The sequence below is a fragment of the Streptomyces sp. NPDC007901 genome, assembly GCF_042959465.1.
In the GTDB taxonomy this organism is placed as follows: Bacteria; Actinomycetota; Actinomycetes; order Streptomycetales; family Streptomycetaceae; genus Streptomyces.
Genome location: NZ_JBIBKW010000039.1, coordinates 1 through 41,515, shown reverse-complemented (window position 1 = coordinate 41,515; position 41,515 = coordinate 1). Strand labels below are relative to the sequence as shown.

At 70.1% G+C, this 41,515-nt stretch carries 28 protein-coding genes and 5 pseudogenes; 24 read left to right on the top strand and 9 right to left on the bottom strand.

What is annotated here, in order from left to right; all coding sequences use genetic code 11:
* The first annotated feature begins 227 nt into the window (after positions 1-227).
* Positions 228-968: an ISAs1 family transposase gene (locus tag ACFZDK_RS52820; RefSeq protein ID WP_390985785.1), complete on the top strand. Its 741-nt coding sequence runs from the start codon at positions 228-230 to the stop codon at positions 966-968.
* 578 nt (positions 969-1,546) lie between these two features.
* Here ACFZDK_RS52820 and ACFZDK_RS52815 read toward each other — a convergent pair.
* Together ACFZDK_RS52815 and ACFZDK_RS52810 are read right to left on the bottom strand one after the other, a co-directional pair.
* On the bottom strand, positions 1,547-1,696 hold the full coding sequence (locus ACFZDK_RS52815) for a hypothetical protein (protein ID WP_390985783.1): 150 nt from the start codon (positions 1,694-1,696) through the stop codon (positions 1,547-1,549).
* Positions 1,693-2,721, bottom strand: coding sequence for a serine aminopeptidase domain-containing protein (locus tag ACFZDK_RS52810; RefSeq protein ID WP_390985780.1), 1,029 nt, complete (start codon positions 2,719-2,721; stop codon positions 1,693-1,695). The genes ACFZDK_RS52815 and ACFZDK_RS52810 overlap by 4 nt, the downstream gene beginning before the upstream one ends.
* Between ACFZDK_RS52810 and ACFZDK_RS52805 the strand changes: the two genes are divergently transcribed.
* The 12 genes from ACFZDK_RS52805 to ACFZDK_RS52750 all read left to right on the top strand — a co-directional run bounded on the left by ACFZDK_RS52805 (position 2,720) and on the right by ACFZDK_RS52750 (position 21,888).
* Positions 2,720-3,634 carry a cupin domain-containing protein gene (locus ACFZDK_RS52805; RefSeq protein ID WP_390985777.1) on the top strand — a complete coding sequence of 305 codons (915 nt, stop codon included), beginning with the start codon at positions 2,720-2,722 and terminating at the stop codon, positions 3,632-3,634. The genes ACFZDK_RS52810 and ACFZDK_RS52805 overlap by 2 nt on opposite strands.
* Positions 3,635-3,736: 102 nt before the next feature.
* On the top strand, positions 3,737-4,096 hold the full coding sequence (locus tag ACFZDK_RS52800; RefSeq protein WP_390985774.1) for a transposase: 360 nt from the start codon (positions 3,737-3,739) through the stop codon (positions 4,094-4,096).
* Positions 4,097-4,730: 634 nt separating this feature from the next.
* Complete coding sequence (locus ACFZDK_RS52795; protein WP_390985771.1) at positions 4,731-5,465, top strand: alpha/beta fold hydrolase; 735 nt, start codon at positions 4,731-4,733, stop codon at positions 5,463-5,465.
* A 1-nt stretch (position 5,466) separates the two neighbouring features.
* On the top strand, positions 5,467-6,291 hold the full coding sequence (locus ACFZDK_RS52790; protein WP_390985768.1) for an SDR family oxidoreductase: 825 nt from the start codon (positions 5,467-5,469) through the stop codon (positions 6,289-6,291).
* Between the two features lie 166 nt (positions 6,292-6,457).
* Positions 6,458-9,358, top strand: a complete 2,901-nt coding sequence (locus tag ACFZDK_RS52785) for an amino acid adenylation domain-containing protein (protein WP_390985765.1) — start codon at positions 6,458-6,460, stop codon at positions 9,356-9,358.
* Positions 9,355-10,617, top strand: a complete 1,263-nt coding sequence (locus ACFZDK_RS52780) for an ATP-grasp domain-containing protein (RefSeq protein ID WP_390985762.1) — start codon at positions 9,355-9,357, stop codon at positions 10,615-10,617. Before ACFZDK_RS52785 ends, ACFZDK_RS52780 begins: the two co-directional genes overlap by 4 nt.
* Positions 10,614-13,775, top strand: coding sequence for an amino acid adenylation domain-containing protein (locus ACFZDK_RS52775; RefSeq protein WP_390985759.1), 3,162 nt, complete (start codon positions 10,614-10,616; stop codon positions 13,773-13,775). The genes ACFZDK_RS52780 and ACFZDK_RS52775 overlap by 4 nt, the downstream gene beginning before the upstream one ends.
* Before the next feature lie 35 nt (positions 13,776-13,810).
* Positions 13,811-18,976, top strand: coding sequence for an amino acid adenylation domain-containing protein (locus tag ACFZDK_RS52770; protein WP_390985757.1), 5,166 nt, complete (start codon positions 13,811-13,813; stop codon positions 18,974-18,976).
* A 101-nt stretch (positions 18,977-19,077) separates the two neighbouring features.
* The gene (locus ACFZDK_RS52765; RefSeq protein WP_390985755.1) at positions 19,078-20,364 is read left to right on the top strand and encodes an MFS transporter; all 1,287 of its coding nucleotides are present in this window, start codon (positions 19,078-19,080) and stop codon (positions 20,362-20,364) included.
* Positions 20,357-21,178 (top strand): nitrilase-related carbon-nitrogen hydrolase, encoded by an 822-nt coding sequence (locus tag ACFZDK_RS52760; protein ID WP_390985752.1) that lies wholly within the window; start codon positions 20,357-20,359, stop codon positions 21,176-21,178. The genes ACFZDK_RS52765 and ACFZDK_RS52760 overlap by 8 nt, the downstream gene beginning before the upstream one ends.
* A gap of 126 nt (positions 21,179-21,304) precedes the next feature.
* Entirely contained in the window at positions 21,305-21,565 is a 261-nt protein-coding gene (locus ACFZDK_RS52755) for a transposase (RefSeq protein WP_390985793.1), read from the top strand.
* On the top strand, positions 21,472-21,888 hold the full coding sequence (locus ACFZDK_RS52750) for a transposase (RefSeq protein WP_390985749.1): 417 nt from the start codon (positions 21,472-21,474) through the stop codon (positions 21,886-21,888). Before ACFZDK_RS52755 ends, ACFZDK_RS52750 begins: the two co-directional genes overlap by 94 nt.
* 16 nt (positions 21,889-21,904) lie before the next feature.
* Here the strand turns inward: ACFZDK_RS52750 and ACFZDK_RS52745 are convergent, their stop codons facing one another.
* Positions 21,905-24,094, bottom strand: coding sequence for a recombinase family protein (locus ACFZDK_RS52745; protein WP_390985746.1), 2,190 nt, complete (start codon positions 24,092-24,094; stop codon positions 21,905-21,907).
* Positions 24,095-24,398: 304 nt separating this feature from the next.
* On the opposite strand from ACFZDK_RS52745, the pseudogene ACFZDK_RS52740 reads away from it, so the two are divergent.
* The 4 genes and pseudogenes from ACFZDK_RS52740 to ACFZDK_RS52725 all read left to right on the top strand — a co-directional run.
* A pseudogene (locus ACFZDK_RS52740) lies at positions 24,399-24,521 on the top strand (IS5/IS1182 family transposase); the annotation flags it as partial.
* A 355-nt stretch (positions 24,522-24,876) separates the two neighbouring features.
* Positions 24,877-26,520, top strand: a complete 1,644-nt coding sequence (locus ACFZDK_RS52735; RefSeq protein WP_390985743.1) for an IS4 family transposase — start codon at positions 24,877-24,879, stop codon at positions 26,518-26,520.
* 43 nt (positions 26,521-26,563) lie between these two features.
* Positions 26,564-26,956 (top strand): annotated as a pseudogene (locus tag ACFZDK_RS52730) (transposase); the annotation flags it as partial.
* Positions 26,957-26,960: 4 nt separating this feature from the next.
* A complete protein-coding gene (locus ACFZDK_RS52725) occupies positions 26,961-27,599 on the top strand; it encodes a transposase (protein ID WP_390985790.1) in 639 nt (212 codons plus the stop codon).
* A gap of 383 nt (positions 27,600-27,982) precedes the next feature.
* On the opposite strand, the gene ACFZDK_RS52720 is transcribed toward ACFZDK_RS52725, so the two are convergent.
* Complete coding sequence (locus ACFZDK_RS52720) at positions 27,983-29,674, bottom strand: enoyl-CoA hydratase-related protein (protein WP_390985740.1); 1,692 nt, start codon at positions 29,672-29,674, stop codon at positions 27,983-27,985.
* A 1,900-nt stretch (positions 29,675-31,574) separates the two neighbouring features.
* On the opposite strand from ACFZDK_RS52720, the pseudogene ACFZDK_RS52715 reads away from it, so the two are divergent.
* Positions 31,575-31,697: pseudogene (locus tag ACFZDK_RS52715) on the top strand (ATP-binding protein); the annotation flags it as partial.
* An 89-nt stretch (positions 31,698-31,786) separates the two neighbouring features.
* Positions 31,787-33,472: an ISL3 family transposase gene (locus tag ACFZDK_RS52710; RefSeq protein WP_390985738.1), complete on the top strand. Its 1,686-nt coding sequence runs from the start codon at positions 31,787-31,789 to the stop codon at positions 33,470-33,472.
* Between the two features lie 51 nt (positions 33,473-33,523).
* Here the strand turns inward: ACFZDK_RS52710 and ACFZDK_RS52705 are convergent.
* From ACFZDK_RS52705 to ACFZDK_RS52685, 5 genes and pseudogenes are all read right to left on the bottom strand, one after another.
* A pseudogene (locus tag ACFZDK_RS52705) lies at positions 33,524-33,823 on the bottom strand (ankyrin repeat domain-containing protein); the annotation flags it as partial.
* Positions 33,824-33,874: 51 nt separating this feature from the next.
* Positions 33,875-34,192, bottom strand: a complete 318-nt coding sequence (locus tag ACFZDK_RS52700) for an IS3 family transposase (protein ID WP_390985735.1) — start codon at positions 34,190-34,192, stop codon at positions 33,875-33,877.
* Positions 34,193-34,235: 43 nt separating this feature from the next.
* Positions 34,236-34,475 (bottom strand): annotated as a pseudogene (locus ACFZDK_RS52695) (IS30 family transposase); the annotation flags it as partial.
* Positions 34,476-34,614: 139 nt separating this feature from the next.
* Positions 34,615-34,944 (bottom strand): transposase, encoded by a 330-nt coding sequence (locus ACFZDK_RS52690; protein ID WP_334573890.1) that lies wholly within the window; start codon positions 34,942-34,944, stop codon positions 34,615-34,617.
* Positions 34,945-35,072: 128 nt separating this feature from the next.
* Positions 35,073-36,578, bottom strand: a complete 1,506-nt coding sequence (locus tag ACFZDK_RS52685) for an ISL3 family transposase (RefSeq protein WP_390985787.1) — start codon at positions 36,576-36,578, stop codon at positions 35,073-35,075.
* Between the two features lie 279 nt (positions 36,579-36,857).
* Here ACFZDK_RS52685 and ACFZDK_RS52680 point away from each other — a divergent pair, with 279 nt between their 5' ends.
* The 5 genes from ACFZDK_RS52680 (at position 36,858) to ACFZDK_RS52660 (ending at position 40,796) form a co-directional block, all read left to right on the top strand.
* Positions 36,858-38,399: a glycosyl hydrolase gene (locus ACFZDK_RS52680; protein WP_390985731.1), complete on the top strand. Its 1,542-nt coding sequence runs from the start codon at positions 36,858-36,860 to the stop codon at positions 38,397-38,399.
* A 276-nt stretch (positions 38,400-38,675) separates the two neighbouring features.
* Positions 38,676-39,044, top strand: coding sequence for a hypothetical protein (locus ACFZDK_RS52675; RefSeq protein ID WP_390985729.1), 369 nt, complete (start codon positions 38,676-38,678; stop codon positions 39,042-39,044).
* Entirely contained in the window at positions 39,041-39,820 is a 780-nt protein-coding gene (locus ACFZDK_RS52670) for an SDR family oxidoreductase (protein WP_390985726.1), read from the top strand. Before ACFZDK_RS52675 ends, ACFZDK_RS52670 begins: the two co-directional genes overlap by 4 nt.
* A gap of 31 nt (positions 39,821-39,851) precedes the next feature.
* Entirely contained in the window at positions 39,852-40,187 is a 336-nt protein-coding gene (locus tag ACFZDK_RS52665; RefSeq protein ID WP_390985723.1) for an amidase family protein, read from the top strand.
* Positions 40,188-40,229: 42 nt separating this feature from the next.
* Positions 40,230-40,796 carry a hypothetical protein gene (locus ACFZDK_RS52660; protein ID WP_390985720.1) on the top strand — a complete coding sequence of 189 codons (567 nt, stop codon included), beginning with the start codon at positions 40,230-40,232 and terminating at the stop codon, positions 40,794-40,796.
* Positions 40,797-41,515: the final 719 nt, after the last annotated feature.

Here is a 41,515-nt window from a genome sequence, read left to right as displayed (position 1 = left end):
CATCCTCATGGCCCTGCTCCGACGCCGCCACTTGTGACGGAGCGTCACCGGCGCACGGTGGCACATCCCGGCTTCACGGAAATCTTGCCAGGGCCAGAGAAGTCCGTACGCCGACACATGTCGTCCTGGCGAAACTGGGCCCCCTCCACCAGCACGATACTGGCCGCCTGCGCGCCCACCTCCAGCATGTGCCCGACCCGCGTTCGCGTCGCGGGCGGTGGTATCCCTTGGCCGGCCTGCTGCTGATCTGCGCCTGTGCAGTCGTCTCCGGCGCCCGGACCATCACCGAGATCACCGAGTGGGGACAGCGCGCCACCACCACGTTGCTGGAACAGCTCGGCATGCGCCGCCACCTGCCCGGACATCGCCGCGCCCCATCCCACGCCACCCTCACCCGGCTCGCCGCCCTCGACGGCGATGCCCTGGACGCCGCGGTCGGCGCCTACCTGGCCGAACGCGACCACACCGACATCGGCGGCACCGGCTCCGCGCTCAAGGCTGCGATCGCGGTGGACGGCAAGGCGCTGTCCGGCTCCGCGTACCGGCAGCAGCGCCACCGGCATCTGCTGTCCGCCGTCACCCACGCCCCTACCGTCACCCTGGCTCAGCGGGAGGTGGGGGCCAAGACCAACGAGACATCTGCCTTCCGCCCCCTGCTGGAACCACTGGATCTGGCCGGCGCCGTGGTCACTTTCGACGCCCTGCACAGCGTCAAGGACCAGGTTCGGTGGCTGGTGCAGGAGAAGAAGGCCCCCTACATCGCGATGATCAAAGGAAACCAGCCGACCGCGTCAGCGCAGGTCAAAGCCCTGCCGTGGGAGCAGGTGCCCGTGGCGCACACAGTCTCCCAGGCCGGGCACGGGCGGCGGGAGTCCCGCTCGGTCAAGACCATGGCCATTGCCGGGAACCTGGGCGGGATCGCCTCCCCGGAAGCGCGGCTGGCCCTGCGCATCCACCGGCGCCGCTAGGAGAGCGGCAAGCGGCAGACCCGGGAGACGGTCTACGCCGTCACCAGCCTCGACACCCACCAGGCCAGCCCTGCTGACCTGGGCGGATACGTGGGCGGGCACTGGGGAATCGAAAATTCCAGCCACCATGTCAGAGATGTGGTGTTCGCCGAGGACGCCTCCACCGTCCACACCGGCAGCGCACCGCCGGCGATGGCCGCTCTGCGGAACCTGGGCCATCGGCAGACTGCGCCTGCTGGGAGCGGACAACATCGCCAAGACCACCCGAGCCATCCGCGACGCGCCCGAGCACGCCCTCTGGTCTGGGGCATCACCGGCACCCGGCATCAACCGTGAACTTGAACACTCCCGCACCGCTCGGCCAGCCGGATCGTCGGGACCCAGCCCGGCATGCAATATCAGGTCCGGGGCATCGAGCGCGGCGAACAGCGCCGCAGGACTGTGGAAGACTTTCACTTACGAGGTGCCTTGCTTCGTGGGACTGATGAGGGCGTAGGAACTCCCATCATCCCAGGTCAGCGGGCACCTCTTCTCATTGCGTCGTCCACAGACCAACTATCGCGCGGTGAATCCCAGGTTCAGGCTACGAGTAGGCGGGGGCCGGGCTCTGCCGTGTCGAGGGCGACGAGGTCGCCGTGGTCATCGGCGGCGCGTCTGGCGTCGGCCTGGGGATCGCCTAGGAATTCGTGGACCAGGGCGCGCGGGGTCATCACCGACCTGCACGTCATCGGGCGGCCAACTCCTCGGCGGGATTCCGGACCGCGAGGTTGGTGTTGAAGAAGACGCTGAGTGTCTGAACGGCCTGGTCGACGTACTGCAGCACGTCGTAGAGGTCATAGTGGCCGGCTCCCTCCACCACCTGCAGGCTCTTGTCCGAGGTCGTTCGCCGGAACAGTTCGTATCCGTCGCGGTAGGACCCGAAGCTGCCGACACGGTTGCCCACGATGACCTGCAGGGGTTGGGTGAGGAGTTCCTCGACGAGATGGAAGGCGTCGAACGCGATCACCGAGGCGACGCTGACGAACCGCAATTGGTTAGTCGAGTTCGGATGCTCGCCTCGGGGCGTGCGGTAGTAGTCCACTGCTTCGAGTACGTCGGCGTCGGTGACCCCGGCCGCGTGTGCGTCCTCTGGGCTGTCGGGGACCCACGGGCGAATCCCGGGCTGCCCGCCACGGGCCTCGATAGTGCGTTGCTGGCCGACTTCTTCCAGCAGTCGCACCGCGTTCCCGCGGTGGCCATCGCCCTCCCGTCGTGCCCGACCAATGTTGATCGGCGACACCACGCCCACCGCGGCGATGCGATGCTCGGTCATGGCGGCATTGACGGCGTAACCGCCACCCGCACAGATGCCCAGCACGCCGATACGCGCCTCGTCGACGAACTTGAGCGTGGTGAGGTAGTCCACCGCGCACCGAATGTCCTCCACACGCGACGCCGGTTCCTCCAGGTAGCGGGGCTCACCACCGCTCTCGCCCTGGTAGGACGCGTCAAAAGCAAGGGCAACGTACCCGCGCTGCGCCATCTTGGCGGCGTACAGCCCCGCAGTCTGCTCCTTGACGGCGTTCCCGGGATGGACGCAGACGATGGCGGCGTAGGTATTGCTCGGGTCGAAGTCGGCGGGCAGGTGGAGGTTGCCGGCGACATCAAGGCTTCGGTTGCGGAATCGCACTGGTTGCATGTCTTCAGCATGGCCGCCGACCATGAGACTTTGAATGGTTGCCAGTGCCCAGTTCTTGTTCCAGAATCCACACATGGCACGTGACCCCATCTCTGAGGTGCTCCACCTCGTGGACGCACGCTGCGTGATAACCGGCGGCCTGCACGCGGGTGGGCAATGGTCGCACCGCTCTCAACCGGACACCGCGGTCAAGATCGACGCAGTGGTGAGCGGCTCGTGCTGGCTGATCGCCGACGATCAGGCACCCGTACACCTTGGCTCAGGAGACGCCGCGGTGCTCTGCGGCGTCGACACCGCCGTCCTGTGTAGCGATCCGAACCTGACACCGGACGTAGGCCAGGAGCCACCGCAGAAGCTGGGCCTCTTCTCGCGGATCGGCACCGGCGAGCCGGACGTGGTCATCGTCGGCGGCCATGTCGATCTCGATCCCACATCGGCAGACCTGTTCACGTCAGCATTGCCGTTGGTGCTCCATGCACCGGCCAAGGACGCGGAAGCGGCCGAGATGCGGCGTCTCCTGGAACGGATCGTAGACGAGAGCGAAAGCGACCGCGCCGGCGCGCGCTTCGCCGCCGACCAGTACGCCCAACTCCTGCTCCTAGAAGCACTTCGCACCGTGATGCGACACCACGCCACCGTCCCACCCGGCTGGCTACGCCTGCTGATGGACTCTCGACTCCGCCCCGCGGTAAGTCTCATGCACGCCGATCCCGGCCGAGCGTGGCAGCTTCCCGAACTCGCCGCTGCCGCGAAGATGTCCCGCAGCCACTTCGCCCGCCAGTTCAAGCACGTGTCAGGACAACCGCCTCTGATGTACCTGTCTCACTGGCGCATCCAACTCGCCCAACGTGCATTGCGAACGTCCGACGTAACGGTTGCATCACTGGCGCACCGGCTCGGCTTCGCATCCGAAAGCACATTCAGCCACGCCTTCGCCCGTGTGGCCGGCACATCCCCATCGCGCTACCGGCGAAGCGTCGGTATTTGACGTATCCGGGACGCACCCGAACGCGCCGTCTGCATCTGGGGCATCACTGACAGCCCGCCCCTACCGGGAACTTGAAGCCGCCCTGCCGGCCGGGGCGCCGCCATGATCTGCACGCCGCCCGTGGCGCTGCTGGTCACGGCCGCGAGCGTGCAGGACTCCGTCGCCGGACAGGCCCTCATCGAGGAGGTGGCCGCCGAGCACCCCACGGTCCGCAAGACCCGGGGCTACGGCGGCTATCGCCAACACCTTGTCGAGCACGCCGCGATCCTCGGCATCGACATGCACATCGTCTGCCGCGCCCTGGTCCTGGTGATCATCAAGCGTAGCAACGCCATGCGTGACTTCGTGGTGCCGCCCAAGCGGCGGATCGTCGAACGGTTCTTCGCGCATCGGATGCGCCCCCGCCGCCTGGCCCGCGACTTCGAACGCCGCACCGCCGGCACCGAGGCGATGATCTACTGATCGATGACCCTGCTCATGACCCGCCGTCTGGCCCGCTCACGCCCGTAGCCAGCGGGAACCGCCCCGGCTGCGGCTCGGTCGGCCGAGCGCGACCAGACCTTTCGCTTTTGACCGCTGCGCTTGCACCTTCACCGGTACCGGCTCCAGGACGAACAGGGCGATCTTTTCCTGGCAGGTGAGGGGTCCTCGGCCGAGACGGTACCGGTCCGTGCGCACCTGCGGGATTGCGCTGGCAGTCCGCCGACAGCACTGGCCAGGCCTCACGCCAGCCGGGCGCCTGCGACGTGGGCTTCGCGGCCACCCCGTTACCCCCCACTGACTACATCTGGTCGGCCCGTCCGCCGGCGGCCGGTGCTGTCCACCCTCCGGCAGCCTCGCCGTACGCCGGCTTCCGTCGGACAACGCTCCTCCACCGCCCGGGACGGTCCGAGCATCCCGCCGCCCCACAGACCGATGACCAGCGAAGGCAATCAGACAGCCCAGCCGACCTGAACCACTGGCGGAACCGGCACGTTGTGGACACCAAGGAGAAGGATTCCAGCCAGGAACCCCAATCCCAAACTGCCGGAGGCCGTGAATCGGCTCAGAACCGTGCCTGCCGACGAGGCACCACCCGTGTGCTGTCAGGAGACCAATGAGTACCCCTGCTCCCGTCCGTGTGATCTGCCTGCCCTTCGCGGGTGCCGGCGCGAGCTTCTTCCGGCCCTGGAACAAACTCGCCCCGGACACGGTCCAGTTCGCCCCGCTCAACCTGCCCGGCCGGGAACGCCTGCTGGACGAGGAGCCGTTCACCGATCTGCACGGCGCGGCGGACGCCCTGCTGCCCGCCGCCGTCGAGCACGCCGAGGCCGCTCCCGTCGCCCTGCTGGGCCACTGCTTCCTCGGCGCGACGCTGGCCTACGAGATCTGTATCCGGCTCGTCGCCGCCGGGTACGGGCAGCGGATACGGCACCTGTTCGTCAGCGCGGCCCGTGCGCCGTTCCTGGGCAACTCCGCGCGGACCGCCGGGCTGTCCGACGATGAGTTCCTCGCACATGTCCGCCGTATCACCGGATACACGCACCCCGCCATGGAGATCCCGGAGATGCGTGAGGTCCTCATGGGCGCGCTGCGGGCCGACTTCCACATGGACGAGGACTACACGCCGACCGGGTCGGGTCCCGTCGAGGTCCCGGTGACGGCCGTGTGCGCCACCGACGACGAGATGGTCCCGCCGGCGGCGCTGGCCGGCTGGAGCGAGGTGACCCAGGGCCCGTTCCGTCAGGTCGAGGTGGCCGGCGGCCACATGTACGTCGCCGCCGACGCGCGGCCCCTCATCGACATCGTCGTCGGCACGCTGGCCGGCTCGACCCCGGCCGTGGAGGTCTGAGATGAGACTGCGTGACTCCGTCGTCATGATCACCGGTGCCGCCCGGGGTATCGGACGGGCTTGCGCACTGCGCGCGGCCGCCGAGGGCGCCGACCTCGTCCTGGTCGACGTCGACGGCGACCTTTCCGAGGTCCCCTACAGCCTGGGCTCGCCCGCACAGCTGGAGCACACCGCCGACCTGTGCCGCAAGGAAGGCGCCAGTGTGCTCGTGGCGCCGGCCGACGTACGCAGCGCCGAAGCGGTCGAGGCGGCCGTCGAGCTGGGCATCGACCGCTTCGGGACCATCACCGGACTGATCAACAACGCCGGCATCGGGGCCCCGTCCGGCAAGCCGGCCCACGAGTTCACCGAGCAGGAATGGCAGGTCATGCTCGACGTGAACGTGTCCGGGGAATGGCGGGTGCTGAAGGCCGTGGTTCCGGTCATGCTGCGCGACGGCGGCGGATCCATCGTCAACGTCGCCTCCACCGCGGGTCTGGTCGGCTACCGCCACTTCGCCGGTTACGTGGCCAGCAAGCACGCCGTCGTGGGACTGACCAAGTCCGCCGCCCTCGACTACGCCCCCCACGGCATCAGGGTCAACGCGCTGTGCCCCGGCCCGGTACGGGACGATCCGGCCATGGACGGCCAGATGACCGCGGTCGTGGCCGACGCGCTCGGCATCAGCTACGACGAGCAGGAAGCGGTCTACCTGGAGTCCGTGCCGACCAACTCCCTGGTCGACCCGCTGGACGTGGCGGACGCCGCGGTCTGGCTGGTCAGCGGCGAGTCCCGGAGGGTCACCGGCACCGTCATCACCGTCGACTCCGGGTTCACGGCCCGCTGACGGCCTGAGGAGACGGCGGCGGCACCGGCCGATCGGTTCGTTCACGCTCCGGCGACCGAGGGACCGCCGGTGTGCCGCACCTTCACCCGGCCCGCAACCCCCGGGCCACCCGCCGGGCGCGACCGCGCCCGGCGCGTTCACCGGTTTTCCGAAGGAACCAGACCACATGGAACCGACCACCTCCCGCGCGGTGCGGAGCACCGCCGACAAAGGCAGCCACGCCCTGATCCGGCGGCTCTCCGCGGGCGACGACATCGGCACGCTGCGCGGCCGGCTCGGCACGGCCTCCGAGCGGCAGCCGGAACTGGCCGGCCTCCGCCTCTGGGACGAGCCGGTGGCAGCCGGCGCCGACGACCCCGCCGCCGAGGAACGCCGCATCCGCGAGATCGGCCGCTCGGTGGTCGGCGTGGCCCGGCTGACCGTCCTCACCTACGCTGACGGCGCCGCCGACCTGCTGATCGTGGCCCACCGGGACCGCCTCGGCCGCTCCGGTCTCGGTGCCCTCGCCGACCTGGCGCAGGGCGCGGACGTCACGGTGGCGTTCCCGGCCGGGCCGGGGCCGCGGCCGGGCCCGGCCGCATGGGGCCTGGGAGAACCGACGGGACGCGGCGAGCCCCTGCGGGTTCCGGTCCCGGTGACCCGGGCGCGGGCCGGTGACGCGAAGCAGGCCGCCGCGGTGGCCCGCGACGCCGTCGCGGCGACCCTCGCGCACTACCGCCTCGCGGACTCGGCCGCCTTCACCGTGCTCGTCGACGACACGGTCTCCTGCCACACCGCGAGGAATCCCGCCGACGACGAGGACGCCCCGGCCCTCGGCGCGCTCGCGCTGACGGTCGGCACCGCCGAGGACGGCACCGATCCGGCGGTCGGCGTGTTCGTGGCCGAGCAGGGCCAGGACCGCTACGTCCCCTTCACCGCCGCCCCGTTCCCCGTCACGGTCACCGTGGAGGTGACGCCGGAGCGCGGTCTGGCAGCCGTCCTCACCACCGGGGACTCCGTCATGGCGCCGGTGGTCGCCGCACAGTTCGCCCACGTCCTCGGCGCACTCCTGGACGCCTACGCGCTCGGCACCACCGACGCGGCGCTCGACGAGGCGGCGCGGCTGCCCGAGGCCACGGCGGCCGAGATCGTCGGACGCGGCCGCACCGCGGGCCGTACCGGGTTCCGGCCCACGACCGTCCCGGCCGCCTTCGCCGACCTCGCCCGTACGCAGCCGGACGCCCCGGCCGTGTCCGACCACGCCACCACCCTGACCTATGGTGAACTGGCCGAGCGCGGCGGCCGGATCGCGGCGGGGCTGCGCGAGCGCGGGGTCCGCCCCGGCGACCACGTCGCCGTCTGCCTGGGCCGTGACGTCGACACCGTCGCGACCATGCTCGGCGTGATGATGGCCGGCGCCGCCTACGTACCGGTCGACCCGGCCTACCCGGCCGAGCGCCTCGCCTACACCGCCGCCGACGCCGCCGTGAAGGCGGTCGTGACGGCCGCAGCCGACGACGAAGCGTTTCCCGACCACCCGACCGTGACCACCGCCGAACTCCTGGCCTCGTCTCCGGCGGACACGGCGGACACGGCGGGCGGGGCGGGTACGCCGGGAGGGTCGGACACGGCGGACGGGGCGAGTACGCCGGCAGAGTCGGACACGGCGGACGGGGCGGCTACGCCGGCAGGGTCGGACACGGCGGCCGCGAGCGACCCGGCCGGCATCGCGTACGTCATCTACACCTCGGGCTCCACCGGCCGGCCCAAGGGCGTGGCGGTCCCGCACGCCAACGTGGCGGCGCTGGTCGACGCGACCCGCACGGACATGTCCCTCGGCCCCTCCGACGTGTGGTCGTTCGTCCACTCCAGCGCCTTCGACTTCTCGGTCTGGGAGATCTGGGGCTGCCTGCTGACGGGCGGTCACCTGGTGGTGGTCGGCGCGGACACGGCCCGGTCGCCTGAGGACTTCCACGACCTCCTCGCCGCCCGCGGCGTGACGGTCCTCAGCCAGACACCGGCGGCGTTCGCGGCCCTGCAGGAGGCCGACGCGCGCAAGGGCACCGCCCTCGCGGTGCGCCTCGTCGTCTTCGGTGGCGAGCCGCTGGACGTGCGCATGCTCCAGGGCTGGTTCCGCCGCCACCCCGCCACCCGCTGCCGCCTCGTGAACATGTTCGGCATCACGGAGACCACCGTCCACGTCACCGCTCAGACGGTGACCCCCGGCGACGTGACAGCGGTGAGCCGCTCGGTGGGACGGGCGCTGCCCGGCTGGTCCGTCTCGGTGCGCGACCGCCGGGGCGCGGTGCTCCCGTACGGCGTACCGGGTGAGATCTGGGTCGGCGGGGCCGGCCTCGCCGACCGGTACCTGAACCAGCCCGAGCTGACCGCGGCGCGTTTCGTCGACGATCCGGTGACCGGCAGCCGCCAGTACCGCAGCGGAGACCTGGGCAGGCTGGCCCCGGACGGCCGGCTCGACCACCTCGGCCGCATCGACAGCCAGGTGAAGCTGCGCGGATTCCGGATCGAACTGGACGAGATCCGCTCGGTGCTGCTCGCCGACCCCGGTGTGACCGCGGCCGCCGTGACGGTGCACCAGGCCGTGGCCGGCGATTCGGCGACCGCCCGGCTCGAGGCGTACGTCGTCGTGAACGGCGACCGCGGCGTCGACGACATCCGCCGGCGCATGGCCTCCTACCTGCCCGCCTACATGGTGCCGTCGACGCTCGCGCCCATCGCCGCACTGCCGTTGACCATCAACGGCAAGGTGGACTCCGCCCGGCTCCGGGAACTGGTCAGCTCCGCGCCGGAACCCGCCGCCGGACCCGCGCCCGCCGGCACCGGCACCGGCACCGGCACGATCCTGAGCCAGGTCCTGAGCGCATGGTCCGAGGTGCTCGGCGAGGCGGCCGAACCCGACGACGACTTCTTCGAGGGCGGCGGCAACTCGCTGCTCGCGGTGCGCCTGTCGGGCGCCCTGCGCCGCGCCGGCCTGCCCGCGATCTCGCTGCGCGAGCTGTACGTGCACGCCACCCCGACCGAACTCGCCGAACTGTTCGCGCGCCGGACCCAGGACGCGTCGGCATGACGACGGCATCACGGCGCCCGCTGCTCGCGGTCGTGTACGACACGGGCTCGGCCTCCGGCGCCACGATCCGCGCCGCCGCGGGCCGCAGCTGCGACCTCCTCTTCGTCGGCGACCGGAACCGGCCGCAGGTAGCCGAGGCCTGGGCCGGCCTGGCCCCCCTCGGCACAGTGTGTGACGTGACCGGACTGGACGACGCCGAGCGGGTGCGGGCCGTCGCCGAGCACCGGCCGGCCGGGATCGTGACCTTCAGCGAGTACCAGCTCGCCGAGACCGCCCGCCTCGCCGAGGCCCTCGGTCTGCGCGGTCACGCCCCGCGGACGGTGGCGCTGCTGACCGACAAGATCGCCCAGCGCGGCGCGTTGGCCGCCGCGGGCGTCGGCACGATCCGCTTCCGGTCCCTGTCGCCGGACCCGCGGGCCGCCGTCGAGGCGGTGGGCCTGCCGGCCGTGGTGAAACCGCGCCGCGGTGCGGGCAGCAGGGACACCTTCCGGCTCACGACGGCCCAGGAGACCGAGGCGGTCCTCGGCGCGCTGCCCGACGCCACCGAGTTCGTGGTGGAGGAACTGCTGCAGGGGGATCCGGGCGTCGCCGGGGCGTTCTTCGGCGACTACGTCTCGGTCGAGTCCGTCCACACCGGGACCGGCTCCCGGCAGGTCTGCGTGACCGGCAAGTTCCGGCTGGCCGAGCCGTTCCGCGAGACAGGGATGCTGCTGCCGTGTTCGCTCAGCGCCGCGGACCAGGACGCCGTCCTGGCGGTCGACGCGGCCGCGGTCAAGGCGCTCGGCGTGAGCACCGGTGTCACCCACACGGAGATCAAGCTGACCCCCGACGGGCCGCGGGTCATCGAGGTCAACGGCCGCGTCGGCGGCTACGTCCCGGAGATCCTCAAGCGGGCCACCGGGGTCAACCTGATCCGGCTCGCCATCGACGACGCCCTGGGCCTGCCGGTCCGCGGCGACCTGGCGCCGCGGTTCCGGGGCGTCACCTACCAGTACTTCCTGGCGGTCCCGGACGACGGCGGCGGCACGCTGAGCGCCGTCGAGGGCGTGGACGAGCTCGCGGCGCTGCCCGGCGTCGACCACGTGGAGGTCCACGCCGCCCCGGGCCGGACCTACGACCGGCGGGACGGGACGCAGAGCCACCTCGGAGTCGTCTACGGACAGGCTCCCGACCACGCCGCCCTGGAAGCCACCGCGACCTCCATCGACGCGACGTTCCGTCCCGTCTTCCGTTCCCAGCCGGACAGGACGACGACATGACAGTCACCCTCACCCAACCGGATCCCGGACCGGGCGCGCACGGACCGGCCGCAGGCTATCCGCAGGACGCGACCGTGCACGAGGTCTTCACGCGGGTCGCCGAGACCGCCCCGGACCGCATCGCCCTGGTCACCCCGACGGCCTCGGTGACCTACGGGGAACTGCACGAGGCGTCCACCGCGTCGGCCAGGGCGCTGGTCGCCGCCGGGGTCCGGCCCGGTGACCTGGTGGCGGTGCGGCTGGGCCGCGGCACCGCCTGGATCACGGCGTACCTGGCGGTCCTGAAGGCGGGCGCGGCGATGCTGCCGGTCAGCACGCGCGAGCCGGACCAGCGGGTGGCCCTGCTGCTCGCCGACAGCGGGGCGAAGGCCGTGATCGGCGAGGTCGGCGCCGCCCCTGCCGGGCTGCCGGTGTTGGACACCGGCGCGAGCGGCCCGGAGGACACCGCGCTGCCCGCCGGACTCGGGGCCGGGAGCCCCGCCTACGTGATGTACACCTCGGGATCCACCGGAGTCCCGAAGGGCGTCGTCGTCTCGCACCGCAACGTCCTGCGGCTGGTGGTGAGCCCGGGATTCGCCCGGTTCGGGCCGGACATGCGGGTCCTGCAGACCGGAGCGGTCTCGTTCGACGCGACCACCTTCGAGGTCTGGGGGCCGCTGCTGGCCGGGGGCTGTGTGGTGCTGGTGGACGACGACACGATCCTGGACGCGGCCCGGCTCGGCGCCGCGCTGCGCGAGCACGGCGCGAACACGCTGTGGCTGACGGCCCCGCTGTTCAGCCAGCTCGCCGGGCAGGAACCCGGCCTGTTCGCGCCGTTGCGGGAACTGTTCGTCGGCGGGGACGTCGTCGTCGGCCGGCACGTCGCGGCGGTCATGGCGGCCTGCCCGGACCTGCGCGTCGTCAACGGATACGGGCCCACGGAGAACACAACGTTCTCCACCCTGCACACCATCACCGAGGCCGACACCGCCGGGCCGATCCCGATCGGCCTGCCACCGGCCAACTCCTCGGCCTACGTCCTCGACGAGGCCCGCAACCCGGTGCCGGCCGGCACGGCAGGAGAGCTGTACGTCGGCGGGGACGGCGTCGCGCTGGGCTACCTGAACCGTCCGGAGCTCACCGCGGAACGGTTCCTCACCGACCCGTTCCGGCCCGGCGGGCGCATGTACCGGACCGGTGACCTGGCACGGCGGCGCGCGGACGGGGTCATCGAGTTCCTCGGCCGGACCGACGACCAGGTCAAGGTGCGGGGCTTCCGGATCGAACTCCGCGAGATCGAGGAGGCCCTGCGCGGCCACCCCGAGGTCTTCGGCGCGGTCGTCGTCCTGCGCGAGCGGGGCCCGGAGCCGGCCGACCGGTACCTCGTCGGGTACGCCGCGGCCACCAGCTGGCTGGACAGCCGCGACCTGCGCGCCCATCTGGCGTCGAAGCTCTCCCCCCACCTGGTGCCCGGCTATCTGGTCGTACTCGACGAACTGCCGCTGACCGCACACGGCAAGGTGGACCGGGCGGCGCTGCCGGACGCGGTGTCGATGCCGGACATGCCGGAGGAGTACGTACCCGCCGAGTCCGAGGCCGAGAAGCGGCTCGTCTCCCTCTGCGAGGGGCTGCTGGGCATCGACACGCCCGGCGTCCTCGACTCGCTGCTCGACCTCGGCGTCGACTCGCTCGGGGCGGCACGCCTGTCACGTGCGATCGCGGACGGGTTCGGCCGGAGCATCCCGGTCTCGGAGATCCTGGGCCGGCCGACGATCCGTGAACTGGCCGCGGCCCTGGACGGCGCGCCCACCGACACCTCCGGCCCCGCGGACGGCGCGCCCGCCGGGACCCCCGGCCACCCGGACGGGGCGCGGCAGCGCGACACCTTCGCCCTGACGCCGGCGCAGCGCGCCATGTACGCCGCGCAGCGCAGCCGGCCGGAGACGGTCCAGTACAACGTCTCGCTGCTGATCGACCTGGCACCCGACGTCGACCCGGCCGCCCTGGAGCGGGCCTTCGCGGACGTGATCAGGACCCACGACGCCCTGCGCACCGAGTTCACCGACGGGCCGGACGGCCCCGTCCAGCGCGTCGTACCCACGGTGGACTTCCACCTGGAGCGGCGGCACACCCCGCTGGATCCCGCCGCGGAGATCCGGCCGATCGCGCTCGACCGCGCACCGCTGCTGCGGGCGACCCTCTCCCGGGACGCCGACGCGGCACAGCTCCTCGTCGACGCACATCACCTGGTCCTGGACGGGGACTCGCTGCGCCGGGTCTTCGCCGACATCGACGCCGCCTACCACGGGCGTCCCGTCGCGGCGCCGGCGCGGTCGTTCGCCGACTACCTCGCCTGGTCCGAGGGCGAGGCCGCGACGGCCCGGCGGGAGGCCGACCGGTCCTACTGGCAGGACGTCTTCCGCTCGGCGCCGGCGCGGCCCGAACTCCCCGCGGACCGGCCGCGTCCGGCGCTGCGGACCTTCGCCGGCGCGACCACCCGGCTGCACTTCGGGCCGGAGCGCACCGCACGGATGCGGGCGCTGGCGGCCGAGCGGCGGACCACGCTGTTCCCCGTGCTCGCCGCCGGGTACGGAGCCTTCCTGCGCACGCTCACCGGGAGCGCCGACGTCACGTTCGGGGTGCCGACGATCGGCCGCGGCGAAGCCGCGTTCGACCGGACCGTCGGCATGTTCGTGGACACCGTCTGCCTGCGGCTCGACGCCGGTGCCGGGACGCCGCTGGCCGCCCTGGTCACGCAGGCCGCCGCGGGCATCGGCGGGGCCCTCGCGCACAGCACCTGCGGCCTCGACGAACTGGCCGCGACGGCCGGTGCCGAGCAGATCCCGGGCCGCACCCCGCTGTTCGACACCATGCTCGCCCTGCACGCCGCGGATCTGCTCGCCGTCGACTTCCTCGGCACACCGCGGACGCTGCGCCCGCTGTTCCCCGGACACACCATGTTCGACCTGAACCTCCAGGTGTACGACCACCCGTCGGGGCTCCTGGCCGACTGGGAGTACTCGACCGAGCTGTTCGACCCACCGACCGTCGAGAGCTTCAAGGAACTCCTGCTGGCGACCGTGGACCGGCTGCTTGACGACCCCGACGAGCCGGTCGTGCCGCCGTCCGCCGTTCCCGCGGCGCCCTCCGCCGTGCCGGCCTTCGACTTCGACTTCTGAGACCGACGATGAATCACACCCAAGGAGCCGTCCTCATGACGCCCGACCTCACCGCGGGCCAGCGGCGCGTAGCGGCCGCCCAGCGCCCCGAGGCCGCCGCCTTCTGGACCTCGCGTCTCGCCGACGCGACCGCCGTCGGATTCCCCGCCGACCGGCCCTCCGCCGACCGCGCGGCCCACCGCCACACCGCCGAACTGCCGCTGGACGCCCACACCGGCGAGCGCCTCCAGGCCGTCAGCCGGGGGGACGCCGAGGCCGCCGCCGTGCTGCTGACGTCCGTCGCCGTCGCGCTGCTGCGCTCCTTCACGGGCGTCGACGACCTGCTCGTCGGCCGGCTTCCCGCCGCCCCCGGCGGCCTCGCCGACGTCGTCCCGCTCCGCATCACCCTCGCCGCCGACGACTCGCTCGCCGCGGTCGCGGCCCGGCTCGGCGCGGCGGTCGGCGAGAGCCGCCCGTACGAGGACTACCCGGTCGAGCTGGTGGCCGGCCTGCCGGAGGCCGTCGTCCTCGGCGACGCCGTGCCTGCCGACGACCGGCTGCCCGCCGCGGACACCCTCATCGGCTTCGGCCCGGCCCGGCGTTCGGTCGTCGTCCGGGTGGACGGCGACCGCTTCCTGCCGGAGTCGGCGCACCTGCTCGCCGAGCGGTGCCGCACCCTCCTGGCCGCCGCGCTGGACGCACCGCGTGCGCCCCTGGCCGGATTCGACCTGCGCACCGAGCACGATCGCGAGATCACCGCGGCCGCGAACGACACCGCCCACCCCTTCCCGGACCAGGTGACGCTCTCCGAGCTGTTCGCCCGGACCATGGCGGCCCGCCCCGGGCAGCGGGCGATCGTCACGCCCGAACGCTCCTACACCTACGCCGAGCTGGACCGGGTGACCGCGCATCTGGCGGCGCGCCTGCGGTCCGCCGGTGTCGGGCGCGACGTGATCGTGGGCGTGCTGGCGGAGCGGTCCTTCGCGGCGCTGGCCGGGATCATCGCGGTGATCAGGGCCGGCGGCGCCTATCTGCCGCTGGACCCGTCGCTGCCGCAGGAGCGGCTGGCCCACATGGTGTCCGACAGCCGGACGGGCCTGGTGCTGGCCGACGCGGCCTCGGCCGGGCGGCTGCCCGGGGCCGGCACCACGGTGATCGCCCTCGACGACGCGGTCAGGGAGGCCTTCGAGGCGGAAGCAGCCGACCCGGTCCCCTTCGGCAGCCCCGACGACACCGCGTACGTCATCTACACCTCCGGCTCCACCGGGCTGCCCAAGGGCGTCGTCGTCGAACACCGCAGTGTCGTCAACCGCCTGCACTGGATGCAGCGCGCCTACCCCCTCGGTGCCGACGACGTCATCCTCCACAAGACCCCGACCGCGTTCGACGTCTCGGTGTGGGAGCTGTTCTGGTGGCTGATCGAGGGCGCCGCCGTCGGTCTGCTCGAACCGCGGGGTGAGCGCGAGCCGGACGCGATCGTCGAGGCGATCGACCGGTTCGGCGTGACCGTCATGCACTTCGTCCCCACGATGCTCGGGGCGTTCCTGGACTACGCCGGAGCCGCCGGCGCGGCCCCCCGGCTGGCCCCGCTGCGCCGCGTGTTCGCCAGCGGCGAGGCCCTCGGCCGACACCACGTGACCGCGTTCCACGAGCTCGGCACCGGCGCCGAACTGGTGAACCTGTACGGTCCGACCGAGGCCACCGTCGACGTCAGCCACCATCGCACCGCCGCCGCCGACACCGTGGTGCCGATCGGCCTGCCGATAGACAACACCCGGCTGTACGTCCTCGACGCCGCGGGCCGCGAGCTGCCGGTCGGCATGCCCGGCGAGCTGTACATCGCCGGCGCCGGACTCGCCCGCGGCTACCTGCACCGCGAGGAACTGACCGCCGAGCGCTTCGTGACCGACCCGCTGCCCGGCGAGGACCGCGCCTACCGGACCGGCGACCTGGTCCGGCGCCTGCCCGACGGCGCCGTCGACTACCTCGGCCGCATCGACTTCCAGGTCAAGCTGCGCGGTTACCGCATCGAGCCCGGCGAGATCGAGCAGCGGCTGCTCGCCCACCCTGAGGTCACCGACGCCGTCGTGGTGCTCCGGACCGGCGACGACGGCCAGGGCCGGCTGTACGGATACGTCGTCCGCACCGGCGACGTCACCGAGGACGACCTGCGCGCGCACGCCGCCGTCACCCTGCCCGCGTACATGGTCCCCGAGCGCATCGTCCCGCTCACGGCCTTCCCGCTGTCCCCGAACGGCAAGCTCGACCGCTCGGCGCTGCCCGAACCGGCCGTACGCACCGCCGAGTACGTCGCGCCCGCATCGGAGGCGGAGCGCGCCCTCGCCGGTATCTGGGCCGACGTGCTGGGCGTGGCGCGGGTCGGCGCGACGGACAGCTTCTTCGCCCTGGGGGGCAACTCCATCCACTTCGTCTCGGTGCTCGCCAAGGCCCGCAAGGAAGGCATGGAGTTCACCTTCCAGCAGCTGTTCGCCCACCCCACCGTGCGGGAACTCGCGGCGGGCGTCGGCGAGGCGGCGGCCGGAGACGCCCCGCCCACCGAGTTCGGGGCCTTCGAGCTGATCAGCGACCGCGACCGGGCGCTGATCCCGGAGGGCATCGAGGACGCCTACCCGATGGCCATGCTCCAGTCCGGGCTGATCTACCAGAGCGAGATCATGCACGGCAACACGAGCTACCACGACATCATCAGCTACCTGATCCAGAGCTCCATAGACCCCGGGCTGTTCCGCGAGGCGGTACGCATCCTGGTGGCACGCAACCCGATCTTCCGCACCAGCTACCACCTGCACGAGTACACGGAGTACCTGCAGCTGGTGCACGAGCGGATCGAGGAACTGCCGCTGGTCGTCCACGACATCCGGCACCTCGGCCCGGAGAAGCAGGACGCCTGGTACGACGAGTGGTTCCACCGCGAGCAGAACCGGCCCTTCGACTGGGACGAACCGGGCCTGTTCCGGTTCCACATCCACATCCTGTCCGACGGGCTCTACCGGTACAGCGTCAGCCAGCACAACTCGGCACTGGACGGCTGGAGCATCAACCAGGTGCACGTCCAGCTGTTCGGCATCTACTACGCGCTGCTGGAGGGGCGGACCGCCGACACCCCCCAGGCGGTCAACCACCTGCGCAACTTCATCGGTCTCGAGCGGCACGCCATCACCTCCCCGGACTTCCAGGAGTTCTGGCGCAGGGCGCTGGACGGACGGCCGCACACCGAGATCCCGCGGCTGCGGCCGGCCGAGCCCGGCGAGCGCCTGGACGTGGTCTTCCGGGACATCGAACTGCCGGACGGCCTGTCGGACCGGATCGTGGCCCTGGCCGGGCGGCTGGGGGTGCCGGTGAAGAACGTCCTGCTCGCCGCGCATCTGCGGGTGCACACCCTGCTGTGCGCAAACCCCGACGTCATCACCGGATACGAGCACGGCGGCCGACCCGAACTGCCGGGCGCGGACCGCGCGCTGGGCGTCTTCCTCAACACCATGCCGCTGCGGGTGAAGGTGGCCGAGGGCACCTGGACGGAGCTGATCCGGCAGACGTACCGGAGCGAGGCCGAACTGCTGCCCTACCGGCGGTATCCGATGGCGAAGGTGAAGCAGGACCAGCGGACCACCGACCCGCTGTTCGAGACGGTCTTCAACTTCACCCACTTCCACTCGCTCAAGGCACTGAAGGAACTGCCGGAGTTCGCGCTGCTCGACGTACGGGCGGCGGCGATCACCGAGTTCCCGCTGCGCGCGGAGTTCTCGCAGCACTTCTACACGGACGAGGTACAGCTCAGCCTGCACTACCACCCCGGGGTGTTCGACACCGAGCACATCGAGCGGATCGGCGGGTACTACCGCCGGGCCCTGACGCACATGGTCGACACACCCGACGCCCCGCATTACTCCGCCGAACTGCTGGACGAGACGGAGCTGGCGGAGCTCGCCGCGTTCGGCGCGTCCCAGCCGGACGCGACGACGGTGGTCGACGCGGCCGGGGGGACGACCGTGCCCATCGGGACGACCGGCGACGTACTGGTCTCCGGGCGTCCCACCGGGCGGCGCGGGTTCTGGCGACCGGACGGCGTCCTCGAGTTCGTGGACGAGAACCCCGCCGCGATCGAGCGCTCCGCCGCGGCGGTCGAGGAGTCTCCGACGGCGCCCGCGGTCACCCGGCCGACGGTTCGCCCGGACGCCGAGGACGTACTCGCACCGTTCGTCGAGCGGATCCGTGCGGTCTGGGCCGGGGTCCTGGAGACCGAACCGGACGGCATCGGCATCGACGACGACTTCTTCGACATCGGCGGCAACTCGCTGGCCGCGCTGCGCGTGAGCGTGCAGCTGAAGGAGTGGGTGTCGCTGCGGGACGTGATGCGCAGCTCCATCCTGCGCGAACTCGCGGAGGCCGCGGCCGAGAAGGCCGGCTCCGCCCCCGCGGAGGAGGGCACGCTGCTGGCCTGGTTCACCGAGCCCGCGAACGCCGCGGCGACCGTCGTCCTCCTGCCGTACGCGGGAGGCAACGCCGTGCACTTCCGGCCGGTCGCACAGGAACTCGCCCGGCGGGACGGCACGGTCGCCGTGGCCGCCGCCGAACTGCCCGGGCACGCTCCGGGGGCGTCGGATGCGGATCTGCTGCCCTTCGACGAGATCTGCGCACGGCTGACCGCCGAGATCGACGCGACGACGAGCGGGCCGCTGGTGCTGTGGGGCCACTGCGTCGGCTCGGCCCTGGCCCTCGCCCTGGCGCGACAGCTCACCGAACGGGGCCGGACGGTGCGGCACCTGTTCCTGGCCGCGAAGCTGCTCGCCGACGCCGGCACCATCCGCGACACGCTGGGCAACGCCGAGCGGCTCTCCTTCGGCGACGTACGCGACCTGGTCGTCGACTGGACGGGCTCGACGGCGATCGACTCGGCCGAGGAGGCGACCCGCGACCTGCTCATGCGCACGTTCCGCCACGACTCGCTGACCGCCAACACGTACCTGCTCGGCCTGCGGACCGCGCCGCCGGAACCGCTGGACGTGCCGTGCACCGTGGTGACCGCGGCCGACGACCCGGCGACCGAGGGCTACGGCGAGGCGTACCGAGCCTGGCAGACGGCGGTCCGCGCACCGCGGCTGGCCGAGCTGACCCACGGCGGCCACTACTTCGCGCGGACCCGGCCGGAGGCGGTCGCGGACCTGCTGGCCACAGCCGTCCACGAGACACCGCGGACCTGACCGCCGACCCGCCCGGCACCCGCACCTCAGCGGGGGGGGGGGGGAGGGCCTGTTCCTCCCCCGTCGCCCCCCCACCCCGCCCGTCCCCTAGGAGCCAGCCCGTGACCACCCCTGAACCCGCCGAGCCCCCTGGGCGCAGCCGACTCACCGTCGCCCTCCTCGGCCCCGCGGCAAGCCTGCGCGGCGCCCGCACCCTGCTCGGCATCGGCCTCATCGACAGCACCGGAACCGGTCTCTACCTGGCCGGCTCCGCCGTCTACTTCGTGGCCGTCCTCGGCCTGAGCGCCGCGCAGGTCGGCTTCGGCCTGTCCGTGGCCGGGCTGCTCGGACTGGTCTGCCAGCCCGTCCTCGGCTGGCTGGCGGACCGCCACGGCCCCCGCCAGGTGCTCGCGCTGCTCCACGTCTGGCGGGCCCTGAGCTTCGGCGTGCTGCTGCTCGCCGACACCTACTGGCAGTTCCTGATCGCCGTCGCGATGATCGGCGTCGGGCAGCAGGCCCTCTCGCCGATCTACCAGGCCCTCGTGGAGCGCACCGTCGGCGCCGACGGACGGCTGGCGATGATGGCCCGCTCCCGGGTCGTCTACAACGTCGGATTCTCCCTCGGCGGCCTGGCCGCCACGGTCGCGATCGGCTACGGGACCCGCACCGGGTTCTCCATGATCATGCTGGGCAACGCCGTGTTCTGCCTCACCGCGGCCGCCATGCTGGCCGCGGCGCCGGCGGCCGACGGCGAGACCGGCTCGGCCCGCCGCGCACCCCTGCGCCTGGCCCACCTCCGCAACACCCGGCACCTGGCCGTCGCCGCGATCAACGGCGTGCTCAGCCTGCACATCTCCCTGCTCGGCGTCGGCATCCCGCTGTGGGTGACGCTGCACACCGGCGCGCCCCGGTCCACGGTCGGCGTGCTGCTGGTGGTCAACACGGTCGTGGCGGTCCTCGGGCAGGTGTGGGCGTCGAAGGGCTCCGACACCCTGGACGGCAGCGTCACCGCGCTGCAACGCGGCGGTTGGGCGCTGGTCGGCTGCTGCCTGTTCTTCGTCGCCGCGGCCCACACCCACGCCACCCCGGTGGTCGTCGTGCTGCTGATCGCCGGTGTCATCGTGATGACGGGGGCCGAACTGTTCCAGTCGGCGGGCGGCTGGGGTGTCTCCTACGCCCTGGCGCCCGAGGAGGGCCGAGCCGAGTACCTGGCCACCTTCAATCTCGGTACCGGTCTGCAGTTCGTCGTCGGCCCGATGATCGTGACCGCGGGGGTGATCGACCGCGGCACGATCGGCTGGGTGGTCTTCCCCGGCTGCCTGGCGGTCGCCACACTCGCGGTGCGGCCGCTGGTCGCCGTCGCGGAACGTCCGGCCCCGGCCGGGAAGGGAGTCACCGAACATGCGTGAGCCTGCGGAGCCCCACGGGCCGCGCGGCGGGATCAGGATCGCGGCGGCCCAGGCCTGCCCCGTGCCCGGGGACGTCGTGCGCAACGTGGCGACCGTCGCCGCGTCGATCAGGGAGGCCGCCGCGCACGGCGCCCGACTGGTCGTGTTCCCGGAGAAGTTCCTCTGCGGCTACGAGCCGGACCTGGTCGCCGCCGACCCGGCCGGCCTCGCGGTCTCGGCGGACGACCCGCGCCTGACCCCGATCGCCGAGGCGTGCCGGGACAGCGGTACGGCGGCGCTGGTCGGTGCGGTGTCCACCGACGGCGACGGCCTCGCCATCTCGGTGCTCGTCTTCTCCCGCACCGGTTCCGTCGCCGGGCGCTACGACAAGCAGTTCCTCTTCGGCAGCGAGACGGGCCTCTACCGTCCCGGTACGTGCAACTGCACCCTGGAACTCGACGGCTGGCGACTGGGCCTGGGCATCTGCTACGACTCCGGGTTCCCGGAGCACGCCGCGACGGTCGCCGCCGACGGCTGCCACGCCTACCTGCTCTCCGCGCTGTTCAGCGTCGGCAACGGCTACCAGGAGTCCCGCACCTGGCTGCCCGACCGGGCCCGGGACAACGGCCTGTACGTCCTCATGGCGAACCACGTCGGGCACACCGGCGGCTGGCACGCGTGCGGTTCCAGTGCGGTCTGGGGCCCGGACGGCACGGTGCTGGCCGAAGCCGGCCCGGAAGCCGCCGAACTCGTCTACGCCGACCTCGAGCCGACGGCGTCCCGGGCGACGGCAGCGGACGGTGCGCCGCCGCGGCCGACCCTGCTCCTGTCATGAGGAGCACCGTGACCGGGAGGCGGTCGTGAACCGGGGCCGCCGCGGCTGGCTGCGCCGGTTCCACGCGCGGGGCGGGGCGCACCTCCGCCTGCTCTGCTTTCCGCACGCGGGCGGCACGGCCAACTCGTGCAGCAAGTCCAGGCCGTCGCAGACGCCGAGGGATCCATCAACTGGGACATCTCGGTCGACTCCACGGTGATGCGCGCCCATCAGCACGCCGCCGGCGCCCGCAAGGCTCCGCCGCCAGCCGTCTCAAAAGGGGCGATGGCGACAGGACACCAGATCGATCCGGCGTGGACGGGCCTGCTCGGCCGCCCGGAGGAGGTGGTGCTGCACATGAGGGCCTGGGCCGCTCGCGCGGCGGATTCACCACCAAGGTCCACCTGAGCGCCGACGGCCGGTGCCGCCCGCTGTCCCTGATGGTTACGCCCGGGCAGCGGGCGGACTGCACCCAGTTCGAGCCGGTCATAGAGAAGATCCGTGTCCCGCGCATCGGTGCCGGCAGGCCCCGTATCCGCCCGGACAGCGTCAGCGCCGATAAGGCCTACAGTAACCGTCGCACGCGATCCTACCTGCGTAAACGAGGTATCCAGCACGTCATTCCGGAGAAGGCTGACCAGGCAGCCAACCGCGTCAAGCGTGGTTCGCATGGCGGCCGGCCTCCCGGCTTCGACAAGGAGCGGTACAAAAGCGCAACGTCGTCGAGATGAGCAAGCCGCGGTGCTGTCATACGTGCGGTTCGACGTCATCGTCTGGGCTCCCTTTCTTGTTCCGGATTATCGCGGCCTGTTGGTGGTCGAGCCAGGCTTGTCGTGGTTGGTGGCCGCGGGACTGCTGGTGGAGTCTGCGGAGCCGTGCGACTTCTGCGGGGTCGGCGTGGATGATCCAGGACCTGCGCCGGTCGGTGAGCTGGTGGGCTGTGACCCAGCCGCGTTTGATCCATCCGAAGAGGGTCACCCGGGGCATGCCAAGCTCGCGGGCGAGGTCGGTCAGCCACCACTCGTGGCGGCCGAGTTGTGCGGCTCCCCGGCGGAGGGCCTGTTCCTGCTGGCTGACGCAGCCCAGCTCCTGCAGCAGCGTGCGGACGCCCTGGGTGCCGAAGTGTTCGCGGCGTTTGGGCGGACGGAAGCCCTCGGAGTTCAGGATCTTCGCGATGGCTGGGGCGGAGTGGCCGCTGGCGGCGAGTCCGCGGGCCCGTTCGGCCAGGCGGGGAAAGTAGCTGAGCTGATCCAGGCGGGCGACCGGGCGGACGACCTCGCCGGCGGTGCGGTGTCCGCCGGCCCAGGTGATCTGGACGGTGACACGCTCGCTGCCGCCGACGACGGTGACGCTGACCTTCTCGATCAGGTGCCTGGCCAGCTGTTTTCGGTCCGCATCTGTCGTGGTGGGCGCCTGCCAGACGGCGGGGAGGTCGGCGGCCAGGGCCCGGATCTGGTCACGCTCGGCGGCCGTGAGGATGCGGGGCCGGGCTGCGGTGCGGCGGTCGTACTCCTCGCCGAGCCGCCGCCGTTCGGCCAGCGCATGCTCCCACCCCTTCTCCAGTTCTCTCACGACCAGGCGGTTTTCGGGCTCGGCCAGCTGGTACTGGCGCCGGGCCCGGTCGACGGCATAGTCCGCGCGTTCCAGACGCTGCTGCCAGATCCGGTCCACCTCTTCGCGCCGTGTCTGGGCCTGCTCGGCGGCCTGCAGCGAGACCTCGAGGGCGGCGGGAGCCATCGCCGCCAGCAGCAGACCGGTCACATGGCGGTCGACGCATGTTCCCGACAGCTGCTGGCACAGCTCGCTGCCATAGTCGGCCTTCGCCCGGCTGCACTCGTACTTCGGCCACAGCTTTCCGCCCCGGCCGCGCTGGTAGTGCACGACCATACGGGTGTCGCAGCGGCCGCAGAAGATCAGCCCGGCCAGCAGGGCCGGGCCGTCGCGCAAGGCGCCCATGCTCTGGGAACGGGCCCGGTTCGCCTCGATCCGGGCAAGGTTTCGTTCATGCCGCTCGGCGCTGACATAGTCAGGCAGGACGTCGGGCAGATAGACCAGCCAGTCCTCGGGCGGCTTGCGGACACGTCCGGTGAACGGGCGTCCCGCCAGACGCCGGCGGGGATCGGTCCGGCTGCGGCCATAGACATAGACCCCGGCATAGGCAGGGTGGCGAAGCATGTTCTGGATCACGATCCGGCTGGGACGGCGCCAGGCGAGCGCCCCGCGTTCGGGGCCCTCGCGCACTCGGATGCCCATATCGATGCCGTGATCGACCAGGAACCGCAACACCGCGTTGATCGTGCCGAGTTCGTCGAACAGGTCGAAGACCAGACGGACCACGGCCTGCACCTGCTGGTCCGGATCACGCACGACCTGACCGTCCGGGCGGCGCAGATAGCCCACCGGCAGCGGCACGGCCAGCTCGCCGCGACGGGCCTTGCCGATCCGTCCGTTCCACATCCGCTGCTTGATCAGATGCAGTTCCGCCTCGCTGATCGTGCCCTTCAGCCCCAGCAGCATCCGGTCGTTGTGCTCGGCCGGGTCATAGACCCCGTCCGGGTCCGCCAGCAGAGCACCCGACAACGCGCACAACTCCAGCAGCTGATGCCATTCGCGGCCGCTGCGGGCCAGACGCGACATTTCCAGGCCCAGCACCAGGCCCACATGGTCCAGGCCGACCTCGGAGACCAGACGCTGGAAGCCGGCCCGGTCCACGACGCCGGACGCGGAATGGCCCAGATCCTCGTCGATCACCAGGACCCGGGACGCAGCCCAGCCCAAGCTGACGGCCCGTTGCGTGAGTCCATACTGCAGACGGGTGGACTCGGCATGATCGAGGACCTGCTGGGGAGTCGACTGACGGACATAGACCACCGCGAGCCGGTCGCGGTGCCACGGCTGGATCTTGCCCTCAATCCGATCCCACGACGCTGCAGCCATCGTGCTCACCGAGGTCACCCCCGTCCTGCCCGACCGGGTTCGCCGCGGTCACCATCCGCGCGGCCAGCACTGCCAGTAACCGCACCACGAGGTGGCGGTTCAGCTCCGGAACAGCTCCCCACTGCGGAATCTGGGGAGCTCAGCGGCGACATGCCCGTCCACTGGCCCTCACCGCCCTCTCCATCATCAGCCAGTCGCTCACGCAACTGCCGAACAAAAGCAGCGGTGTTGAGCAGGCCATCAACCCCTACGACAGGCCTGTTCCCCGCCGCGGGCTCATCTATGTGGGCATTGCGGCTCGCTCCTTGAGCGGGCAATCAACAAGCTCAAGAGCTTCCGAGCTGTGGCGACCCGTTATGACAAGCGAGGGCACGTGTTCCTCGGCACCGTGTCCTTCGCGGCCGTCATCATCTGGCTCCGATCATGATCGGAGAGACAGACCCTAGATCAAATGCCTTCTGAAACTGAACCGTTCTCCTTCCCCCGCCGTTATGGCTGCGGGCAGGCACATGAGCGGTCGGTCAAGGTGCTGGCCGCCCTGCCCCTGTCCGGGCGTGAGTCGAGCGGGCCGGAAGCCACCCGCTGCCAAGGGCAGAGACCGACGAATCTGGTCGGCCTGTTGTGAGGTCAGTGAGAGCGATCGGACCCAGGGCCTTGACCCAAGGCCGGGTAGTTAGCGTTTTCGCAGGTCACGCAAGTGAGTTGAAGGATTCCCGGCGCAGAGCAACGGAGCTCGTTGGTACAGGCAGTCGACCAAGACAGCTTGTCCCGAAGGAGCTCCGTTGCCCCGTCATTGTGGCCTGCCGTCTGCGCTGACGGCCATCACCCGTACGGTCACTGTGGCCGCGGGCCGGTTCGCTCCCGGGCATCTGGGCGACTTGACTGCCGTCGTACCGTTCGAACTGGTGGACGCGGTCCTTGCGGAGACGAGGACGGTGCAGCAGAGGCTGCGTGATCTGCCGTCGCGGGTCGGGGTCTACTTCCTGCTGGCGATGTGCCTGTTCCCCGAGGTCGGCTACGGGCTGGTCTGGGACAAGCTGACCGCGGGCCTGTCCGGGATGCCGGTGGTCCGTCCGTCGATGAAGGCGCTGCGTGACCTGCGCCGGCGGATCGGCAGCGCGCCGGTGCGGGCGCTGTTCGAGGTACTGGCCGGGCTGCTGGCCCGGCCGACGACGCCAGGGGCGCGTTTCGGTCCGTACCGGATGGTGTCGTTCGACGGCTGCAGTTCGCTGAGAGTTCCCGATTCCGAGCGGAACCGGGCCTGGCTGGGCAGGACTTCGCATCATGGCTACCCGACGCTGGAATTGATGACGCTGGTCGAGACCGGCACCCGGGCCCTGGTCGGCGCCGTGTTCGGCCCCACCGCCGAGGGCGAGACAAGCTACGCCGGCCGACTGCTCCATCTGATGCGGCCGGACATGCTGGTGCTGTGGGACAAGGGATTCGACAGCAACGCCTTCCTCGCGCAGGTCACCGGCACCGGCGCCCAGGTCCTGGGCCGGCTCCGCAGCAACCGGCGCACGCCGGTCCTCGTTCTCCTCGCTGATGGCTCCTACCTGTCGGTGATCGGCACCGTGAAAGTGCGGATCATCGACGCACAGATCGCCGTGACCTGCGCGGACGGCACGTCCTTCACCGGGTCCTACCGACTGGTCACGACCCTGACCGACGCCCGCCGTTACCCGGCCACCGCGCTGGTGGGCCTCTATCACCAGCGATGGGAACACGAATCGGCGTACTACGCGCTCCGCCACACGATCCTGAACGGCCGCAAGCTCCGCTCGGGCGACCCGGCAGGCATCCAGCAGGAGATGTGGTCCCTGCTCACGCTCTACCAGGCCCTACGCACCGTGATGGTCGGTGCCGCCGAGTCCCTCCCCGGCACCGACCCGGACCGCTGCTGTTTCAGCATCGCGTTCCACACTGCCCGAGACCAGGCGATCCAGGCCGCCGGCATTGTCCCCGCGGACACCGATCGGGACACGCTCCTCGGGATGATCGGCCGTCGGATCCTGACCGGTCTGCTCCCGCCCCGTCGGCAACGGGTCAGCACCCGCAAGGTCAAGTCACCGATGTCCCGCTACAGCGAGCGCCACGCCGACGGCCGCCCCGACACCAGCCGCACCGTTACCCGCCTCGACGTCACTGTCCTCGAACCCGCGGATCAGTCACCCGCCCTGCCCACGGCCTCCCGGGACGACCGGCACGCTACCCCTGCGGCGCGGCGCCGGCACCGCATCCTGGCCCTGCTCCAGGAAGACCCCACGCGTCTTTGGCAGCCCCGTGACATCGCCGCCCACTTCGGCGACATCACCCTGGAAACCATGTACAGACAACTCAATCGGTGGGCCGCCAGCGGCCTCATCCACAAGCTCGGCCCCGGCCTTTACGCCGCAACATCATGGTCTCCAGCACCGCTTGCGTGACCTGCGAAAACGCTAACTACCCGGCCTTGGGTCAAGCCCCGGGATCGACGCGCACAAACGCACTCACACCGCGGTTGCGGCGGACGACCGCGGACGCAAACTCGTCGAGCGCACGACGGGAACGACCAGCGCCGACCATCTCAAGCCGCTGACCTGGGCAAAGAAGTGGGACGGCGACCGACTCTGGGCTGTTGAGGAGTGCAGGCAACTACCCCGCAGGCTGGAGCGTGATCTGCTCGCGGCCGGCGAGCGCATCGTGCGAGTCCCTCCCAAACTGATGGCGAACTGCCGGACCTCAGCCCGCACTTACGGCAAGTCCGACCCGATCGATGCACTCGCTGTCGCACGCGCAGCCTTGCGCGAGCCGGACTTGCCAGTCGTCTGCCTGGACGGTCCCACTCGGGAGAGCCGCCTGCTCGTCGACCATCGCGATGACCTGGTTGCCGAGCGCACCAGGATCATCAACCGGCTGCGCTGGCACCTGCACGAGATCGACCCCGGCCTGGACCCGCCAGCCCGCTGCCTCATCCGCACCAAAACACCTCCAGGCGCTCGCCAAGGAGCTGGCCACCCGCGCCGGAACCGTAGCCCGCCTGGCCCGCTGCCTGCTGGAGCAGTGCTGCCAACTCGCCACCCAGATCCGCTCCTTCGAAGCAGAAATCAGCACCCTGGTCACCGGCGCAGCGCCCAGCCTGTTGGCTATCCACGGCTGCGGCATCCTCAATGCGGCGAAGACCCTCGCAGAGACGGCCGACATCCGTCGGTTCCGGTCCAGGAGCGCCTACGCCCGCCACAACGGCACCGCACCGCTCCCCGTAGGGTCGGGCAACCGCACGCGCCATCGACTCTGCCGGACGGGCCATCGCCAACTCAACGCAGCCCTGCACCGGATCGCCGTCACGCAGGCGCACTATCACCCAGACGCCCGCACCTACCTACAGCGCCGACGAGATGCCGGGAACACCAACACCGAAGCCGTTCGCGCACTCCGGCGCCGTCTGTCGGACGTGGTCTACCGAGCCCTCCTCCGCGACGCCCAACTCAGCACCGAGCAAGCTGACCTCACGCAGGCCACCTGATTGACATAGGAGCCATTGGACGCAACCGTTGCCATCGAAGAAACTCCTCTTGATCAGGGGCTTGGAGGACGGGGTCTGATCTCGTCCTTTTCTGTCTTCGATCGCCGCTGGTTCTCGGCCCCGCAGCTGGCCGGCTCCTCGGCTGGCTCCGCACACCGCCCTCTGACGGCTGAGGCACGGACTGAACGGTGTCCCATCGCGGACCCACGGCCTGACGATCCCGCGATCCGCGGCCACCGCCGCGCGCATGGACTCACCGGACACACGTGCCGGTATGCCACCAAAGCGACGGAATCGGGACCCGTCGCTTTGACCGTGGATCGCCGGACCAGCTCCGCCCGCCGACGCGTGGCGTGACAGCCGGTACGGCGAGCGCCTCCCGTTCAGCCCCGCAGGTGTTCCGGGGTGGCGGTCAGGCCGACCTTGCACACGAAGTTCCGCCGCAGCGTGTGGTAAGGCTCTGCGGGATCGGTGAAGTTGGCCCACATGCGGGCCAGTTCCTCCTCACGATAAGCCGCGAGGGGCTTGGCCGCCTCATCCCGGGCACGCCGCATTTTCTTCGCAAGGAGACGTGTCTCCAGACTGACCGATTCGGCCAGCGTGGCAGCCTCGCGGCCGACCCAGGTGCTGAACTCACTGGTACTGCCGCCCACCACGCGGTCGACGAGGCGGAGCGCCAAGGCCTCGTCGGCGCCAACCGGCAGCGCGGCGGTGGTGAGCCGTTGTGCCTCCTCAGCGCCGACCCGCGCGGGCAGGGTGTACGTCCAGTACTCGGAGCCGTAGAGGCCCATGAGCCGGTAGTGCGGATTGAGTACCACGGAGGCCCTGCACCACACCTCGTCAGCCGCCAGCGCCAGCATCACGCCGCCGGCCGCGGCGTTGCCCGCGAGGGCGGAGACCACGAGCTTGTCCGTAGTGGTGAGGACGGCCTCCACCAGGTCGTCCATGGCATTGATGTTCTGCCAGGACTCGTCGGCCGGGTCGGCGGCCGCCTCGATCACGTTGAGGTGGATCCCGTTGGAGAAGAAGTCACGCGCAGGTCCGAGGACCAGTACCGCCGTCCGCCGCGCCGCCGCATCGCGATAGGCCGTCAGTAGTCTGCGGCACTGCTGCGTGCTCATCGCGCCGCCGGGAAAGGCGAACTCGAGGAAGCCGACGGCGCCGTCCTCCCGGTAACGAATCTCGGCCCACGTCTGCCGCTGTCCCGCTTCCTCGGGCGAGACTGGTACCTCGGGCACATCGGCAAGGAAATCGCCCAGCACGTCGACGGCGGGTAGTTTGAAGGTGGCCGGACCGCCCGGAGTACGGCGGGGGCGTAGTTGGGGGATCCAGACAGCGCCGTCGATTGTGGCCCGGCAGATCGCGCCGTCACGTGTCGCGATCACCTGGCCCGGGGTGCCACGCAGCCGGTCCTCGGAGTGGCCGCCGTGCAGGTAGTACTCGCGGCCCGCAAGAGTGTCGAGAACGCCGGGCTGCGAATCGCCCGCTCGGAGCTTGCGCAGCACCGTGGCGGTGTCGTCGACGGCCCAGTCGATCCGTCGGTACTCCTGAGTGTGATAGGGGCGAAGCCGCCCACTGACGTCGGGACGGGAGTAGTCCAGAGGTTCCGGCTCGAACGAACCGCTCTGGAAGCGCTCGACGGCGAGGAGTACGGCCGAGACCGCCGCGTCGGCCACCTCGTTACGGTACAGCTCACTCTTGGCTCCGGGACGGACCGGGAACGGCACGGAGGCCCAGATCGGGCCGGCGTCCATCTCCGCGACAGCCTGCAGGACGGTCACACCCCAGACCTCGGCATTCTCGTGAGTCGCCCAGTCGAGAGAGGAAGGCCCGCGGTCCCCCATGGGCCCGGGGTGGACGATGAACACGGGATACCGACTCCAGACATCCTCAGGTATCGCGCGGGTGAGCATGGGCGCAAGGACCAGTTCGGGCCGGAAACGCCCCACCGCGGCCCGGACCGGGTCGTCCCCGAGAGCAAGTTCCACCGCCACCACGTGCCCGAGGGCCCGCAGGACGGTGTAAACACGCTGGGTAAGGCTGTTGAACGCGCTGGCGACGAGCAGGATGCGCAAGGGGTGCTCCTACAGTGGGAAGCGAATAGTTTTGGAACCCACACGCGGGCACGGAGATCTGTACGCGTCGGGTGTGGAGCACTACGCCGCCGCCATCGAACTGGTTCACGGGAACCTGCCGCCGTGACGCGTCCACAGCCGTTCCCGACCAGCCGGCATCTGCGGGCCAGGGAGGCGACGCCGTTCAACGCTATTTGCCTGAAGCGCCCTGTTCAAAGGGTCACTTCAACGGCTTTTTGTCGCCTTGGGGACTGGATTGCCGCGCTGGGAAGAAGTCGCAGAACCTTGCGGGGCCGGAGGCCGGGAACCGGGAGTGGGAGAAAGCCGCGTTACTATCCCAGTGCTGAACGGGGACTCGGTGAACGCGGAAGAGGGCACCGAACTCTCGGAGTTCGCATATGCATGAGCGGCGATAACGGACTGCGCACTGGTGCCCGAGACCGAGGCTTGCGACCGTCGGCCCTCTCCATCCGCCAGCACCGCACGGTCGTCAGGCAGCGTGTCGTTCTGGCTTCCAGAAGAGAGAGCGGCCCCCGTGCCATGGAACCGGTCCGGGTCATTGAAGTCCGGCCACTCATTGAAGTCCGGCGACTTAAGGGAAGGCCTCTGCCAGCGGATTTCGCGTTCTTGTTTCCTCGCCGCATCCACCAAGATCTTGGTTTGAGGCATGCTACCGGGAGAATCATGGTACAAGCGACCGTATTCCGGGTGAGTGTTGACCAACTTCAAGACTGCCGCTGCGACTGCCTCGCGTTGCTCGCGCGGCAGGCTCCCGATTACCCCGACGATGCGTTGTACAGAATCGGAAGGGGCCGTTCCGTCACCGGCCTGCCGCTGCCGGCCGACATCCCGCACGGACATCGGTTGTTGGTGCGCCGCCCGACCCAGGCTCTGCCGGGGATCGACGGACGAGGCGATCGCCTCGTCCGTCGATCCCCGGCGAAACACGGTTCGAACGAAGCGCAAGACCTTGCGCCATGCGTTATCGAGCGTTCCCCTCTCGCGCCCACGCCTCTCGTCGCCCAGGTCACGTACGTTCCTGCCCCGATCTCGCGATCGCTCCCCCTGTGCCTTTCGCGCTTCCGCGCTGACCAGACGTTGCGCCAGGCTGGCTAGACGTTTCGTCAGAGTCTGACTCCGGGCTCGGTCGTATTCGGCGCGGACAAGTAGAAGCGCCAACTGGTCAGCGTTCGTCATCGACTGTTTGTCAGCCGAGGTGGATTCCGCCATGGTCGACCTCTCTTTCGACACAGGACACGACGGACCCGTCCGGTAAGCGGTTCAACCGGCCCCGAGGAAAGAGCAGACGGAACCGCTCCCGGCTCCATCACGCTGCTGTTCCTGGAGCGGATGCGAGTAGGGTGCCTGGCGTTCGCCCAGCTCGCGAGTGGTTGCCGTAACAGGCTCGGCCGGAGGGAACGAGTCCCGCATCGGCGGTCATGGCACGGCATGTCCGGAGCCTCCCAGCACCGGACATGCCGGCACCGGGAGGCTCCTCCGGGCCGGCTCTCGCCTCGCTGAGCCTGGACGACCGCCGGGGACGCCTGCCGCGATCGAGGACCTGGCCACTCGGACGGCTGAGGTCCTCGAACGTGAAATTGCGAAATTGCATACGTGATCGCCCTACATCGTTCTACAGATCCTGCTGATCGCCGCAATCGTTCACCTCGCTTGTAGCAGGCCAGAGCGGCGATGGAGAGGCAGCATCGAGGGCGTCCCCGTACCCCGATGACGGGTGTGCGCCCGCGCCGGGCCCAGGTCCGTGTGATCGGCGGCGTCATCGAGAAGCCGGCCTCGTCTTCGAGGCACAGCACCGCGAGAATCAACGAGGACCTCAGGAGCGGGATACGGCCAGGTGGTAGCGGCAACTCTTGTGAGGGAACAAGTGCCTGCCCCAGATGAATGGGGCCAAGTCTTCGGCGACGAGGTCCTCGCCACCGCGGTCCTCGACCGGCTCCTGCACCACTGCGACGCCGTCGCGATCAACGGCCCCAGCTACCGACTCAAGAACCGCCTCAAGGCCATCGAACGGGACACCAACGTGGCCTGGCCACTGGCCGCATTCAAACGTACGGGCCTGGCCGCATCGGGGCTCTGGCAAGATTTTCGTAGGTGGAGATCATCTGGGTGCCGGGTCGGCCGGTCCGCGTAACGGGCATCCTTCGGGAGTGCTCTGTTGAACTGCCGTACCTGTTACCGCACTTGGCGGGCGTGTCTGTTCTTTCGGTTGACGGCTCTGGACCTGTGGTGGTTGTGCGTGCACGTACGCGGTCGCTTGCTCCCGAGCCGTGTACGGGCTGCGGGACACCGAGCGGGTGGTGTCACAGCTGCTACGTCAGACGGCTCGGCGATGCGTCTCTTGGCGGCCGCCCAGTGCTGATCGAGCTGAGCGTGCGCCGTCTGTACTGCGAGAACACCGCTTGCGCGAAGGTGACGTTCGCCGAGCAGGTGCCGGGTCTGACCGTGCGTTACCAGCGGCGCACGCCGCTGCTGCAGCAGGTGGTCGAGGCGGCGGGGGTCCTGCTGGCGGGCCGGGGTGGGGCCCGGATGCTGCGGGTCCTGAACATCAGGCTGTCGCGGTGCACCGTCCTGTCACAGCTTGTGCGGATGCCACTGCCGCCCCTTGTCATTCCCCGGGTGCTGGGCGTGGACGACTTCGCGCTCTACGACGATACCTACGGAACGCTCCTGGTCGATGCCACCACCCGTCTCCCCCTGACGCTCTGGGAGGGACGGGACGCAGAACAGCTCAGCCGCTGGCTCCGTGAGCATCCCGGCGTCGAGATCGTCTGCCGCGACGGCTCGCTGACCTACCGGCAGGGCATCACCGCCGGCGCCCCCGAGGCCGTGCAGGTCAGCGACCGTTTCCACATGTGGCAGGGGTTGTCACGTCGCGTCCAGGACATCGCTTCTGCCCACCGAGGCTGTCTGCTCGCAGCCCTCCCGCCGGCCGGAGAGGCCGATCCGGCACCGGACGAAGAGACCACCGAGGACGCCGCGGCGGACACACGAGCCGGGTGGCACGCCAGGAGGCTGTTCGAGGCCGTGCACACCCTGACCGGATCCGGCCGGAGCTACAGCTCCGTGGCCCGAGAGCTCGGCCTGGACCGCAAAACAGTGCGCAAGTACGCCCACGCCCGCACCTGGCAGGAGGTCATGCGCCGCCCACCCCGCAAGCCCTCCACCCTGGACCCCTACCGCGACTACCTGCAACAACGCTGGGACGAGGGAGAACACAACGCGACGGTCCTCCACGAGGAACTGCGCAGCAAGGGCTACCTCGGGCACTACCAGCGCGTGAAGATGGCCGTCGCACCCCTGCGACGCGGGCTGCCGCTGGACCAGCCCCGCGAGCGCCCGCCCTCCCCGCGCGAGGCCGCACGCTGGATCACCACCCACCCGGACCGCCGCAGCCTTCACGTCACCCACCGCCTGCATCGGCTCCTCGAGCACTGTCCGGAACTCAAGCACGCCCACGACCTGGTCCGCCGGTTCGCCGCCATGCTCGGCAACCGCGACGCCAGCTCCCTGCCGTCCTGGCTCGACGAGCTCTCCCACAGCGGGCTGCCAGCGCTTACCGGTATCGCCGGAGCCCTGCGCGAAGACCAGCACGCGGTTGCCCAGGGGATCTCCACCACCTACAACTCCGGCGTCAACGAAGGCCGCATCACCGACGTCAAACTCCAGAAACGCCTGATGGCGGGATGCGCCGGCGTTCCGCTCCTCCGCCACCGCGTCGTCCTGATCTCCCACCTCCGCCGCCGCTACGCGGACCGGCCGACCCCGGCACCCAGATGATCTCCACCTACGAAAATCTTGCCAGAGCCGCATCGGAGAGTACGCGGACAGCTGCAATAGCTCGACAGCCAGGTCATGGCCGTAGTGGACGGCCACATCCATGGACGTTTGATCGTCGGGTCCGGAGAGCTGCGGATCAGCTCCGAAGGCCAGAAGCACCGCGGTGGTGTGCACAGTCAGCGGCCTGCCACTCCGCAAGGCGCCGTCGCCTTCCGCGTCAATGGCGTGCGTGAGGAGCGTCATGTTGTGGCACACCTCATCGGGATCGACTCCCTTGGCCAGCAGCTGAGCCAGGGTCTCCGCGTCTTCGCTTTCCGCCGCCTGATGTGCCGGTGTGCAGGTGTTTTCCACATCGGTATTCGACCTCGCTGTGAGGTTCCCCCGCTGCGCGGGAAGTGCTGATCAGCTGGTCAGTGTGGGTTGACGGGGTTTCAGGTTCGTTTGTTCAGCTGTCGCCTGGTCGGCGTAGTGCTTCTCCTCGAACTCGACGGGGCTGAGCCAGCCGAGCCGCTGCTGGATGCGCCGACCGTTATAGAAGCCGTCGATGTACTCGAACAGTGCGAGGTTCGCCTCGGCCCGGGTGGCGAAGACCCGGCCGCGGATGCACTCCGTCTTGATGATCATCCACAGATTCTCCGCGAGGGCGTTATCGTAGCTGTCGCCGACCGAGTCCGTGGATGCCTCAACTCCCGCTCGCAGTAGTCGAGTTGTCAGCTTCACCGATGTGTACTGGCCAGGTTCAACCAGTGGATGCAACACCGGCTTATGTGATCAATAGTAGATGGTCGTTGAGGGCTTCGGCGGGTGTCTTCCAGCCGAGGCTCTTGCGGGGGCGACTGTTGAGCGTGGCTGCGACTGCTTCAATGTCCTCCGCTGCCCAGCGGGAAAGGTCGGTTCCCTTCGGGAAGTATTGGCGCAGCAGGCCGTTCGTGTTCTCGTTGGTGCCGCGCTGCCATGGGCTGTGCGGATCGGCGAAGTAGACCGGGAGGCCGGTTTCGATCGCGCGGTGGGCGGGCGGTCGCGCCACTTGTAAAACCACGACTCCGACACCCCCAACGCCCGGCAGGCGGTGCGGAATGGAACCTTCTGCTCGGCCTTGCAGCTGCTGATCACCCCGACCGCGACGGCGGGGTCCGTGTCAGCTACTTCACCCACAAGGCCACGAATCGCTTGCACACATCACGCTCCATCTCCAGCTCACGGATGCGCTTGTCCTTCTCCCTGGCCTCGGCCCGCAGCCGTTCCAGCTCCGCCCGCTCACTCTCCCGCAGCCGGCCACCCGAGGGTTCGGCCGACGGCCGGTCCGACGACGGCGACCCGTTGCGCCGAGCCCGAGACACCCAACTGTGCAGTGTCCCCGAATGAATGCCCAGATCCGCAGCCACCTCCGGGATCGGCTTCCCGGTCTCCGTCACGATCCGTACCGCCCCCTCGCGGAACTCTGCATCGTAGAGGCGCTTCTTGGATGCCATGACCCCAACTATCCCTCCGGTCACGGTCTCCACAGTAGGAGGGGAACCTCATCAACTGTCGCTTCCAGCTCGGGAGTTACACCGCTCACCGGACTCTGTTCCGTAGTCGGTGGTGACGGAGGGTGTGGTCAGCCAAGGAGGATGCGGTGGCGGAGGAGGGGGAAGCTCGCGCGGCCGTACATCTGGCGCTTGATCAGCTTGGTTTTGTTGTTGACGCCTTCGGTGCCGCCGTTGTGGTGCGGCAGGGTGAGGGCGGCGTCGACTACGGCGCGGTCCTTCTCGAGCCCCCGGGTGAAGGCATGCAGGTGGGGCAGGTCCTCGGCCTGGGCCGAGGTGATCCAGGTGCTCAGCAAGGCGGCGTTGCCGTCTGCGGGATCCAGCAGTACGGCGAAGCGGTGGATGAGGTCCGCCAGAGCGGTCATCTCGGGGCAGGCGGTGCGGGCGGCCTCGATGCGTTCCCGCTGGTGGTCCTTGAGGCGGTCGGGGCGGGTGAGCAGGTAGCGGGCGAGGCGCCGGGGCGAGAGTGCGGGCCGGTCGGCCTCGACGCGGCCCTGGTTGATGTAGCGGACGAGGAGGTTCGAGCTGCCGGTGTAGCCCAGTTCCCTGATCTCCTGCAGGAGACGGGTGACGGGGACGGCCGGGTTCTCCAGCCGGCGTCGGCGCAGGTGATCGCGGTAGGGATCCACGAGGGTGGGCCGGTACTTGGGGGCGCGGATGAGGCGCTCGGGCTCGGCCACGCGGTCGTAGCGCTTGACGGTGTTCAGAGCCAGGTTCAGGCGGCGCGCGCACTCCAGAAGTCCGACTCCGCGCTCGCGCAGGGCGTGGACTTGCTGCCAGCGCTCGCGGGTGGTGGCGGCTTGCCTCCCCTTGGCCGGGGGCGGGCCCGCTTTCGCCCAGCAGGTGCTGTGCGCGGCGACTTCTTTGCGGACGGCCTCGGCGAGGTTGTGCCACAGGTGCCAGCGGTCGCTGATCTGGACCGCGTCGGGCAGGGCTCGGCGGACCGCCTCGGCGTAGGTGGCCGATCCGTCCCGGCACACGGCCTCGATGCCCGGATGTCCGCGCAGCCAGGCTTCCAAAGTGGCGGCTTCGCGGCCGGGCAGTACCTCGATTCGCTCACCGGTCTCGGCGTTGATGATGACCGTGGCGTAGCTGTGTCGGCGCCGCAGGGCGAAGTCGTCGACCCCGATCACCTGCGGGATCTGCACCTCCGGCACGGGCACCCGCCGCAGCAGCCGCAGGGCGGAGGCGTACGAGACGGGCACGGCCAGGGATCGGGCGACTCGCGCGGAGGCCCGGCCGCATAACTCCTTGACCAGCTCGGAGAGCTGGTCGGTCAGTCGTGTGGTGCGGCGCTGATGGCGCTCCAGGAGCCCGGGGACCTGCTCTCGAAAGGTCTGCCGCCTGCAGCCCAGGACCGGACAGACCAGCCGTCGTATCCTCACCCGGACCACGACCTGTCGGCCGTCGACCGGCACATCCCGCACCGTCCGGCCGTGATACCCGTGGACCCTCGCCGTCACCACCCCGCACACCGGACAGGGAACGGGAACATCCCGGGTCCGAGCCGAAACCCGGACTATCTCGCCACCGTCCGCCACATCCTCGATAACCAATGCCGACAACCCCGAAAACACCGTTCCCACAAGCGTGTTCGCATCCTGCACGCTCAATGATCACAGGCAGGCACTCACCGTCACCACCGACTACGGAACAGACCCGCTCACCGTACAGACGCCAGTTCGGTAAGCGCCTTCGAAGCGGCCGGTGAACCTGCGGGCAAGCGGATCCGTCGTGTGTGGGCGGCGATTGACCCGTTGGCGGTTCCGCCCGACACACTCCTGGATCGAGAGGCGCATTCGATGATGAGATTTCAACGCAGACGGTCTTTGCTGTTCGCGTTTCTATTGGTGGTCGTGGCCGCCGCGGCCACTGTCACGGCCTCCGGGTTCCCCTCCTCCCACGCGTCCACCGGACGCGACGACGACGTGCTGGCCGCCGCGTCCGGCGAGCACACCGTCACCTTGCAGAACAACACCGACGGCCAGGTCTGGGTCGGCAGTACGGCGAACGCGGACGGGTCTGTCCCGCTCACCGGGCTGCCCGTGCTGGCGCCAGGGCAGTCTTACACCCTCACCATCCCGGAGCTCTCGGATGCGGGGCATTGGCGCGGTACGTTCTTCGCGCGCCAGGGATGCAGTGGGGAGGACGGCAGCACCTTTCACTGTGCGGTGGGCGACTGCGGGCCGTTCGCGGATCATTGCTCCGCGGGCGAACAGCCGACCAGTCTGGCTGAGTTCAACTTCGATCCGAGCGACTCCCTGGCCCCCTGGTACGACGTCAGTTATGTCAACGCCGTCTCGGTGCCCATCACCATCACCCCGAACGACGTGACGCCTCCCGAGGAAGGCGAGTGTGCCGCAGCGGGGTGCGCCACGGATCTGCTGTCCGTCTGTCCGCCCGAGGACCTCACCCTGGACCCGTCCACCGGTGCGGCGTTGGTGTGTGTCAACCCGGACCGGGATGCCAAAACCTCCTACAGCGACGCCGTCACCGGACAGTGTCCCAAGGCGTACGCGTGGTCGCAGCAGGACAAGGAGCCGGGTAACCACACCGTGTATCAGTGCACCAAGTGCAGCGGAATGACCGTCACCTTCGAGGGAACCGGTGGTGGCGGCCGGCCTGCGGCCACTGACACCGGCCCGGCCGCGGGCGGCTCCCCGGTGGCGGCCTCGGCCCGCAAGGGTGTGGGCCTCAACCCGGTCGACGGTGCCTCGCAGGCGCTGGCCGACTCCGGTGCGGGTTGGTACTACAACTGGACCTCTTCCACCGGGCCGGTCACCAAGCCGGCGGGAGACGAGTACGTCCCCATGATCTGGGGTCCTGGCTCCGTCACCGACACCGAACTCAGCCAGGCCACGCGGGAGGGCAGCCAGCTCCTCACCTTCAACGAGCCGGACTCGCCCACCCAGGCCAACATGACGCCCGAGCAGGCCCTCGATCTGTGGCCACGGCTGGAGGCGACGGGTCTGCGCCTCGGTGCACCGGCCGTCGCCTCCGGAGCCGACGTCCCGGGCGGCTGGCTGGACCGTTTCATGCAGGGGGCCGCCGACCGGGGGCTGCGTGTCGACTTCATCCCAGTGCACTGGTACGGCAGCGACTTCGGCCCCGGTGCCACGGACCAGCTGCGGAGCTATCTGCAGGCCGTGCATGACCGCTACCACAAGCCGATCTGGCTGACGGAGTACGCCCTCATCGACTTTTCCCAGGGCACTCCGCGCTACCCGAGCCAGCAGCAGCAGATCGACTTCATCAATACATCGACTCACATGCTGGACAGCCTTGACTACGTTGAGCGCTACGCGTGGTTCGCCCTGTCCACGCAGACCAGCCCGACCGGCCTCTACAACGGTACGGACGCGAACTCCAGCGGCCTTGCCTACCGGGACGCGAGCTGACCCCCAGCGACAAGTGAACCGATAGCGGCCGGTCTTCGTTGGAGACCACTGGAGGTTGGTGCCTTCACGTCGTCCTGTCCCCCTGCTCCCCCCCGTAAGCAGGGTGACAGGACGACACACAAGTTGGCAGCAGTCCAGCAGCCGCAGCACGCCTTACTCCAGGAGGGCGTCTACGACGGTGCCGGCGCGGTCCTCACGGGCGTGCGGTCCTTTCCCGGCTACCCGTAAACGGACCTTCACCCAAGCCGAAGTCACGCCCCGAGAGGCAGAATTCACATGCCCGCTTCCCCCGAGGCCCCGCTGCGGGTCCTGTTCTGCATCGGCGTCAACCAGAACTTCTTCGACCTGCCCACCGGGCAGGGCAAGGCCGTCTGGGACGGCTTCACGAGCATGCTCGCGCAGCTGTACGGCCTGCCCGGAGTGAGCGTCCTCGGTACCGTCGACGACGACCAGCACATGGTCGGTCCCTCCGGCTCCTGGCCCTGGACCTGCTACGTCCTCGCCGATGTCGTCGACCAGCCCACCGTCGCCGCGGCCTGCAACCTCTTCCGTACCGTGCAGGTCGGCGACCACGGCCTGTGGCGGTACATGAAGATCGAGGCGCGCATCGGCCGCCCGCTGCCCGACCCGGAGCCGGCCCGATGAGCCCCCAGGGAACCGGTGTGACCTGGGAGGACGTCACCCGTCGGGTGGCCCTGGTGACGGGCGCGGCACGCGGCCTGGGTGCCTGCATCGCAGGCCGGCTGTACGACAAGGGTTACCGCGTGGCGCTGACCGACCTGGACGCCGAGGCGGCCGCGAAGGGGGCGGCCGAGCTCGACCCCTCCGGGGAGCACACGGTCGGCCTCGCGCTCGACGTGCGGGACAAGGAGGCCTTCGCGCGGGTGCGGGACCAACTGGTCGAACGCTGGGGCGCGGTGCACGTCCTGGTGAACAACGCGGGGCATTCCAAGGTCGAGTCACTGATGCGGATCAGCCCGGAGAGCTTCGAGTCGGTCGTGGCCACCAACCTGGGCGGCACCTTCTTTGGCTGCCAGGTCTTCGGTGAGTACTTCGCCGGGCGGGGCTACGGACGCATCGTCAACATCGGTTCACTCGCGGGACAGAACGGTGGTACGGCGACAGGCGCGCACTACGCGGCGGCCAAGGGCGGTGTCGCCACGCTGACCAAGGTCTTCGCCCGCGAACTCGGTCCACACGGGGTCACAGTCAACGCCATCGCCCCGGGTCCCCAGGACCTTCCCGTGGTCCGCGAGTCGGTCGATCCTGAGAAGCTCGCCCGGCTCGAGGCGATGATCCCGGTCGGCCGGCTCGGACGCCCCCGGTTCATCGCCGACATGGCCGTCCTGCTCGCCGCCGAGCACGCGGACGCGGTCACCGGAGCGTGCTGGGACGCCAACGGCGGCCTGTTCATGCGCTGACGACGCCGTCGCGGAGGAAGGAGTCCCTGTCATGACACCCCGCAGCACCACCGCGGTCGAGCGGGCACTGAGGCGCCTGGAGAAGACCGAACCCGACATCCGTGCCTGGGTGCGGGTGGACGACGACGGCGCCCGCGCGGCAGCCAACCGGGCTCCGGACGGCACGCTCGCGGGCGTGACGTTCGCCGTGAAGGACATCATCGACGTCGCCGGTCTGCCGACGGAGTGCGGTTCCCCGCTACGCCGCGGGCGGATCGCCGGTGCCGACGCCTGGTTGGTGGAACGGCTCAGTGCGTTGTGGCAAAGGGAGTCCCTGTTCGATGAGCAGGGGCTTCTTCGTGTACGGGGCGTGATCGCGGAGGTGTAGGGGCAGGCAGCGGGCGGCTTGTTGTGGATCGAGGAGGTCGCGATGCCGTCGGTGCTGGGGTTGATGGAACAGCGTGAGGCGCGGGCGAGGCAGGATCTGGAGTCCTGGACGGAGGTCCTGGAACAGGCTCAGGCGGAGGTGGATGCCGCGCGGGGGCGAGTCGAGCGGGCCCGGGTGGGGCGTGAGGAGCTCGTGTCGGTGCTGGCCGGGGAGAGCCCGGTGAATACGCCGGTTTCCGTGCCGTCTGGTGGTGAGAGGGCTGCCGCCGTGGGATCGAGCGGCCCCGGCGCGGGGCAGGGCGAGCGGCCGCCGGTGTGGCGGTCGGGCATGGGCGAGGAGGTGCTCAGCGGCCTGTACCGGGAGGTGTTTGCCGCTGCGGTGGCTGCTTCGGGGCCGGTGAACGGGGTGGAGCTGACGCGGGCGGTGGGCCGGGAAGCGGAGATCAAGAACGAGGTGGAGAAGATCCGTCACCGTGCCTACGTGCTGGAGAAGCGGGGCTGGCTGGTGCGGGCGAAGGACGGGCGGTTCATGCCCGCGCCTTCAGCAGTCGGCCGGGGCGTTTCTCCGGCCAGCGCGGAGCGTCTGCGGCCAGGCGCCTCGACAGCCTGATCACGGCGGCCCACCACACCATCTGGGCGTGGTGGTCGGGGCGGCGTTCGTGGTCGCGGTTGAGGCGGCGTGAGCGGGCCAGCCAGCTCGTTGGGTCGGCCGCGCGGTGAGGTGCCTGCCGGTGCAGGACCTGTTCCGCGCGGCCTCCCGCCGAACCGGACATGACGGTTTCCCGGTCATCCGGCTCTCCAGTGACTACGGCGTGAGCGATTCAGACTGCTCGCGCAGGACGCACAGCACCGTTTCGGCGATCTGCATTTCGCATACCTCCCGGCTTCGAGTATCCGAATCACCTGGCCCCCTTCGCCCTGTGGACGGCTTTCCCGTCCTCCCTGGCCGGTCGCAACTCCGGCGACTACTACGGGGCCTCCGTCGCCCTAGGACTCGCGTCCCGTAGGCGATCCCACGTTCGTCTCTGCCGTTCGTTCTAGCGCGACACAGGCGTCCCACTCATCTCCTTGAATTGTCGACACTTGAATGTCCTCGTTGGACATCGCTCCGCACCCCGGAGGTGCACGGGGGCACGATCGAACCCCGTGCAGGGTGCGGCGCCGGTTACAGCTGTCATTTCCGGCGGATGGGAACTTCTGAGGTTTTCGTTTCGGGGTGACGTCATGGCAGTGTCTAATAGGACTCCGTTAGGTCTTCCGGTTTGGGCTGTTGCTGGGCATGTTGGATGGGTGGACGCACATGAAGTGAACCGTGTCCGGGCGACGTTG

Bases quoted from the DNA above. Each gene is read 5' to 3' on its own strand.
- ACFZDK_RS52815 (WP_390985783.1), bottom strand. From the start codon at position 1,696: ATGACGTGCAGGTCGGTGATGACCCCGCGCGCCCTGGTCCACGAATTC.
- ACFZDK_RS52805 (WP_390985777.1), top strand. From the start codon at position 2,720: ATGGCACGTGACCCCATCTCTGAGGTGCTCCACCTCGTGGACGCACGC.
- ACFZDK_RS52810 (WP_390985780.1), bottom strand. From the start codon at position 2,721: ATGTGTGGATTCTGGAACAAGAACTGGGCACTGGCAACCATTCAAAGT.
- ACFZDK_RS52800 (WP_390985774.1), top strand. From the start codon at position 3,737: ATGATCTGCACGCCGCCCGTGGCGCTGCTGGTCACGGCCGCGAGCGTG.
- ACFZDK_RS52795 (WP_390985771.1), top strand. From the start codon at position 4,731: ATGAGTACCCCTGCTCCCGTCCGTGTGATCTGCCTGCCCTTCGCGGGT.
- ACFZDK_RS52790 (WP_390985768.1), top strand. From the start codon at position 5,467: ATGAGACTGCGTGACTCCGTCGTCATGATCACCGGTGCCGCCCGGGGT.
- ACFZDK_RS52785 (WP_390985765.1), top strand. From the start codon at position 6,458: ATGGAACCGACCACCTCCCGCGCGGTGCGGAGCACCGCCGACAAAGGC.
- ACFZDK_RS52780 (WP_390985762.1), top strand. From the start codon at position 9,355: ATGACGACGGCATCACGGCGCCCGCTGCTCGCGGTCGTGTACGACACG.
- ACFZDK_RS52775 (WP_390985759.1), top strand. From the start codon at position 10,614: ATGACAGTCACCCTCACCCAACCGGATCCCGGACCGGGCGCGCACGGA.
- ACFZDK_RS52770 (WP_390985757.1), top strand. From the start codon at position 13,811: ATGACGCCCGACCTCACCGCGGGCCAGCGGCGCGTAGCGGCCGCCCAG.
- ACFZDK_RS52760 (WP_390985752.1), top strand. From the start codon at position 20,357: ATGCGTGAGCCTGCGGAGCCCCACGGGCCGCGCGGCGGGATCAGGATC.
- ACFZDK_RS52745 (WP_390985746.1), bottom strand. From the start codon at position 24,094: ATGGCTGCAGCGTCGTGGGATCGGATTGAGGGCAAGATCCAGCCGTGG.
- ACFZDK_RS52690 (WP_334573890.1), bottom strand. From the start codon at position 34,944: ATGGCATCCAAGAAGCGCCTCTACGATGCAGAGTTCCGCGAGGGGGCG.
- ACFZDK_RS52675 (WP_390985729.1), top strand. From the start codon at position 38,676: ATGCCCGCTTCCCCCGAGGCCCCGCTGCGGGTCCTGTTCTGCATCGGC.
- ACFZDK_RS52670 (WP_390985726.1), top strand. From the start codon at position 39,041: ATGAGCCCCCAGGGAACCGGTGTGACCTGGGAGGACGTCACCCGTCGG.
- ACFZDK_RS52665 (WP_390985723.1), top strand. From the start codon at position 39,852: ATGACACCCCGCAGCACCACCGCGGTCGAGCGGGCACTGAGGCGCCTG.
- ACFZDK_RS52660 (WP_390985720.1), top strand. From the start codon at position 40,230: ATGCCGTCGGTGCTGGGGTTGATGGAACAGCGTGAGGCGCGGGCGAGG.